Annotated in this window: 58 protein-coding genes and 1 pseudogene (1 of these 59 running past the window's edge); 20 read left to right on the top strand and 39 right to left on the bottom strand. The window is 36.6% G+C overall.

From position 1 onward, the window contains the following. From AC6CHV_RS08935 to cyoE, 4 genes are all read right to left on the bottom strand, one after another. A protein-coding gene (locus AC6CHV_RS08935; protein WP_121449117.1) for a cytochrome c oxidase subunit 3 crosses the window boundary here: on the bottom strand, nt 1-592 show its 5' portion. 29 nt of this gene lie to the left of the window's left edge; 592 of the gene's 621 nt are visible here — the first part of the coding sequence; the start codon lies at nt 590-592; the stop codon falls past the left edge of the window. Next, on the bottom strand, nt 592-2,466 hold the full coding sequence (gene ctaD, locus AC6CHV_RS08930; RefSeq protein ID WP_121449118.1) for a cytochrome c oxidase subunit I: 1,875 nt from the start codon (nt 2,464-2,466) through the stop codon (nt 592-594). The genes AC6CHV_RS08935 and ctaD overlap by 1 nt, the downstream gene beginning before the upstream one ends. A 32-nt stretch (nt 2,467-2,498) precedes the next feature. Next, a complete protein-coding gene (gene coxB, locus AC6CHV_RS08925) occupies nt 2,499-3,575 on the bottom strand; it encodes a cytochrome c oxidase subunit II (RefSeq protein ID WP_341331998.1) in 1,077 nt (358 codons plus the stop codon). A 109-nt stretch (nt 3,576-3,684) separates the two neighbouring features. Continuing rightward, nucleotides 3,685-4,623 (bottom strand): heme o synthase, encoded by a 939-nt coding sequence (gene cyoE / locus AC6CHV_RS08920; protein WP_498078754.1) that lies wholly within the window; start codon nt 4,621-4,623, stop codon nt 3,685-3,687. A gap of 663 nt (nt 4,624-5,286) precedes the next feature. Between cyoE and AC6CHV_RS08915 the strand changes: the two genes are divergently transcribed. Continuing rightward, nucleotides 5,287-6,264: a COX15/CtaA family protein gene (locus AC6CHV_RS08915; protein ID WP_341332000.1), complete on the top strand. Its 978-nt coding sequence runs from the start codon at nt 5,287-5,289 to the stop codon at nt 6,262-6,264. Nucleotides 6,265-6,342: 78 nt separating this feature from the next. Here the strand turns inward: AC6CHV_RS08915 and pyc are convergent, their stop codons facing one another. The 3 genes from pyc to AC6CHV_RS08900 form a co-directional block, all read right to left on the bottom strand. Continuing rightward, nucleotides 6,343-9,783 (bottom strand): pyruvate carboxylase, encoded by a 3,441-nt coding sequence (gene pyc, locus AC6CHV_RS08910; RefSeq protein ID WP_498078753.1) that lies wholly within the window; start codon nt 9,781-9,783, stop codon nt 6,343-6,345. A 54-nt stretch (nt 9,784-9,837) separates the two neighbouring features. Continuing rightward, the gene (gene ftsW / locus AC6CHV_RS08905) at nt 9,838-11,052 is read right to left on the bottom strand and encodes a putative lipid II flippase FtsW (protein ID WP_498078752.1); all 1,215 of its coding nucleotides are present in this window, start codon (nt 11,050-11,052) and stop codon (nt 9,838-9,840) included. A gap of 233 nt (nt 11,053-11,285) precedes the next feature. Continuing rightward, nucleotides 11,286-11,567 carry an Fpa/YlaN family protein gene (locus AC6CHV_RS08900; RefSeq protein WP_099363135.1) on the bottom strand — a complete coding sequence of 94 codons (282 nt, stop codon included), beginning with the start codon at nt 11,565-11,567 and terminating at the stop codon, nt 11,286-11,288. A 220-nt stretch (nt 11,568-11,787) separates the two neighbouring features. On the opposite strand from AC6CHV_RS08900, the gene AC6CHV_RS08895 reads away from it, so the two are divergent. Continuing rightward, nucleotides 11,788-12,279 (top strand): peptidyl-prolyl cis-trans isomerase, encoded by a 492-nt coding sequence (locus AC6CHV_RS08895; protein ID WP_341332003.1) that lies wholly within the window; start codon nt 11,788-11,790, stop codon nt 12,277-12,279. 177 nt (nt 12,280-12,456) lie between these two features. Here AC6CHV_RS08895 and AC6CHV_RS08890 read toward each other — a convergent pair whose 3' ends face one another. After that, a complete protein-coding gene (locus AC6CHV_RS08890; protein ID WP_341332004.1) occupies nt 12,457-13,785 on the bottom strand; it encodes a PhoH family protein in 1,329 nt (442 codons plus the stop codon). Nucleotides 13,786-14,002: 217 nt separating this feature from the next. Between AC6CHV_RS08890 and AC6CHV_RS08885 the strand changes: the two genes are divergently transcribed. Together AC6CHV_RS08885 and AC6CHV_RS08880 are read left to right on the top strand one after the other, a co-directional pair. Next, nucleotides 14,003-14,602, top strand: coding sequence for a YhcN/YlaJ family sporulation lipoprotein (locus AC6CHV_RS08885; protein ID WP_440273685.1), 600 nt, complete (start codon nt 14,003-14,005; stop codon nt 14,600-14,602). 599 nt (nt 14,603-15,201) lie between these two features. Next, on the top strand, nt 15,202-15,405 hold the full coding sequence (locus tag AC6CHV_RS08880) for a YlaI family protein (RefSeq protein ID WP_341332005.1): 204 nt from the start codon (nt 15,202-15,204) through the stop codon (nt 15,403-15,405). 315 nt (nt 15,406-15,720) lie between these two features. Here AC6CHV_RS08880 and AC6CHV_RS08875 read toward each other — a convergent pair whose 3' ends face one another. The 3 genes from AC6CHV_RS08875 to typA form a co-directional block, all read right to left on the bottom strand. After that, nucleotides 15,721-16,005 (bottom strand): hypothetical protein, encoded by a 285-nt coding sequence (locus tag AC6CHV_RS08875; protein ID WP_341332006.1) that lies wholly within the window; start codon nt 16,003-16,005, stop codon nt 15,721-15,723. Nucleotides 16,006-16,022: 17 nt separating this feature from the next. Then, on the bottom strand, nt 16,023-16,328 hold the full coding sequence (locus AC6CHV_RS08870; protein WP_099353582.1) for a YlaH-like family protein: 306 nt from the start codon (nt 16,326-16,328) through the stop codon (nt 16,023-16,025). 247 nt (nt 16,329-16,575) lie between these two features. Next, nucleotides 16,576-18,417 carry a translational GTPase TypA gene (gene typA / locus AC6CHV_RS08865; RefSeq protein WP_121445018.1) on the bottom strand — a complete coding sequence of 614 codons (1,842 nt, stop codon included), beginning with the start codon at nt 18,415-18,417 and terminating at the stop codon, nt 16,576-16,578. Nucleotides 18,418-18,567: 150 nt separating this feature from the next. On the opposite strand from typA, the gene AC6CHV_RS08860 reads away from it, so the two are divergent. Next, complete coding sequence (locus AC6CHV_RS08860; RefSeq protein ID WP_341332007.1) at nt 18,568-18,753, top strand: YlaF family protein; 186 nt, start codon at nt 18,568-18,570, stop codon at nt 18,751-18,753. Nucleotides 18,754-18,784: 31 nt separating this feature from the next. Here AC6CHV_RS08860 and AC6CHV_RS08855 read toward each other — a convergent pair whose 3' ends face one another. After that, nucleotides 18,785-19,579, bottom strand: a complete 795-nt coding sequence (locus tag AC6CHV_RS08855) for an inositol monophosphatase family protein (protein ID WP_341332008.1) — start codon at nt 19,577-19,579, stop codon at nt 18,785-18,787. A gap of 133 nt (nt 19,580-19,712) precedes the next feature. Further along, the gene (locus AC6CHV_RS08850; RefSeq protein WP_121445020.1) at nt 19,713-19,901 is read right to left on the bottom strand and encodes a YkzI domain-containing protein; all 189 of its coding nucleotides are present in this window, start codon (nt 19,899-19,901) and stop codon (nt 19,713-19,715) included. Nucleotides 19,902-20,113: 212 nt separating this feature from the next. On the opposite strand from AC6CHV_RS08850, the gene AC6CHV_RS08845 reads away from it, so the two are divergent. Continuing rightward, nucleotides 20,114-20,749 (top strand): YktB family protein, encoded by a 636-nt coding sequence (locus AC6CHV_RS08845; RefSeq protein ID WP_440273335.1) that lies wholly within the window; start codon nt 20,114-20,116, stop codon nt 20,747-20,749. A gap of 74 nt (nt 20,750-20,823) precedes the next feature. On the opposite strand, the gene AC6CHV_RS08840 is transcribed toward AC6CHV_RS08845, so the two are convergent. Both AC6CHV_RS08840 and AC6CHV_RS08835 read right to left on the bottom strand, forming a co-directional pair. After that, nucleotides 20,824-21,087 carry a UPF0223 family protein gene (locus AC6CHV_RS08840; RefSeq protein ID WP_121445022.1) on the bottom strand — a complete coding sequence of 88 codons (264 nt, stop codon included), beginning with the start codon at nt 21,085-21,087 and terminating at the stop codon, nt 20,824-20,826. A gap of 12 nt (nt 21,088-21,099) precedes the next feature. Then, a complete protein-coding gene (locus tag AC6CHV_RS08835) occupies nt 21,100-22,059 on the bottom strand; it encodes a nitronate monooxygenase (protein ID WP_498078751.1) in 960 nt (319 codons plus the stop codon). Nucleotides 22,060-22,316: 257 nt separating this feature from the next. On the opposite strand from AC6CHV_RS08835, the gene AC6CHV_RS08830 reads away from it, so the two are divergent. Next, entirely contained in the window at nt 22,317-23,789 is a 1,473-nt protein-coding gene (locus tag AC6CHV_RS08830) for an aminotransferase class I/II-fold pyridoxal phosphate-dependent enzyme (protein WP_498078750.1), read from the top strand. Nucleotides 23,790-23,842: 53 nt separating this feature from the next. Here the strand turns inward: AC6CHV_RS08830 and AC6CHV_RS08825 are convergent, their stop codons facing one another. Continuing rightward, nucleotides 23,843-23,959, bottom strand: coding sequence for a GapA-binding peptide SR1P (locus AC6CHV_RS08825; protein ID WP_099363145.1), 117 nt, complete (start codon nt 23,957-23,959; stop codon nt 23,843-23,845). A gap of 280 nt (nt 23,960-24,239) precedes the next feature. Between AC6CHV_RS08825 and AC6CHV_RS08820 the strand changes: the two genes are divergently transcribed. Continuing rightward, complete coding sequence (locus AC6CHV_RS08820) at nt 24,240-24,668, top strand: DUF1885 family protein (RefSeq protein WP_341332012.1); 429 nt, start codon at nt 24,240-24,242, stop codon at nt 24,666-24,668. Between the two features lie 81 nt (nt 24,669-24,749). On the opposite strand, the gene AC6CHV_RS08815 is transcribed toward AC6CHV_RS08820, so the two are convergent. Next, nucleotides 24,750-24,989 carry a hypothetical protein gene (locus tag AC6CHV_RS08815; protein WP_121445026.1) on the bottom strand — a complete coding sequence of 80 codons (240 nt, stop codon included), beginning with the start codon at nt 24,987-24,989 and terminating at the stop codon, nt 24,750-24,752. 266 nt (nt 24,990-25,255) lie between these two features. Between AC6CHV_RS08815 and AC6CHV_RS08810 the strand changes: the two genes are divergently transcribed. Continuing rightward, a complete protein-coding gene (locus AC6CHV_RS08810) occupies nt 25,256-25,636 on the top strand; it encodes a hypothetical protein (protein ID WP_341332013.1) in 381 nt (126 codons plus the stop codon). 38 nt (nt 25,637-25,674) lie between these two features. On the opposite strand, the gene lpdA is transcribed toward AC6CHV_RS08810, so the two are convergent. From lpdA to AC6CHV_RS08785, 5 genes are all read right to left on the bottom strand, one after another. Further along, nucleotides 25,675-27,084 carry a dihydrolipoyl dehydrogenase gene (gene lpdA, locus AC6CHV_RS08805; protein ID WP_341332014.1) on the bottom strand — a complete coding sequence of 470 codons (1,410 nt, stop codon included), beginning with the start codon at nt 27,082-27,084 and terminating at the stop codon, nt 25,675-25,677. Nucleotides 27,085-27,090: 6 nt separating this feature from the next. Next, nucleotides 27,091-28,386 (bottom strand): dihydrolipoamide acetyltransferase family protein, encoded by a 1,296-nt coding sequence (locus AC6CHV_RS08800; protein ID WP_341332015.1) that lies wholly within the window; start codon nt 28,384-28,386, stop codon nt 27,091-27,093. 136 nt (nt 28,387-28,522) lie between these two features. Next, nucleotides 28,523-29,500 (bottom strand): alpha-ketoacid dehydrogenase subunit beta, encoded by a 978-nt coding sequence (locus AC6CHV_RS08795; protein ID WP_341332016.1) that lies wholly within the window; start codon nt 29,498-29,500, stop codon nt 28,523-28,525. A gap of 3 nt (nt 29,501-29,503) precedes the next feature. Continuing rightward, complete coding sequence (gene pdhA, locus AC6CHV_RS08790) at nt 29,504-30,613, bottom strand: pyruvate dehydrogenase (acetyl-transferring) E1 component subunit alpha (RefSeq protein ID WP_121445031.1); 1,110 nt, start codon at nt 30,611-30,613, stop codon at nt 29,504-29,506. Between the two features lie 723 nt (nt 30,614-31,336). Further along, nucleotides 31,337-32,005 (bottom strand): YkyA family protein, encoded by a 669-nt coding sequence (locus AC6CHV_RS08785; protein ID WP_341332017.1) that lies wholly within the window; start codon nt 32,003-32,005, stop codon nt 31,337-31,339. Between the two features lie 194 nt (nt 32,006-32,199). On the opposite strand from AC6CHV_RS08785, the gene def reads away from it, so the two are divergent. The 3 genes from def (at nt 32,200) to rnjA (ending at nt 35,214) form a co-directional block, all read left to right on the top strand. Then, the gene (gene def / locus AC6CHV_RS08780; RefSeq protein WP_440273338.1) at nt 32,200-32,754 is read left to right on the top strand and encodes a peptide deformylase; all 555 of its coding nucleotides are present in this window, start codon (nt 32,200-32,202) and stop codon (nt 32,752-32,754) included. Nucleotides 32,755-33,330: 576 nt separating this feature from the next. Continuing rightward, nucleotides 33,331-33,540, top strand: a complete 210-nt coding sequence (locus tag AC6CHV_RS08775; protein ID WP_099363155.1) for a DNA-dependent RNA polymerase subunit epsilon — start codon at nt 33,331-33,333, stop codon at nt 33,538-33,540. A 6-nt stretch (nt 33,541-33,546) separates the two neighbouring features. Then, nucleotides 33,547-35,214 carry a ribonuclease J1 gene (rnjA, locus tag AC6CHV_RS08770; RefSeq protein WP_121445034.1) on the top strand — a complete coding sequence of 556 codons (1,668 nt, stop codon included), beginning with the start codon at nt 33,547-33,549 and terminating at the stop codon, nt 35,212-35,214. Nucleotides 35,215-35,471: 257 nt separating this feature from the next. On the opposite strand, the gene AC6CHV_RS08765 is transcribed toward rnjA, so the two are convergent. The 9 genes from AC6CHV_RS08765 to AC6CHV_RS08725 form a co-directional block, all read right to left on the bottom strand. Continuing rightward, nucleotides 35,472-36,137: a potassium channel family protein gene (locus AC6CHV_RS08765; protein ID WP_341332019.1), complete on the bottom strand. Its 666-nt coding sequence runs from the start codon at nt 36,135-36,137 to the stop codon at nt 35,472-35,474. Nucleotides 36,138-36,261: 124 nt separating this feature from the next. Beyond that, a complete protein-coding gene (locus AC6CHV_RS08760) occupies nt 36,262-38,079 on the bottom strand; it encodes an ABC transporter ATP-binding protein (RefSeq protein ID WP_341332020.1) in 1,818 nt (605 codons plus the stop codon). 14 nt (nt 38,080-38,093) lie between these two features. Further along, nucleotides 38,094-39,848, bottom strand: a complete 1,755-nt coding sequence (locus AC6CHV_RS08755; RefSeq protein ID WP_341332021.1) for an ABC transporter ATP-binding protein — start codon at nt 39,846-39,848, stop codon at nt 38,094-38,096. 167 nt (nt 39,849-40,015) lie between these two features. Next, complete coding sequence (locus AC6CHV_RS08750; RefSeq protein ID WP_341332022.1) at nt 40,016-40,471, bottom strand: TlpA disulfide reductase family protein; 456 nt, start codon at nt 40,469-40,471, stop codon at nt 40,016-40,018. A gap of 70 nt (nt 40,472-40,541) precedes the next feature. Then, on the bottom strand, nt 40,542-41,090 hold the full coding sequence (locus AC6CHV_RS08745) for a peroxiredoxin (protein ID WP_099363161.1): 549 nt from the start codon (nt 41,088-41,090) through the stop codon (nt 40,542-40,544). A gap of 268 nt (nt 41,091-41,358) precedes the next feature. Continuing rightward, entirely contained in the window at nt 41,359-41,607 is a 249-nt protein-coding gene (locus AC6CHV_RS08740; protein WP_099353608.1) for a YkuS family protein, read from the bottom strand. A 106-nt stretch (nt 41,608-41,713) separates the two neighbouring features. Further along, complete coding sequence (gene ccpC, locus AC6CHV_RS08735; RefSeq protein ID WP_341332023.1) at nt 41,714-42,592, bottom strand: transcriptional regulator CcpC; 879 nt, start codon at nt 42,590-42,592, stop codon at nt 41,714-41,716. Nucleotides 42,593-42,707: 115 nt separating this feature from the next. Continuing rightward, the gene (cbpB, locus tag AC6CHV_RS08730; RefSeq protein WP_440273340.1) at nt 42,708-43,145 is read right to left on the bottom strand and encodes a cyclic-di-AMP-binding protein CbpB; all 438 of its coding nucleotides are present in this window, start codon (nt 43,143-43,145) and stop codon (nt 42,708-42,710) included. 180 nt (nt 43,146-43,325) lie between these two features. After that, nucleotides 43,326-43,562 carry a YkuJ family protein gene (locus AC6CHV_RS08725; RefSeq protein ID WP_121445041.1) on the bottom strand — a complete coding sequence of 79 codons (237 nt, stop codon included), beginning with the start codon at nt 43,560-43,562 and terminating at the stop codon, nt 43,326-43,328. A 180-nt stretch (nt 43,563-43,742) separates the two neighbouring features. Here AC6CHV_RS08725 and AC6CHV_RS08720 point away from each other — a divergent pair, with 180 nt between their 5' ends. Next, the gene (locus tag AC6CHV_RS08720) at nt 43,743-44,699 is read left to right on the top strand and encodes an MBL fold metallo-hydrolase (protein WP_440273341.1); all 957 of its coding nucleotides are present in this window, start codon (nt 43,743-43,745) and stop codon (nt 44,697-44,699) included. Nucleotides 44,700-44,734: 35 nt separating this feature from the next. Here the strand turns inward: AC6CHV_RS08720 and AC6CHV_RS08715 are convergent, their stop codons facing one another. Further along, nucleotides 44,735-45,376 carry a DUF3993 domain-containing protein gene (locus tag AC6CHV_RS08715; RefSeq protein ID WP_440273342.1) on the bottom strand — a complete coding sequence of 214 codons (642 nt, stop codon included), beginning with the start codon at nt 45,374-45,376 and terminating at the stop codon, nt 44,735-44,737. Nucleotides 45,377-45,682: 306 nt separating this feature from the next. On the opposite strand from AC6CHV_RS08715, the gene AC6CHV_RS08710 reads away from it, so the two are divergent. Further along, nucleotides 45,683-46,546: a metallophosphoesterase gene (locus AC6CHV_RS08710; RefSeq protein ID WP_440273343.1), complete on the top strand. Its 864-nt coding sequence runs from the start codon at nt 45,683-45,685 to the stop codon at nt 46,544-46,546. Between the two features lie 28 nt (nt 46,547-46,574). Here AC6CHV_RS08710 and AC6CHV_RS08705 read toward each other — a convergent pair whose 3' ends face one another. Then, nucleotides 46,575-48,305 carry a sensor domain-containing protein gene (locus tag AC6CHV_RS08705; RefSeq protein WP_440273344.1) on the bottom strand — a complete coding sequence of 577 codons (1,731 nt, stop codon included), beginning with the start codon at nt 48,303-48,305 and terminating at the stop codon, nt 46,575-46,577. A gap of 181 nt (nt 48,306-48,486) precedes the next feature. On the opposite strand from AC6CHV_RS08705, the gene AC6CHV_RS08700 reads away from it, so the two are divergent. Further along, complete coding sequence (locus AC6CHV_RS08700) at nt 48,487-48,954, top strand: YkyB family protein (protein WP_341332029.1); 468 nt, start codon at nt 48,487-48,489, stop codon at nt 48,952-48,954. 141 nt (nt 48,955-49,095) lie between these two features. Here the strand turns inward: AC6CHV_RS08700 and AC6CHV_RS08695 are convergent, their stop codons facing one another. Together AC6CHV_RS08695 and AC6CHV_RS08690 are read right to left on the bottom strand one after the other, a co-directional pair. After that, nucleotides 49,096-49,746 (bottom strand): glycoside hydrolase domain-containing protein, encoded by a 651-nt coding sequence (locus tag AC6CHV_RS08695; RefSeq protein WP_341332030.1) that lies wholly within the window; start codon nt 49,744-49,746, stop codon nt 49,096-49,098. Between the two features lie 258 nt (nt 49,747-50,004). After that, nucleotides 50,005-51,273, bottom strand: coding sequence for a DUF8189 domain-containing protein (locus tag AC6CHV_RS08690; protein WP_498078749.1), 1,269 nt, complete (start codon nt 51,271-51,273; stop codon nt 50,005-50,007). A 320-nt stretch (nt 51,274-51,593) separates the two neighbouring features. Between AC6CHV_RS08690 and AC6CHV_RS08685 the strand changes: the two genes are divergently transcribed. Further along, the gene (locus AC6CHV_RS08685; RefSeq protein WP_341332032.1) at nt 51,594-51,830 is read left to right on the top strand and encodes an IDEAL domain-containing protein; all 237 of its coding nucleotides are present in this window, start codon (nt 51,594-51,596) and stop codon (nt 51,828-51,830) included. 70 nt (nt 51,831-51,900) lie between these two features. Here the strand turns inward: AC6CHV_RS08685 and AC6CHV_RS08680 are convergent, their stop codons facing one another. The 3 genes from AC6CHV_RS08680 to AC6CHV_RS08670 form a co-directional block, all read right to left on the bottom strand. Then, the gene (locus AC6CHV_RS08680) at nt 51,901-53,757 is read right to left on the bottom strand and encodes a PAS domain S-box protein (RefSeq protein WP_341332033.1); all 1,857 of its coding nucleotides are present in this window, start codon (nt 53,755-53,757) and stop codon (nt 51,901-51,903) included. 221 nt (nt 53,758-53,978) lie between these two features. Further along, nucleotides 53,979-54,161, bottom strand: coding sequence for a hypothetical protein (locus AC6CHV_RS08675; protein WP_341333551.1), 183 nt, complete (start codon nt 54,159-54,161; stop codon nt 53,979-53,981). A 146-nt stretch (nt 54,162-54,307) separates the two neighbouring features. Beyond that, the gene (locus AC6CHV_RS08670; protein WP_440273346.1) at nt 54,308-55,195 is read right to left on the bottom strand and encodes an NAD(P)-dependent oxidoreductase; all 888 of its coding nucleotides are present in this window, start codon (nt 55,193-55,195) and stop codon (nt 54,308-54,310) included. 139 nt (nt 55,196-55,334) lie between these two features. Between AC6CHV_RS08670 and AC6CHV_RS08665 the strand changes: the two genes are divergently transcribed. Together AC6CHV_RS08665 and AC6CHV_RS08660 are read left to right on the top strand one after the other, a co-directional pair. Further along, nucleotides 55,335-55,436, top strand: coding sequence for a YjcZ family sporulation protein (locus tag AC6CHV_RS08665; RefSeq protein ID WP_099353622.1), 102 nt, complete (start codon nt 55,335-55,337; stop codon nt 55,434-55,436). 89 nt (nt 55,437-55,525) lie between these two features. Then, nucleotides 55,526-55,609 (top strand): annotated as a pseudogene (locus AC6CHV_RS08660) (YjcZ family sporulation protein); the annotation flags it as partial. Nucleotides 55,610-55,672: 63 nt separating this feature from the next. Here AC6CHV_RS08660 and AC6CHV_RS08655 read toward each other — a convergent pair. After that, the gene (locus tag AC6CHV_RS08655) at nt 55,673-55,885 is read right to left on the bottom strand and encodes a hypothetical protein (protein ID WP_498078748.1); all 213 of its coding nucleotides are present in this window, start codon (nt 55,883-55,885) and stop codon (nt 55,673-55,675) included. A gap of 110 nt (nt 55,886-55,995) precedes the next feature. On the opposite strand from AC6CHV_RS08655, the gene AC6CHV_RS08650 reads away from it, so the two are divergent. Together AC6CHV_RS08650 and AC6CHV_RS08645 are read left to right on the top strand one after the other, a co-directional pair. Beyond that, nucleotides 55,996-56,187, top strand: a complete 192-nt coding sequence (locus AC6CHV_RS08650; protein ID WP_498078747.1) for a DUF5370 family protein — start codon at nt 55,996-55,998, stop codon at nt 56,185-56,187. A gap of 60 nt (nt 56,188-56,247) precedes the next feature. Then, nucleotides 56,248-56,913, top strand: coding sequence for a GNAT family N-acetyltransferase (locus AC6CHV_RS08645; RefSeq protein ID WP_498078746.1), 666 nt, complete (start codon nt 56,248-56,250; stop codon nt 56,911-56,913). Nucleotides 56,914-57,671: the final 758 nt, after the last annotated feature.

Raw genomic sequence — 57,671 nt, 5'->3', positions numbered from 1 at the left:
CAGTAAAGATGAACACCCATACTACGTCTATAAAGTGCCAGTAAAGGCTGAAGACATAAAACTTAGGTGCATTGTATAGATCTAATCCACGGTTAGCGTTTCTAATCATGATTGTTAGAGCCCAACATAGTCCAAATAGTACGTGAGCACCATGAGTTCCAACAAGTAAATAGAATGCAGAACCAAATGCACTGCCCGTGATTGTATGACCTAAATGTACATAATGTTTAAACTCATAGATTTCTAATCCAAGGAAAGCTGCACCTAGAAGTACAGTTAGCCCTAACCAAAGTTGCATTTTCTTAAAATTAAAGTTCTTCATATGGTACATAGCGTACACACTAGTTAATGAACTTGTTAAAAGGATCATTGTCATTGTAAAAGCAAGTGGTATCTCAAACAAATCTTGAGATGATGGTCCTGTACCATTACTTTTGTTTAGTGCTAAATAAGTTGCAAATAGGGATGCGAATAAAACTGTTTCTCCTCCAAGGAAGAGCCAGAAACCGATAAACTTATTTTTACCTTCAAGGGTCGCTTTTTCAGGCTCTGCAGGGAAAGTTTCAGCTGTTAATTTTTCTTCTGCATGCATTATGCCTCAACCCCTTTCTTGTCATCATCATCCATTAAATCCGCTTTGTGAATATGGTATCCATGATCATCAATAATTGAACGTAGGAACATAGCCCCAAAAGTAATAATTCCACCAATGATCATGACTGGAACTGACCAGCTTGCGCCATCTGGATGGTGTAAGAAACCGAATGCTGCAATGAACAGTCCTAAAGATATGATGAATGGTAAGATTGAACGATTTGGCATATGAATGTCTCCAAGTGGTTCAGCTGGAGTCATTTCTTTTTTACCTTGCATTTTTTCAACCCATAAAGGATCTAATCCACGAATTAAAGGTAATTGCTTAAAGTTATATTCTGGTGGTGGTGATGCAATAGCCCATTCAAGTGTACGGCCATCTCCCCACGCATCTGCTGATGCTTTTTCCCCTTTAATTGATGTGATTACAACATTGTAAAGAAGAACAATTACACCTAATGCCATGAAAATAGCACCAATTGAACTGATTAAGTTTCCAAGTTCCCAACCATGGTTTGGTAAGAATGTGAATACACGACGTGGCATACCCATTAAACCAAGGAAATGTTGGATAAAGAACGTTAAATGGAAACCAATTAAGAATAACCAGAAAGTTACTTTTCCAAGAGTATCGTTAAGCATTTTACCAAACATTTTTGGCCACCAGTAGTGTGCCCCTGCAAATACTGCAAGTACAACCCCACCTACGATTACATAGTGGAAGTGAGCAACAACGAAGTAAGAATCATGGTACTGATAGTCTGCTGGTGCAGATGCTAACATAACCCCTGTAACTCCACCCATGATGAATGACGGAATAAATGCAGCTGCATATAACATTGGTGTTGTAAATTTCAATGAACCGCCCCACATTGTAAAGAGCCAGTTAAAGATTTTAATACCAGTCGGTACAGCAATTGCCATTGTAGCAACCGCGAAAATTGCGTTTGCAATTGGTCCTAGACCTGTTGTAAACATGTGGTGAGCCCACACCATGAATCCTAAGAAACCGATTAATACTGTTGCGAATACCATTGAAGAGTATCCGAATAGTCTTTTTCTTGAGAACGTAGCAAAAATCTCTGAGAAAATACCAAACGCTGGAAGAATTAAGATATAAACTTCTGGGTGACCGAAGATCCAGAATAAATGCTCCCAAATAATTGTGTTTCCGCCCATTGATGGAACGAAGAACGCAGTACCAAAGATACGGTCAAACATCATTAATAACAACCCAACAGTTAATGGAGGGAATGCGAATAATATTAAAGCTGATGCAACAAACGTAGTCCAAGTAAATAATGGCATACGCATATAAGTCATACCAGGTGCTCTCATAGTGATAATTGTCGCTAAGAAGTTAATACCACCTATTAAAGTACCAATACCTGAAATTTGAAGACCAAGTACATAGAAATCAATACCATGACCTTCGGAATGTAATGCTAGTGAAGCATATGAAGTCCAACCTGCATCAGGTGCGCCCCCCATAAACCAACTTAAGTTTAAGAATACCCCTCCAAAGAAGAATAACCAGAAACCTAAAGCATTAACAAATGGGAATGCAACGTCACGTGCGCCAATTTGAAGCGGCATGACAGCATTCATAAATCCTAATAATAACGGCATGGCTGCCAAGAAAATCATTGTTGTACCATGCATTGTAATGATTTCATTAAAAAAACCAGCAGTTACAAAATTATTGTCTGGTACAGCAAGTTGAATTCGAATAATAAGAGCTTCGATTCCTCCTAAAAGGAAGAAGAATCCACCTGCTATTAAATAAAGCTTAGCAATCTTTTTATGGTCAACGGTTGTTAAATAATCCCATAAAGTAGCGCCAAACCCTTTTTTCTGAGCTACAGTACTCACAATGTGACCTCCTTATTCAATTATTTCTTATCTTAATCTTCGACACTAAGGCCCATTAGATATTCAGCTAAAGCATCTAAATCTTGATCTGATAAACCTTTATTATCATAGGTTCCTGTCATGTTGTTACCCGGCTTAATTGACTCAGGATCCTTCAACCAATTTTTTAAATTTTCTTTGTTGTATTCTAATTTTCCAGCAATACTAGAGCGATCACCGAAGTTCGCTAAGCTCGGTGCTGTTGGACGCTTTTCACCTGGATTGATTGCATGACAAGAGATACAGCCGTTTGCACTGAATAATTCTTCCCCAGCTTTTGCAACATCATTCGCAGGAACATGTTCTGCATCCTTAGCTACAACCATTTTGTCGATCCACTGATCAAATTCAGCACGTGGAACTGGTTTTACTTTGAAATCCATTAATGCATGGGAAGGTCCACAGAGTTCAGCACACTTACCATATAATAAGCCACCAGCTTCATCTGTACTCTTAGAGTTAAATTCTAGCCAGAATTTGTTTGTGTTATCTGTGTTTGTATCTAGTTTTCCACCTGCAGCTGGAATCCAAAATGAGTGTTTAACATCAGAAGAAATAAGTTCAAAATATACTTTTTCGTCAGTAGGAACAACTAACTCTTGAGCAGTGACAATACCATGGTCTGGGTATTCAAATTCCCACCAATATAGATTAGCAGTTACTTTAACTACTACTGCGTCCTCGTCTCTTGTCCCCTCTTCCATCGCTTTTACGTCAGCTAATTCAAAAGTAGCAGATACTGTTGGAACTGCTAATACTAAAAGTAAAAGAATCGGTATAACAGTCCAAATGATCTCTAAAGTGTGATTTCCTTCGACTTGCTTAGGAATCTTGTTTTCATCACCTTTTCTACGTCTGAATTTTACTAAGGCGATAACGAAGATAATTGTAACTACTGCAATAACGATGACCATGATCAATGTTGCTAGGATCATTAAATCGTACTGCATTTTCGCAACTTCCCCTGCTGGGGAAAGTGCAGAAACGAATGGTTCCCCACACCCTGCTAACAGCAGCGCCATGAAACTAAACAGTGTGAACAAGCGCACTTTTGGTAGCCATTTTTTCATAGCTTAATCAAACCCCTCTTTCAATAATATTTTGCTACTATCTTTATTGATAAAGATATTAAATCCTTCTACTTGTATATAGAAGAATTATTTATATTTTGAAACCCACTTACACTAATGTAACGATTATCATTGTTACAAACATAATCGTTAAGTAGTTAAGTGAGTAAACAAACATCTGTTTTGCCCATTTGATATCATCTTTCTTTTTAAAACCACTAATACCGAGGACTAACCACCCGATATTTAGGAGGGTTGCAATTGTTACAAATAGGCCACCTAAAGAAAACATATAAAATGGAAGTGGGATCAAGCAAAGAACCCAAATCATGATTTGTCTCTTTGTCATTGCAAACCCATGAACAACCGGCAACATCGGAACTCCCGCAGAACGGTATTCTTCAACTCGTCTCATAGCAAGTGCTAAAAAGTGCGGCGGTTGCCAGATAAACATAATAAAAAACAAGAGCCACGCTAGAACGTGTAATTCTGGATCAATCGCTGCCCACCCAATAAGAGGAGGTACAGCCCCAGATATACTTCCAATTACGGTATTAATTGTATATCTACGTTTTGACCACATTGTATATAAAACGATATAAGAGAAAACTCCAATTAATCCAATCACTGCAGCAGTAACTGTAGTGAGAAGTAGAAACCCAGTTCCTATTAGTATGAGTATTAATCCCAATACTAAAACATGTTTAGGATTAATTCTACCGGTTACAGTTGGACGTACTTTTGTACGTTCCATTACATGGTCAATATCTCGATCATAATAATTATTCACCGCACAGGAACCAGCTATAACCAACGCAGAACCAACTAGCGCATATATAACGATATCGATTTCCTGCAAAAAGCTTTGACCCGTAAAGAACAAGGCAAGCCATACACCCGTAAAGGCGGTTATTAGATTGGAATTTACAATCCCAATTTTTATGATTGCTAGGAAATCCTTAAGGGCAGTGGTTCGATATTCCTGATCACGATTTTTTTCATTCTGTATCTTTTCATCTGCACTAAGTACAGACCTTGTCGTCGTCATCATGAAGCCTCCTTATTTTAATAACGATACTTTCAAACATTGCATACAGCAATCTTATCAGCCTCATTCTTTTCAATTAATGAACGTGATACCATCATTCTGCACTATCTTCAATCTTAAAAAACGCAATAATAAAAATAAAGCGTTTTCGAGATGTGAGGTATGTATAAAAAGTACAAGTTTTATCTTATCCAGTTTATTATGTTGTAGATATTATAAATTATATTAAAAAATACCCTTTCTGTATATTAAATCACATTTTTTAGTTTTTTTGTGAACATTTAGTTAATAATTTATGACTTTTTTGTGACCTTTAAATGACCGCAAAACCGCTATTTAAACACTATTATCACTATATTAATAGTGTTAATCCCTTGTTTATAGGTACTTGTCCAAATGTAAAACAATTCCCCTATCTATTTCTAGCAAACTCCTTCATAATTTTCAACCTTTTTTACTACAATAATAAATTTTTTTCAATTTCATGCGGGTTGTAAACAAATCGTAAATTGTGTAATATCGATAATAGTGTTCCTTTGAAATTTATCTATTCTTTAGGTATGATAAATATCGTAAAAATATAGGTAGAATATAGGGATATCTGCAAAGTAAAGTTAAATACTAGACAATGTTATAGTTTTATAAAAGTAAGAAGGTGATTTTTTGAGCCGTTCATTAAAATGGTTATCGGTTTTAACAACGATCGGTATGCTATTTGTGTTAATCGGTGGTGCTCTTGTAACGAAAACAGAGTCAGGAGCTGGTTGTGGAGATTCATGGCCATTATGTCATGGGCAGTTAATCCCTGAAGAAATAACATTTGAATTAGTTATTGAACTAAGTCATAGGGTTGTTTCTGGAGTAGTAGGGATTTTAGTATTAGCTCTATCTATTTGGTCTTGGAAAGCAATCGGTCATATTAGAGAAACGAAATTTTTAGCATTTATATCTTTCTTTTTCTTAGTTTTACAAGGACTGATTGGTGCTGCAGCAGTTATGTGGGGGCAATCTGATATCGTACTGGCCCTTCATTTCGGGATTTCGCTTATTTCCTTTGCTTCTGTATTATTATTGACGTTACTTATTTTCGAGATTGATAAAAAGTTTGATGCCGACTCACTGGTGATTGACAAAAAACTACAAACTCAATTTTACGCCATAACAATCTACAGTTTAGTTGTTGTATATACCGGTGCACTCGTGAGGCATATTGGCGCTTCTCTTGCTTGTCCCGATTGGCCTGTGTGTACTTACAACAATATCGGCTTCCCCACTCAAATTCATGAATGGGTTCAAATGGGGCACCGGGCATTAGCTGGTGTATTATTCATTTGGGTATTGTACCTTTTCATCCGCATTTATAAGCACTATAAGCATGAAAAAGTTCTCTATCGCGGCTGGATGATTGCTCTTGGTTTAGTTTCTATTCAAGTTACTTCAGGGGCCGTCATTATATTTTCCAGACTAAATCTATTTATTTCTCTAGCACACGCTTTATTTATTGCTTGTTTATTTGGAGTATTTAGTTACTTCATTCTATTATCTTCAAGAAGCAAGAAAAATGAAGTGGCACTAAGATTAGAAGCTGAGAAAGCGAATGAAGACTCTATAAATGGAAATCAAACAATTACAGTGCAATAAGCTAAAAAGTCCGAGGATGCTCTCCTCGGATTTTTTGCATAATTTAAGCCCCAAAGTAAACTTTGGGGCTTTCTTTGGTTATTTTGTAAGTTCAAGTAAGAGATCGCCTGTTTGAATAGCTTCACCGTTTGCAACGTGAATATCCTTCACTATTCCAGTGTAAGGTGCTTGTACAGTAGTTTCCATCTTCATGGCTTCTGTAATCATGAGATGGTCCCCTTTATTCACCTTGTCACCTTTTTCAACTAATACTTTTATCACCGTACCTGGCATTGTTGCGCCAATATGGTTATCATTATCGCGATCAGCTTTTAGCTTCGCAACAACTGTTGATTTAATATTTGTATCTTTAACGATTACTTCACGTGGCTGACCATTCAATTCAAAATAGATAACCCTAGTACCATCTGGTTGAGCTTGACCTACTGAAACAAGCTTAACAATTAATGTCTTTCCTTGTTCAATCTCTACTTCAATTTCTTCTCCAAGTCTCATTCCATAAAAGAAAGTAGGTGTATCTAACATTGAAATATCGCCAAATTGCTCAAACATTTTTTGATAATCCATAAATACCTTTGGATACAACGCGTAAGAGATCATCTCTTTATTCGTTACATCGCGGTGTAAGCTATGTGTTAAAGTATCTTTTATCTCGCTAAAATTAACAGGCTCTAGTAATTCTCCAGGGCGAACTGTAATTGGTTCGCGTCCTTTAAGGATAATTCGTTGAAGTTCCTTAGGGAAACCACCATGAGGTTGACCTAAAAATCCTTCAAAGAGTTCAACTACTGAATCAGGGAAATCTAGTGTTTCTCCTCTTTCATAAATATCATCTTCAGTGAGATTGTTTTGAACCATGTAGAGAGCCATATCTCCAACTACTTTTGAAGAAGGGGTTACTTTAACAATATCTCCAAACATATCATTTACACGACGATACATTTCTTTAACCTCTTCCCATCTTGTACCGAGGCCAACTCCCTTAGCTTGTTGTTGAAGGTTACTATACTGTCCTCCTGGCATTTCATGCTGATAGATTTCAGTATGTGGCGATGTCATCCCACTTTCGAAATCTTGATAATATTTACGAACTCCCTCCCAATAACGTGCAATCTCTTCATATGCCGTTACAGAAAGTTCAGGTTTTCTAGCTGTCCCTTCTAATGCATATAATAATGAGTTTGCACTTGGTTGAGACGTGAGGCCAGCCATTGAGCTCACTGCTACGTCAACAATATCAACTCCAGCTTCAATTGCTTTTGCATACGTAAATAGTCCATTCCCACTCGTATCATGTGTGTGTAAATGAATAGGAATTGAAACTGTTTCCTTCAATGCAGAGATTAAAGTATAAGCCGCTTGTGGCTTAAGTAATCCTGCCATATCCTTAATTCCAAGCATATGTGCACCTGATTGCTCAAGCTCCCTTGCTAATTCTTTGTAATATTGTAAATCATATTTTGAACGTGTTGGATCTGTTATGTCACCTGTATAACAAATCGCTGCTTCTGCAATTTTTCCATTGTTACGAACAGAATCGATAGCAAGTGTCATACCCTTAACCCAGTTCAAGCTGTCAAATATACGGAATACATCAATTCCTGATTCTGCTGATTCTTTTACGAATTCACGTATTAGATTATCTGGGTAATTTTTGTAACCAACCGCATTTGATGCTCGAAGCAACATTTGGAATAAAATATTTGGTGCTTGCTTGCGTAATGTAGCAAGACGGTCCCATGGTTCTTCATTTAAGAAACGGTATGCCACATCAAATGTTGCTCCACCCCACATCTCAAGTGAGAATAATTCTGGTAATAATCTTGCAGTTGGATCTGCAATATGCTTAATATCATTTGTCCTAAATCTAGTTGCTAGTAATGATTGGTGTGCATCACGGAATGTTGTATCAGTGAAGAGAACTTGTTTTTGTTTTTTCACCCAATTCACTACGCCTTCTGGACCATGTTGGTCTAGAATTTGTTTCGTTCCTGAAGGGACTGGTTCATTATGTTTTACTTTTGGTAAAAACGGCTTATCAAACACAGGCTTTCTTTTCTTTTCAACACCAGGGAAACCGTTAACAGTTACATTTCCGATATAGGAAAGCATTTTTGTACCACGGTCCTTTGGTTTAGGAAAAATGAATAACTCAGGTGATGAATCAATAAAGGATGTATCGTATTCTCCGGATAGGAATTTTTCATGTTTAACAACGTTTTCTAAGAACGGGATATTTGTTTTAATTCCACGGATTCTGAATTCCTTCAAGTTTCTGACCATTTTGGATGCAGCTTGTTCAAAAGTTAAGGCCTGAGTAGATAACTTAACTAATAAAGAATCATAATATGGTGTGATAACTGCACCTTGGAACCCATTTCCTGCATCAAGACGAACACCAAATCCGCCACCACTTCGATAAGCACTAATTTTACCTGTGTCAGGCATAAAGTTATTTAATGGGTCTTCTGTTGTAACACGGGATTGAATTGCATACCCATGTGTTTTGATATCTTCTTGTGCTGGAATGCCAATCGCATTACTGTGTATCGAATGACCTTCAGCAACTTGTATTTGTGTTTGTACAATATCAATACCTGTAATCATTTCTGTAATTGTATGCTCAACCTGTACGCGCGGGTTTACTTCAATAAAGTAAAACTCATTATTCGCAACTAAGAATTCAACAGTTCCAGCATTCAAATACTGTACATTTTTCATTAATTTAACAGCAGCTTCACAAATATCTTGGCGTAATTTCTCTGTTAAAGATACACTTGGCGCTACTTCAACAACTTTTTGATGGCGTCGTTGAACAGAGCAATCGCGTTCATATAGATGAACAATATTACCTTGACTGTCACCGATAATTTGAACTTCAATGTGTTTTGGATTTTCAATAAGCTTTTCGATATAGACTTCATCATTACCAAATGCAGCCTTAGCTTCTGATTTAGCACGTTCGTATGACTCTTTTAATCCTGCCTTGCTACGGACAATCCGCATTCCACGTCCGCCACCACCAAGAGATGCTTTGATAATGACTGGATAACCGTGTTCTTCTCCAAATCGCACTGCCTCTTCCAAATTCTTCAATGGTCCATCACTACCAGGAATAACTGGGATCTCCGCTTTTTCCGCTTGATGTCTAGCTTTTACCTTGTCTCCAAACATATCTAAATGAGTAGATTTAGGTCCAATGAAAATAATATTCTCTTCTTCACATCTTCTTGCAAAATCAATATTTTCAGATAAGAATCCATAACCTGGATGAATCGCATCTACGTCATTTTCTTTTGCGATTTCAATAATCCCTTCAATATCCAAATATGCATCAATTGGTTTCTTTCCTTCACCAACTAAATAAGCCTCATCAGCCTTATATCGATGATAAGAGCCTGCATCTTCCTTCGAATATATTGCAACTGTACGAATATGCAACTCCGTACAAGCCCTGAATACACGTATTGCGATTTCTCCCCGATTGGCAACTAGTACCTTCTTGATGCGTTTCTCCATATAAATCCTCCTTTAAATAAGAACGTAAATTTATCATCAACATATAGATAATGGTTATCTATAAGAGACATAGTTTTTTTGATAAGTACGAGCTGGTTGATTTTGTGGCTTCTTTTCTTTTGTACTATACATAGAATGATAGTTTGTAAACATTGAAACATTGATCAGAATCCCCATGGATGCCATTAATAGCAATAATGAAGAACCTCCATAACTAATAAATGGTAATGTAACTCCAGTGATCGGAATAAGTCCTGTCAAACCACCTAAATTGATAAAAGTTTGAATGGCAACCATAGATGATATACCGACTGCAAGTAAACTACCAAATGGGTCAGTACATTTTCTAGCAATTTGAAATCCTCGTAAAACAATATATGCTAATAATAATAATACAAATAATACTCCAAATAAACCTAATTCCTCTGCAATAACTGCCATTATGAAATCTGTATGGGCTTCAGGGAGATAATTAAACTTTTGGATACTTTGTCCAAGCCCCAGGCCTTTCCACCCACCAGCTCCTAGAGCAATGTATGAGTTTACCAATTGATAACCATTTTTTTCATCCTCAAATGGATGCATAAAACCTAAAAAACGGCCCATTCTGCCTTCAGATAATATCCCATCTGATAAAATATATAATAATGGTGATAAAATAACTGCTGTTATTAGGCCAAGTAATATCAACTTTCCTAAGCTTCTTAGATTCATTCCTGAACATAAAATAATGGATAAAGCAATTAATCCTATAATAAAGGCCGTTCCATAGTCAGGCTGGATTGCTACTGTCATACATATACAGAGAGTAAAAATGATTGGCGGCATAACTGCTATACCAAATTGGTTGATATATGCTTGTTTCTTAGAATAGACTGCAGCAAGATAAATAATAACACTTAGCTTTGTAAACTCGGAGGGCTGAATCCCCCTTGCTCCTACCATTATCCAGCTTTGTGCATTATTAGCTGTGTGTCCAACGACAAATACTAATAAAAGCATCGCAACTGAACCTAGGACAATTATAAGAAGAATTTTTTTTGTGGCATATAGTTTATAAGGTAGAATCATGGTTACAAAAAATGCAACTGCACCTACTAGTAAGGCCATTCTTTGTCTATCAAAAAAGAATGATGGGTTTTCTCCAAACTTAGGGGCTGAGGCAATGACCATGCTTGCACTATAGACCATGACTAGTCCAAAACAACATAAAAGAAAAACAGCAAGGACTAAAGTATAATCATATGATTTTAAAATTTTCTTGAGCATTGGGCATCTTCCTCTAAATAGAAGGTATAATTATTTATTGTACTATATTTTTGCAATATATATTGCAAAAAACCTCCATTTTCTTTTAATCTTATAAACTATTAAAACAATATTAAGTGAAATCCTTTAATAAAAAATACTGTAAAACGGGAAAACTGTAAACCCAAATTATAAAAAAACTCAAATTATCCTAAAGTCATGATAATTTGAGTTAATTTATCTATAGATTTTTCCTACTTTCGGGTAGAAGCTTCATGTAGAACGGATAATTCACGCTCAAGTTTTGAGATGAGCTCTTTACCTTCATTGCTCTCTATTAATCCCAATCTTACCGCAAAGTCTATTTCTCTGGATAATCCGAACATTTGCGTATCCAGTACTTCTTCGTATAATGGGCATTGAGGCATAGTTAAATTATCCATTTGAACTTTAATAAGTTTTAATATTTTTTCAGCATCTGCTTGTAGTAAAGACAGTGCTTTTTCACGGTGATTCACCGAAATCTCTGAAGTCAATTCATAACCCCTCCGTTTGCGAAGCGATACCTAATCCTATCTATAAATATTAACCTGTATACAGTAAAATTGCAAGAATAAATAGAAAAGACTAGCACTCTTATAAATGGAACTAATTAACAATTAGGCAATTATCAGGTTTCACTCCAATAATAAAAGTCTGATACTTCCTATTACGTTTCAAAACCTCTATAATATGAATGAAAGGAATGATTTATCGATGATTATTATGATTGAAGGAAAGACTAAGTATAACATTACACTTGATCCTAGTGTGTGGATTTTTGATGATCGTAGAGTAGATTTACTTACATATTTCGATTCAAATCAAAAAGTGGAAGAAGATTTAAGCGAATACACAAAGTCAGTTTCAAAGCATTGGGATAGAGAAATCCGCGAAGGTGCGATTTACCCTCCTACTCTCAAAACAGAAAAGAAGTTTTTGAAAGAAAAAATATTAACCGGTACATATGGCATTCCATTTTGTGATTTTATTAAAAATGCAGAACCGTTAGAAGATGCCACAACCTTAAAAATTGTACAAAAAGAACAAGAAACTAAGATTCCATTAAGTGAAGCATATGATGCTATCCTTGGGTTTTCAAATGTAGGTAAACCATTACGTGAAGATGGTCCTGTCCATTTTTATTTTGGAGATGGTTCAAACCGTGAGAACCCAATAAAACATATAACTCGTTTTATCATTGAATAATTCAGAAATACGTAAGCGATATCCTCAACACCGACTAGCGCTGGAACCTCAACGAGGATGGTATGGCCACAGCAGGATGGTGAAGCCTGACTCGGGAGGCAATGCATTCGAGCTTAATATGAGAATAAAGCCTGTCACTAACCCTTTTAATCGAGGAAGCATGACAGGCTTCATACTTTAAAGAATATCTGCAGCTAATTGGGCAAGGCCAGATCTTTCTCCCTTAACTAATCGAATATGGCCACCTATTTTTTGGTCCTTAAACTTCTCTACCACATATGTTAACCCATTATTGTATTCATCCAAATAAGGATGGTCAATTTGTTCAGTATCTCCCATAAACACGATTTTACTTTTTTCCCCTACTCTAGTAAGGATTGTTTTTACTTCATGCTTGGTTAAATTTTGAGCCTCATCAATAATGATAAATTGCTCAGGGATGCTTCTACCTCGAATATAAGTCAATGCCTCCACCTCTATCGAACCCATTCCAGCTAAAATGGCATCAAGTTCTCCAGGTTTTTTTGTATTAAACAAATATTCAAGATTATCGTAAATTGGCTGCATCCACGGCCTAAGCTTTTCCTGCTTTTCTCCTGGTAAGAATCCGATATCTTTACCAACTGGGACGATCGGACGGGCTACTAAGAGTTTCTTATACTTACCCATATCCTCCGTCTGCATTAAACCAGCAGCAAGCGCCAACAAGGTCTTCCCTGTACCAGCCTTGCCTATTAAAGTCACCAATGGAATATCATCTCTTAACAACAGCTCAAACGCCATTGTTTGCTGCACATTTCGAGGTTTAATGCCCCATATATGATCCAGTTTAAAATTAAGCTTTCTAACTACTTTACCTGTCTTATCGACTATTCCAATAGCAGATGAGGAACCTCCAAGTGCGTCTTTTAATAAGATAAATTGGTTTGGATAAAATGGATGGTTAACTAACTCTGTAACATGAAGCTCCCCTTTTTCATAAAAAAGGTCAAGTAGGTTACGATTTATATAAATCTCGAGGAACCCCGAGTATATATGATCAACCTCAACGACGCGGTCATTTAAAAAATCTTCAGATTGTAGTCCTAATGCGTCTGCCTTAACACGAACCAGTGCATCTTTACTAACTAAGATTACCTGTTTCCCATTTTCTTTTTCTTGTTCTTCTAATGAGAGATTTTTGGCAACTGCCAAGATGCGATTATCATTTGTTTTTTCAACAAAGATATCTTGTAATTCATGGAAGGATCTGTGGTTTAATTCAATCCTTAGGCTTCCACCAGTTTCAAGCTGGATTTTTTCGTGGAGCTTCCCTGTTTTCCGCAAATTATCAATTAATTTTGAAACTTGCCTTGCATTTCTACCTATTTCATCCATATAACGTTTTTTTGAGTCTACCTCTTCTAAAACAACTGCTGGTATAACAACCTCATTATCTTCAAATGAATATATTGCTCTGGGATCTTGCAGTAATACATTTGTGTCTAATACATAAATTTTCCCCAAAATCACGCCTCCTACTCAAGTCGGTTTCATTTTTTGTTTTAGGAGTGAAACAGGTTATACATTCGTGTAAGAATTTTTTATTTTATTATATTAGTCATTCCTCTTTTTGTTCTTATAAGGACGACCATTGATAAAAATATATGTCTGAATGAATAAAGATAGAAGAATAATTGAACAATAAAAAAAGAAAACACATTGAGCGATAGGAGGCAAAACAGTGAGATATATTAATATCCTTCTGTTCTTAACTATAATTTTTATTATTTCTGGTTGTGGTACATCAAATAATGCTGGAGAAAATGAGAAAGATACTCGTGTAAAAGTTCAAAATTCAATTGAAAACCATGTTGACAGAAAAACAGGACAAGAAATAGCGAGTCATCTTGTCGAACTTGCGAGTAGTGTCCCAAACGTAAATGATGCAACTGCTGTTGTTCTAGGGAAGTATGCAATTGTCGGAATTGATGTAAATGCAAAATTAGAAAGGTCAAGAGTACAAACGATTAAGTACTCGGTTGCTGAAAGCCTGCAGCATGACCCTTACGGAGCAAATGCAATTGTTGTTGCAGACGCTGATACGTATGAACGTTTAAAACAAATGAAAAAGCAGATTGAAGATGGACGACCTGTTACAGGTATTTTGGACGAATTAGCACAGATTGTCGGCAGACTAGTACCTGATATTCCAAGCGATATAATTGATAATAACAATACAGAACCTACAAAAACAAATGACAGCCAGCTGAAAAAAGAAGAACAAAAGAAATTTGATAAAGAACAACAAGATCAGTCCAATAAAAAAATGGGTAATAAATAATGGTTGAATGTAATCACAGCACGAGAAGATGGTTTCTCGTGCTGCTTTTATTTATAAGTAATAGTTCTTAAGTTTTTTGATGATATGGGACTATTTTGTATAAGGTTCAATTTAATTTTACTTTCATTGTGTTTATGAAGGACTTTACGCATGGGGCCGACTTCCGCGTGGGACTTTCATCCACTCTTTGAAGGACTTTACGCATGGGGCCGACCTCCGCGTGGGACTTCATCCACTCTTTGAAGGACTTTACGCATGGGGCTGACCTTCGCGTGGGACTTCATCCACTCTTTGAAGGACTTTACGCATGGAGCTGACCTTCGCGTGGGACTTCATCCACTCTTTGAAGGACTTTACGCATGGGGTTGTGTCTCGCGCGGACTTCATCCTCTCTATGAAGGACTTTACGCATGGGGCTGCGCCTCGTGCAGGACTTCATCATCCTATAATCAGCATCTTCCAAACGTTATTTCAACTGGACCTTGTTTCATCCGATAGAAATAGTATTCTCTATAAAAAAGACAAACTTTGTCAGAAAAGTGTGTGTTGTTGTATAATGGGAAAAAGAAACTAGATAATACTAGAGGGGTTCATAAAAAATGAAAGTAAAATGTGTAATTTGTGATAAAATTGAAGACATCGAGGATGAATCAAGTCAAGCAAAACGTTTGAGAAATCGCCCAATTCATACATATATGTGCCAAGAATGCCATGACCGTATTGAAACAAGAACGATAGAACGAATCGCAACTAACAAATTCAAGTTATACCGTAAAAAGAAAACAGAGGATGATTGGTGGTAAAAACAAAAGTGCAAGCGCCTTTTTTAGAGGAACATCGACTACCTTCTGCCACGTCCTGTTGCAAACATCGATGTCAGCACTTCCTCGAAAATACTTTGCATTTTCTTCGTGCGATGAACATGTTCCCGACGCCTTTCATGTCCTGTGCAAGTCCGACGAGTACAAGAACAGACGTCTTGAAGATTGAACTTTGACCTTCCAGACGAATTAGCTTGTGACCTCGAGGGGCTATGCGCTGGAACAGTATGTAGCTGGGCAACATAACAGGTTATCCAGCTTAATATAAAAGCCGAGCTATGCGCTCGGCTTTTTGTTTTATTCGTAGTTATGGTATCTCTCGGGATGTTGCTGGATTTGATCGTGCATGATATCGATTAATTCAATCGGGAACCTTGCACTTTTTGCTTCCCCGTCAATTGTATACTTCACAAGATACATTACATCATCTTTTTCAATTTCGATGTCCTTCAGTTTAAACTCATTTACTAAAATATCCTCGAAAAGATCGAATGTTTCCTTTGCAGCTTTATCATCAGGTCGAGCTTCAGCCACAACTTTAATCGTTAACCAATTATAGATTGCATCCTGCAAGGATTTCATAAAATTGCCTCCTTATTTTACGCTTCACTTTTTTTTGATTGGTGAAGTCGAATTTTATAAATGATTAAAATAAGAGCGGCAATCGCCAATCCTTCTGCTATTGGTAAGAATGCACCTAAAAACGTTAAAATTGTACACCCTAAAGCAAGAAATAAATAAATCACAATATTTTTTAACAATGGCAACTTCTTTGCAAAACCTAACTTAAACACAATAATTGTTAAAAGCAAGATCACAATGTATAACATATTTGAACCGACACTGGGAGTTGTCGAACTATAGATTGTTTTTGCAACTGGCCACATGTGTTCGTATACATCCATTCATACCCCTCCTTCTCACACTTTCCTATTATCAAATGCGCCTTGGCGTATTTGCGCCCAGATTTTTTTCGAGCTTGCTCGAAAAATTTCCTTTAAAAAATCTGTGGCATCGGCCGAAGGCTTAACTTTATACAGCTGGGTTATGAACCCTGAATTAATTGTATATTTTTTACAGGTCCCCACTTAGAGAAGCAGAGAATTTTGCTGTATAAAGTTAAAGTATCAGAAAGGGACAAGGTTCACAACATTAATGATTCACTTCAGCAAGTTTTTTTCTTTTTGCTGCTTTTTCACGTTCATTTTTATCAAGAACTTTCTTACGTAAACGGATGGATTCTGGTGTAACTTCACAGTACTCATCATCGTTTAGGTATTCAAGTGATTCTTCTAATGACATGATGCGAGGCTTTTTCATTGTTGTTGTTTGGTCTTTATTCGCTGAACGCATATTTGTCATTTGTTTCATTTTCACGATATTAACGGTTAGGTCATTTTCACGAGTATGTTCTCCAACAATCATACCTTCATAAACTTCTGTACCTGGTTCAACGAAAATAGTTCCACGGTCTTCAACACCCATAATACCGTACTGAGAAGCTTTTCCTGATTCCATTGAAACAAGAACACCTTGTCTACGTCCACCAACATTACCAGAAGCCATTGGTTTGTAGCTATCAAAGGTATGATTCAATATACCAAATCCTCTAGTTAAAGTTAAAAATTCAGTTGTATAACCAATTAGACCACGTGCTGGAACCATAAAGATGAGTCGCACTTGACCATTACCATTATTAATCATATCTAACATTTCACCTTTACGAGCTCCAATCGACTCCATAATGGATCCAGTGTGCTCTTCAGGAACATCGATTTGAACACGCTCAACTGGCTCACAACGAACGCCATCAATATCTCTTACGATAACTTCTGGCTTCGAAACCTGAAGCTCATATCCCTCACGTCGCATATTTTCAATTAAAATTGATAAATGCAACTCCCCGCGACCAGATACAACCCATGCATCAGGAGAATCTGTGTTCTCAACTCGTAAGCTTACATCTGTTTGAAGTTGTGCACGCAAGCGCTCTTCAATTTTACGGGAAGTTATATATTTCCCTTCACGTCCAGCAAAAGGACTGTTGTTAACTAAAAACGTCATTTGTAGAGTTGGTTCGTCAATATGAAGCACTGGTAATGCATCTTGGTGTTCAATTGGACATACCGTTTCGCCTACATTAATATCTTCCATACCAGAAACTGCAACGAGATCTCCGGCTTTTGCTTCCTGAATTTCAATACGCTTTAAGCCCGAGAAACCAAATATCTTTGTCACACGGAATTGTTTAACACTTCCATCTAATTTCATTAAGGCAACTTGCTGTCCAACGTGCATAGTTCCTCTGAATACACGGCCGATACCAATTCTTCCAACATAATCGTTATAATCAAGCAATGCTACCTGGAATTGTAGTGGTTCTTCACTATTATCAACTGGAGCAGGGATATTTTCTAGAATACAGTTAAACAATGCTTCCATATTTTCATCTTGTTGATGTGGATCAGTACTTGCAGTTCCATTAATAGCCGAAGCATATACAACTGGAAATTCTAATTGTTCCTCAGAAGCATCAAGTTCGATAAATAAGTCAATTACTTCATCAACAACTTCTTCTGGTCGAGCAAAGTCACGGTCAATTTTATTTACTACCACAATAGGTGTAAGATTTTGTTCCAATGCTTTTTTCAATACAAAACGAGTTTGTGGCATACAGCCTTCATAAGCATCAACAACTAATAATACTCCATCAACCATTTTCATAATACGCTCAACTTCTCCTCCGAAGTCAGCATGTCCTGGTGTATCCATGATATTGATTCGCGTATCTTTATAATTAATCGCTGTATTTTTGGCGAGAATAGTGATACCACGTTCACGTTCTATGTCATTTGAATCCATTGCACGTTCCTCTACGTGCTCATTTGTACGGAATGTTCCTGATTGGTGAAGCATTTTATCAACCAGTGTTGTTTTTCCATGGTCTACGTGAGCGATAATTGCTATATTTCGTAAATCATTTCGTATTGTCACTATTTACACATCTCCTAGAATTAATTTAAGGATAAATTAATTTTACATTTTTTTACTTTCGAAAAGAACTGGAACTAAAACATTATATACCAAACAGTAGAAATAATACACATTTATCTGTAAAATAAATTATGGAAAGGGGCCCATACTATGAAAAACGTAAATTTGCCAATGCTCTTGTTTGCGATTACAACTGCAGTTTGCATTATGTTAATTGGAGTATCAATTGCTGAAAGAAGTCTGTTAGGTATTATTCTGTCTATTATTGCTGTAATTATTGTGACAGGTTTAGGATTTACCACAAAGAAAAAAATGCGTGAGAATGGCAGAATATAAATTCTGCTTTCCTCACGCTTTATTTTTGATATTATTTCCTTTTTAAAAATTGTGTAAAGATCTCTTGATGTAGATTCGGTCTTGCAACAAATACACTGTTTTCCTTTAAGAAGTTTAATGGCTCTCCATCAAGGGTTGTTACTACTCCACCAACTTCATTTAACAGAACTACACCAGCAGCAAAATCCCATGGTGATAAACGCATGGTAATATAAACATCAATCCTTCCAGTAACAACATAAGCCAGCTCCAGTGCAGCTGAACCATAAGAACGAGTTCCACGAACAGCATTGACGATCGGTATCAATATTTTTGGATCAATTCGTTTGTTTTCGGTAACCCATGTTGCATTTATGGCAACAATTGCTTTTTCCAGAGGAACTTCCCTTAACGGTTCAATTTTTGTAGAGTTAAAATAAGCACCATGACCTTTACGTGCATGATACAGCTCATCATGAACAACATCGTAAATAAGGCCGATTTGCCCCACTCCATCTTCATAGACTGCTACAGAAATGGCAAAATTACGCTGTTGATGAATAAAATTCATTGTACCGTCAATCGGATCGATAATCCAAGTGATACCATTTAAAGATTGGAGCTTATCTCCATAGCCTTCCTCCCCAAGAATTTGGTGAGTCGGAAAAGTCTCATGAATCTTTTCAATAAAGTATTGTTCCGTTTCCTTATCCATGTTAGTCACGAGGTCATCTGGGTTTGATTTTGATTCAACTACAAGCTTTGTTTTAAAAGAATCCCGAATTCGTTCCCCAGCCTCTTTTATCCAATGTTTCGCATATTTATCTATTTCGTCCCAATTTACCATATCTGTACCTCACTTTTTTCATCTCAAAGGATAGTATGTGCTATGTATCTTTCTTTAAAAGCATACTTTACTTATTTATGGACATGCAAGTAATAAGGAAAGCGAACCATCTCAGGTTCGCTTTCGCTCTTTTTTATACTTCAATTTTAATCATTTCTTGGCTTAATTTTTGTAATTTCTTTTTACATTCTGCTTTTTTCGCTTCATCTTTTTCAATCATCGCATCATAAAGGGTTGCCAATTCATAATCTACTTCTAAACGTAACACAGCCAAGCGCTTTTCTCCGTCTTTTCGCTTTAAGTCATTTATCACTTGTTTCAATTTCCGCACCCCTTTCCACTATTTCAATCTACCACTTTCCCTCATTGACTAATTCTGCTAGTTACTTCTATCTTATGAAAAAACTAGAGCATTGTAACAAATATGTGCGTATACCTAGATAAGCTTTAGGTTTAATTATCGAGCAAGCTAGTTTAGCTTTTTTAATGTTTTTGCTAAAATACAAGAAGGAATATCATTAGGAGGAAAGTTCAATGGCTTTTACAGGGTTTACAAAAGAAGACTTTAATGTGTTTACAATAGATGGACTAGAAAATCGCATGGATGCACTAATTAAACAGGTTCGACCAAAATTAGAGGAATTAGGGAATCATTTTGCCCCTACACTCTCGAGTCTTTCAGGAGATGAAATGTTTGCTCATGTAGCAAAACATGCAAGAAGGACGATTAATCCACCTAAAGATACTTGGGTAGCTTTTGCAAATAATAAGCGTGGGTATAAAATGCTGCCTCATTTTCAAATCGGATTATGGAATACACATTTATTTGTTTGGTTTGCTGTCATTTATGAGGCACCTATCAAGGCAGAATTCAGTCATGTATTAATGGAGCACTCGAAAAAAGTTAGAGAAAGTGTCCCAAACCATTTTGTATGGTCAGTAGATCACACAAAACCAGAAACTCTTAAACATCAGGAGTTGAGCGAACAAGAACTTGAATCAATGTTCACAAGACTACAAACTGTTAAAAAGGCAGAAATCCTATGCGGAATAAACATTCCTAGAGATAAAGTGGTTGAAATGAGCGCTGAAGAATTAGTACGAGTAATTGATCAAACTTTCAGAAAGTTACTTCCATTATACCAGTTAGCACACGAAAGTTCAAAGTAAGTTTCAAAAAGAAATTCATTTTTCGACAAGCTTACATAATAAAAAGGATGTCTTCTAGAAGACATCCTTTTTATTTACATTTTGATTAATTCCATATTTTCTTTTGCTTTTTGAATAACACGGTATGCAGAATACCCACTTGTTTCTTCAAATTCTCCACAAACTTGTTTTTCTTCTGCTTTACTCGGAACAATTTCTTTAAAGCGTTTATAAGCCTGCATCATTTTATCCCTTGCTATTCCTTTCTCGTATGCCCTTTCAACACATTCAAAAAAGGCAATCACATCGACTACCTCGTCTGTGCTCCAGTCATACGAAATCGGGTATTGATAATCCAATCGACTTCACCTCTATTTACTCCACTTAGACCTGATTTGCTCAGCTTCAGTAATCATTCGCTCGAACAGTTCAGCGACTGTTGGTTCATCCTTGATGAGTCCCATTACCTGACCAGCCCAAGCAAATCCCCCATCTAGTTTACCATCATAAATATAACTCATATTAGCTTGACCACTTATGTATTCCCTTAATCCTTCGTATCCACTGTTTGCGACTTCCAACTCGAGGATTTTTGAGGACCATTCATTAGAAATGACACGACCTGGTGCACCTAGTGATCGTTTAATTACGACTGTATCATTTTCGGTTCCTTTAATCAATGCATCCTTATATCCTTGATGGGCGTGAACGCATTCTTTGGTCGCAATAAAGCGTGTACCCATTTCAATACCTTCTGCCCCCAAACTTAACGCAGCCATCAAACCTCGACCATCACCGATTCCACCGGAAGCAATAACAGGAATGGATACTGCATCGACAACTTGTGGAATGAGAACCATAGTTCCGATATCCTGTCTACCAAGATGGCCACCACCCTCTTGACCAACTACCATAACAGCGTCTGCCCCTAGCTCCTCTGCTTTTTCTGCTTGTCTTCTAGCTGCAACCAAAACAAGCTTCTTCATATTAACACCCTTTAATTGTTCAAAAATAGGTGCGGGATTTCCGCCAGTCATTGTGATAACAGGCACTTCTTCCTCAATAGCTACATCAAGCATGTCCGTAAACGGTCTGCCATGTTGTCCTATTGCATAGTTAACCCCAAATGGTTTGTTTGTTAGTTCTTTTACTTTTTTAATTTCATTGCGAAGATCTTCTGGTGTGTCAAGTGACATAGCTGTAATTTGACCAAGGCCACCTGCATTTGATACTGCTGCTGCAAGTTCCGAATACGCTAAATACGCCAGTCCTCCTTGAATGATTGGATACTTAATTCCTAATAAAGTTGAAACCTTCGTTTCCCAATTCATTGTACTCCCACCTTTCATTAATCCATTTCGATGTCACTTCTTGAAACTCCTCTTTTTCCTTTAGCAAATGTTATAAGCAAAGTTTAACAGTCCAAAAAATGTTTAATAATTACTTGTTGTGACAATTTAAAAGTATGAAATATTTTTATATGCAAACGGTAAGAGAAATGCTATAATTCACTTGTTTTATGTAGAAAAAAGTAGAATAAAACATTCATTTTTAAACTGAAATATAAATAAAGAGGTGTGGTTATCAATTGTCGCAAAATGAAACACCATTATTTACTGGTCTTGTTGAACACTCAAAAAAGAACCCAACTCAATTCCATATACCTGGACATAAAAAAGGTGCAGGAATTGATCCAGAATTTCGAGACTTTATCGGGGACAATGCCCTTTCAATCGATCTCATTAATATCGGACCCTTAGATGATCTTCATCAACCTAAAGGCATCATTAAGCAGGCACAGGACCTTGCAGCTGACGCATTTGGTGCAGATCACACTTTCTTTTCCGTACAAGGTACAAGTGGCGCAATTATGACAATGGTCATGGCAGTATGTGGGCCAGGAGACAAAATTATTGTACCTAGAAATGTCCATAAATCTGTAATGTCGGCCATTGTATTTTCCGGTGCAGTGCCAATTTTCATTCATCCAGAGATTGATAATACCTTGGGAATTTCTCATGGAATCACCACAGACTCTGTTAATAAAGCACTTGAACAGCATCCAGACGCAAAAGGATTACTTGTGATTAATCCAACCTATTTCGGCGTTGCTGCTGACCTAAAAAGGATTGTCGATATTGCTCATTCCTATGAAGTACCAGTACTCGTTGACGAAGCACATGGCGTGCATATTCACTTCCATGATGGGTTACCGCTATCTGCCATGCAGGCTGGAGCAGATATGGCTGCAACAAGCGTCCATAAGTTAGGTGGTTCAATGACACAAAGCTCAATTTTAAACGTTAGAGAAGGCTTAGTGTCAGCTAACAGGGTTCAAACAATCTTAAGTATGTTAACAACAACGTCTACATCATATTTATTATTAGCATCTTTGGATGTTGCGAGAAGACGGTTAGTGACAGAGGGATTCGACCTGATTGAAAAAACAATTCAATTAGCCAACTATACAAGAGAAAAAATCAATGAAATAGAAAAACTTAAATGTATCGGACGCGAAATTTTAGGCTCTAAAGCCACATTTGACTTCGATCCGACAAAATTAATAATTTCTGTAAAAGACCTCGGTATTACAGGTTCAGATGCAGAAGTCTGGCTTCGTGAAAAATACAATATTGAAGTGGAAATGTCCGACCTCTACAACATTCTTTGTATTGTAACACCTGGTGATACTAAGAAAGAGGCTGATTTACTAATTGATGCACTTGCAAATTTATCTGACGAAGTCTCACACCTTTCAGAATCTAGAATTGTACCAGAAGTTTTACTTCCAGATATCCCGGTACTTGCTTTATCACCTCGGGATGCATTTTATTCTGAAACAGAGGTTGTTCCATTTGAAGCATCAGCTGGCAGAGTAATTGCTGAATTTATAATGGTCTATCCACCAGGCATTCCGATTTTCATACCTGGAGAAATTATAACTGAGGAGAACTTAACGTATATTCAAACCAATATTGAAGCAGGTCTCCCCGTTCAAGGACCAGAGGATTATGATTTAAAATACTTGCGAGTTATCAAAGAGCACAAAGCAATTAAATAAAGTCGAAAAAGAAGCATGCAAATTTTTTTGCATGCTTTTAATTTTTTATAAAGTTATTTCTCTTCGTGATTGCAATCGCAATGGTCGCATGTTGAATAAAGTGTTGTAACCTTCTCATACTCAAAATGTTCAATTGTTTCACTACATGTTTGACAGATGATTGTACCCATTATTCAAAGCCCCTTTCGAAAAGTAGATTCATAAACTTCTTTTGAAAACGTTTTATGTTATGTTATTTATATAATAGTATGTCACAATTTGTTCGTCAATAGTTAATTGTATAACATTTTAAATTATTTTCAGTTATTTTTTATCATACTTGATGAATTGCGATACATATTTACTGCACACAACACAAAGTTGTAAGTATTACCCATTCAATGCTAGAATAGTAGTAACTTAGAGATATAAACATACATAATTAATCAATCTGGAGTAGGAGTGAAGAGTTTGGAAAACGCATTCATTAAGCTTGTTCCTGCATCAAATACACAAAGTGTATCACTAGATGTTGTAAAAGATCTCTTTAGCTATTACAAGGAAATTACAAGGAAAACAGGGCAGCAACTAGATTGGGAATACGACAATGCTGCATTTCCATACCACATAAAAGAGACGAACCAAGAACATAATTGGTTTTATTTAAAATCCGATCATCAAAAGTATAATGCAATCGTAGTTGGCGTTGGCCAAGAGGCACTTGAAGGTGATAACGGTGAGCAAATCGAGCAATCCTATATCCAAGTAACCCTTCCACATGTGTCAACCACTGGCGATAAAGGAAAAGCTAATGAGTTCTGTAAGTTTTTAGCAAAAAAACTTGAAGGAGAATTACATCTATTTAACGGAAGAATTATGTATTTTTACAAACGAAAATAACGATTAAGGTTCTCTGTTTTCTTTAACTAAATTTTCAAGTGTAAGTAAGAATAGACCATATCATTGTGAGGTGGTCTTTTTCTATGTAAATGCCCAAAAAACCTTTTCAAATGAGAAAAAACATAAAAAGGAAATGAACGTAATCAAGAATGAACTCTTTCTTGTTAGTCCAATTTTGTTTGCTATTAAAAATGCAAGATAACAAAAGATTACTAATAATATCCCTTTCGCAAACAGACTATCGGAACGTGATAACCAAGTAACCAACGAAAATGTACTCCATATTAATACCTGGATTAATCCAATTACATATACCTTCATGAAGAAACTCCCCTTTTATCAGCAATAAAGGAACTATGATCTCGTTTCGCTTTCTAGTCTCTATGAATTTCTGTTTACTATATTAATTAATATGCACAGAAATATGGTAGTATTTTTCATTTATGTAACAAATCAATGACATTGGAAAGAATTTTAAGAATACATGATAAAATGAATTTAAATTAAAAAATAGGCGTTTTGTATTATTTAAATTTAGCATTAAAGACCTATACTTTTGACTATTTTATGGAAGAGTGATTAACAAAATGAAAGAATTTACCCTAATCATACTTTCTTTTATTTTCCTTTCCTCATGTTCTTCATACCAAACACAACCTACATTGCCAGAAATCAAAGACAAACAAATCATCTTTTTTTCTGATGAAGATAATATTCATAATGAAAGTAATTATTATGATGCTTTACTGGAGCTTAGAAATAAATTCCCAACTGAAATCGCAAATATGAAGGTTGTTTCGTCTGAAGATAATAGATTGTATACGAAGTATAAGATTGATGAATATCCTTCTTTATTAATTATTGAACAAGATAAAGTCCTTGAAAAAATTGAAGGGAATGTCGACAAAGAAGAAATTATCATACCCCTTGAAAACGTCTTATCGACCTCAACAAGTTCAAAAAAATAAAAAAATCGCCCCATATTCGGAGCGATTTTTTACATTTATTATTTTACAATGTGGATTGGAGATCCTAAAGCAACTTCTGCTGCTTCCATTGTGATTTCACCTAGAGTTGGGTGAGCATGAATTGTCATTGCAATATCTTCAGCTGTCATACCAGCTTCAACAGCAAGGCCTAATTCAGAAATAATATCTGATGCACTTTCCCCTGCTACTTGAGCACCGATTAGTAGTCCATCCTCTTTACGAGTAATTAACTTTACAAAACCGTCAGTAGCTTCAAGTGCTAGCGCACGACCATTTGCTGCATATGGGAATTTAGCTGCTACAATTTCAATTCCTTCTTCTTTAGCTTGTTGCTCAGTGTATCCAACTGTAGCTAGTTCAGGCTCAGAGAATACAACAGCAGGAATACCTAAGTAGTCAATTTCTGATGACTCACCAGCAATTGCTTCTGCTGCAATTTTACCTTCATATGATGCTTTATGTGCTAATTGAGGTCCGGGAACAATATCACCGATTGCGTAAATATTACTTACACTTGTACGGCATTGTTTATCGATCTCAATAACGCCTCTTTCATTCATTTTAACACCAGCAAGCTCTAATCCAAGCTCATCAGTATTAGGACGACGACCTACCATTACGAATACATAGTCTGCGTCAATTGAATGTTCTTCGCCTTTTGCTTCATACTTCACAGTTACACCATTTTCAGTCTCTTCAACACCTTTAGCAAGAGCCTTAGTGATGATTTCCGCACCTTTTTTCTTAAGGTTCTTTTTAACAATTGTAGTCATTTGCTTTTCAAAACCAAGAAGGATATCATCTGCTCCCTCTAGAATTGTTACTTGTGATCCAAAGTTTGCATAAGCACCGCCAAGTTCAATACCAATTACACCACCGCCGATTACGACGATTTTTTCTGGTACTTCCTTAAGTCCAAGTGCGCCAGTTGAATCAAGAACACGTTTTGAATATTTGAAAGATGGTATTTCGATTGGACGAGAACCTGTAGCAATAATTGCATTTTTGAAATTGTAAGTTTGTGCAGAGTCTTCGTTCATTACACGTAAAGAGTTTGCGTCTACGAAATATGCTTCCCCTTTTACAACTTCAACCTTATTACCTTTTAATAGTCCTGAAACTCCACCAGTTAATTTCTTAACAACACTATCTTTAAAAGCTTGAACTTTTGTAAAATCAAGTGTTACATTTTCAGCTTTGATTCCCATTGAATCAGAATTCTTAGCTGTTTCATAACGGTGTCCAGCGGAGATTAGCGCCTTAGAAGGGATACATCCAACGTTAAGACAAACACCACCAACAGTGTCTTTCTCTACAATCGTAACTTTTTGTCCTAGTTGTGCAGCACGAATCGCTGCAACATATCCACCAGGTCCAGCACCAATAACTATTGTATCTGTTTCAATTGGGAAATCTCCTACTACCATGTTGTATTACGCCTCCATTAATAATAATTGTGGATCATTTAACAAACGTTTGATTTGGTTGAGTGCGTTCTGTGCAGTAGCACCATCAATCATACGGTGATCAAAGCTTAATGATAAAGCAAGGACTGGAGCTACAACAATTTCACCATTTTTAACAACAGGCTTCTCTGCAATTCGGCCTACTCCTAGGATTGCAACTTCTGGATGGTTAATAACAGGAGTGAACCATTGTCCACCAGCTGATCCAATGTTACTGATAGTACATGAAGCACCTTTCATTTCATTAGGAGCTAACTTACCATCACGAGCTTTTCCTGCTAATTCATTGATTTCATTAGAGATAGAGAAAATTGACTTACGATCCGCATCTTTAACAACAGGAACAAGAAGACCTTTTTCTGTATCAGCAGCAATACCAATATTGAAGTAGTGCTTATGAATAATTTCGCTAGTTGCATCATCAAGTGATGTATTTAACGCAGGGAAATCACGTAATGCCGCAGTTAAAGCTTTTACGATATATGGTAGGTATGTTAATTTAATACCTTTTTCAGCTGCAACAGCCTTAAATTTCTTACGGTGTGCAACCAACTCTGTCACATCTACTTCGTCCATTAACGTTACGTGTGGAGCTGTATGTTTTGAGTTAACCATTGCTTTGGCGATTGCTTTACGAATTCCACTCATCTTTTCACGAGTTTCAGGGTATTCGCCCGCAGGAATTGGTTGTTTTGCAGGAGCTGTCGTTGCTTCTGCCGCTGTTGATTTTGGAGCTTCAGCTGCAGGTGTTTCTGTAGCAACAGTTGCACCGCCAGAAGTGAACGCATCAATATCCGACTTCATTATTCTACCATTTTCGCCACTTCCTGCAACCTTTTTAATGTCAATTCCTTTTTCTCGTGCATATTTTCGAACAGAAGGCATAGCAATGATACGACGATTTACATCAACATCAGCTGCAGGTTCTGTTGCTTCTGGTGCAGCCTCAGCTGTTTTTTCTTCCTGAACTTCTTGTTTAGGAGCCTCATCAGATTCGTCGCCTTTAAATTTAAGGTCCTCATATCCTGGAGCATCAAACTTAATAAGCGTATCTCCTACAATTGCAACAGTACCTTCTTCTACAAGTACTTCAAGTACTTTCCCTTTAACAGGAGAAGGAATCTCTACTACTGCTTTATCATTTTGGACCTCACATAGTACATCGTCCTCATTTACTTCATCGCCTGGTTTTACAAACCATTTTACGATTTCACCTTCATGGATACCTTCACCGATATCTGGCAACTTAAATTCAAATGCCACGGTTTTCGCCTCCTAAAATTGTTAGATTCTTGTCAAAAGATGACCTGTCGGCGCATGACTACTTGTTGAACTTTCATACGCCACAGGCTTATTTATTCCGTTAAGGATAGTTAATCCTCGATTAATTGGTTATATATTAGAAGTTCAATACTTTCTTCGCAGTTTCAATTACATCCTTGAAGTTTGGTAACCAAACTGATTCTGCTTGAGAGAACGGATATACTGTATCAGCTGCAGCTACACGTAATACTGGAGCTTCTAAACTTAAGATTGCACGATCGTTGATTTCAGCAACAACGTTTGCTGCAATTCCAGCTTGTTTTTGTGCCTCTTGAACAACGATAGCTCGTCCTGTTTTTTCAACAGAACTAATGATCGTTGGAATATCTAATGGGCTTACTGTACGTAAGTCAATAACTTCTGCAGAAACGCCCTCTTTTTCTAATTCAGTAGCAGCCTTTAAGCATTCGTGTACCATCGCACCATATGAAATCATAGTAATATCTGTACCTTCGCGCTTAACTTCTGCTTTCCCAAGTTCAATTGTATATTCGCCCTCTGGAACCTCCTGGCGGAATGAACGATAAAGTTTCATATGCTCAAGGAAGACAACTGGGTCATTATCGCGAATTGCGGAAATTAATAGACCTTTTGCATCATAAGGTGTTGATGGAATAACAACCTTTAGCCCAGGTTGCTGTGCCATTAAACCTTCTAAGCTATCTGCGTGAAGTTCTGGTGTATGTACACCGCCACCAAAAGGTGAACGAATCGTTACTGGAGCAGTGTAACGACCACCTGAACGATAACGCATACGAGCTAATTGACCACTAATAGAATCAATAACCTCATAGACAAATCCAAAGAATTGGATTTCTGGAACTGGACGATAGCCTTGTAAGCTTAGACCAACAGCAAGACCACCAATACCTGATTCAGCTAGTGGTGTATCAAACACGCGATCTTCACCGAATTCAGCCTGTAGACCTTCAGTAGCACGGAACACACCGCCGTTAACTCCAACGTCTTCACCGAAAACTAAGACATCTGGGTTATTCTTTAATTCTGTGCGTAACGCATCAGTGATTGCTTGAATCATTGTCATTTGCGCCATGGCTTACTTCGACTCCTTCGCTTTATAGATTTCCATTTGCTCCTCTAAATTTAAAGGAAGCTCTTCAAACATATGTGAAATAAGGTCAGTAACCTTTTGTTTTGGTGTTTCGTCCGCTTTTTTAATTGCGTTCTTGATGTCTTCTTTAGCTTCTTCGATGACTTGGTTTTCTAACTCTTCATTCCAAATTCCTTTTCCTTCAAGGTACTTACGGAAACGAACGAGTGGATCTTTCTTTTCCCATTCATTGTCAAGTTCAGAAGTACGATATCTTGTTGGATCATCTCCAGCCATTGTATGTGGACCGTAACGGTAAGTCATTGTTTCAATCAACGTTGGACCTTCTCCATTTACTGCACGCTCACGAGCTTCTTTAACTGCTACATATACAGCTAGTGGATCCATCCCATCAACTTGGATTCCAGGGATACCAGCTGCAACTGCTTTTTGAGCTAAAGTATTGGCTGCAGATTGTTTTTCAACTGGAGTAGAGATAGCAAAACGGTTATTTTGAACAATAAATACTGCTGGTGCTTTGAAAGCTCCTGCAAAGTTAATACCTTCATAGAAATCACCTTGAGAAGTACCGCCATCCCCTGTATAAGTAATAGCAATTGACTTCTTGCCACGCTTTTTCATCCCTAAAGCAACACCAGCACATTGTATGTATTGTGCACCAATAATGATTTGTGGAGAAATTACATTAACACCTTCAGGAACTTGGTTCCCATGAAAATGTCCGCGTGAGAACAAGAATGCTTGATATAGTGGTAAACCATGCCAAACGATTTGAGGTACATCACGGTAACCTGGTAAAATAAAATCTTCTTTTTCTAGTGCAAATTGAGATGCAAGTTGTGAAGCTTCTTGACCTGCAGTAGGTGCATAGAAACCTAAACGTCCTTGACGGTTTAACGAAATTGAACGTTGATCAAGGATTCTTGTATAAACCATTCTTCTCATTAATTCTTTTAATTGATCATCACTTAAATCAGGAACAGCATCTTTGTTAACTACTTCTCCTTCTTCATTTAAGATCTGAAACATAGGAAAGTTTTCAGCAACTTTATCCAGTTGCCCTTGTAAATCAAAGACATTTGCTTTTACAGCCATCTTTTTTCGCTTCCTTTCTTACCCTATTTTCTTTAATCAAATGCACCCGACCATTTATGGTAGGGGGCTTTAACTTTACGATGGAGAAGAACCCAGTATAAAGTTAAGGTTGATACAAAACATACAGCATTAGGTTACCCAAAAATATATCTTTTCAAAGACATAATTAAGAGGAAGTTCAAAAAATCGAATGAATATGACACATCTAATTTCTTCGTTGGCTTGTTTTTCCGTTCCTCACGTATTAAAGGCATACGTTACGGTACTCAAAGCTGCGCCGCCTTGAACTCTCGACGCACAGGATGTGCTAGTGTCGACAATGCCACAGGACGTGGCGTTTTTGTCAACGCGGTCCTCATTCTCTTTTTTGAACACCACTATTATCCATTCGGACGAAGTCTTTAGATGTAATAATTTTTTGTCATGCTCGAAAAAGATATTCTGACTCCTAAATGAACCTGTATTAATTATTTTAGTAAAGCAATTAATACAACTGCTCCCTATCCATTTCCAAGTTTACAACAACGTAAGACACACGTCAAATTGTTTGTTTACTGTTTTATTACTTGTCCACCATTTTTTTCTGTTTTGTATAAATTCCCATTTTTACAATCTGTATCAGTACACATTTAGCATCTGTACTATAAAAACCTTACTTTTTTCGTAAAATAGTCAAAACAAAAGGGCTATCACAATGATAGCCCTTTCACGGTATTAATATTTTTATTCCTCTTTAAAGACAACTTCTAGTCCAGCATTTTGATAAAAAGTAACCTTTGCTTTGTTGTATTGGTCAGTCAATTTATTAAACGTTTCATTTGCGGCAACTACTTTTTCATACGTTTCATTTATAAGATTAATTTGTTTTTCTAATTCATCCAATGTTAATTCTTCATTTTGAAACATTTCATATAATTTTTTATCATGCTCTATGGCTTCTTTATATACAGTGTATAGATCCTCGTAGCTTTCGTAACGCTTGTTCATCAACGATACAAGTTCGTTACCTTCTTCCTTTACACTGTCCTCTTTTATTTCAGAAATAATTGCATCAACCTTTTGAAATTCCTTCTTGGATGCTTCGATGCTCTTTTGTTCATTGTTAATTCGAGTTTCGCGGTCTCCAACAATTGCCAATGCTTCATTCGATAAGGAAACAATTTGATCAAATTCTTTCATACCCAATGTTAAAATTTTATCATAAAGCTCTTTCTCTTTTTTCTCAAGCTCCACCAATGGGTTTTGTTGTTTTTCAAAGTCCTTTTCTACTGCTACCACTTTTTCTAAAGTCTCATAAACCTGTTCTTCAGGTGTGGGGCCGCCCAAACACCCCATTAAGAGAAAACTCATACAAACACAAAGAAATACAACTTTTAACGTTTTATTTTTCAATATCTGCTCCCCCTTAGCTACTTCAAATATACTATATTATAATACGATTTCATAACATTTTTTAGGTTTCAACTAAATATATGAATTTGTACATGCTTTAGAACAGACTAGAGTCCTACTTTTATATTTGAAAATGAAAAAACCTTTGTTAAACTTAAGATAGATATAAGCATCAAGACCAGGAAGTGATAAAAATGATAACAATGGATAATATTATCCGGGAAGGACATCCAACTTTACGGAAGGTTGCAGATGAGGTTCCTTTACCTGCATCAGAGGAAGACCGCAAGATACTTAAAGAACTATTAGAATATGTGAAAAACAGTCAGAACCCTGAAATTGCTGAAAAATACGGATTAAGACCAGGTATAGGGCTTGCTGCACCGCAAATTAATGTGTCAAAGCGTATGATTGCTGTACATTTAAAAGATGAAAATGACGAACTACACAGTTATGCTTTGTTTAATCCAAAGATTATTAGTCATTCTATAAAAAAGAGTTATTTAACAACTGGTGAAGGTTGTTTGTCTGTTGACAGAGCTGTACCAGGATATGTACCGCGTTACCTAAAAATTAAGGTAAAAGGAACTACCATAGACGGCGATGAAGTGATTGTGAAATTAAAAGGTTTACCTGCTATTTGTTTTCAGCATGAAATAGATCACTTAAATGGAGTTATGTTCTATGATCATATCAATGAGGAAAATCCGTTTGCCGAACCGGACAACGCGATCCCTATCGAGCGTTAGTAAGTAATTATTTATACGTTAAGTTTATAGTGCTTTTGTTTGGCCAAATTGACTTATTCATCTTCGCCAAAATTACCTTTCTTTTATTAGCTATGATAATTTGACCCTTTTTTCCACATAATAAGGACAAAACTTTAACCCAAAATCAACGTTCTTGAGATGTTTAAAGTTTGAGAAAAAAGGAGATGATAGTCATGCTAAAAAAGTTACGGAAAAAATTAATTAAGCAGTGGCAAGATTTATTAAAAAGGAAATCAATAGCATAAGAATTAATAACAAAAAACTTGCCTCCTAGTGAAGTTGAAACTAATAATGACGAAAAGAGCCCTTCGTTATGGAGGGCTTGTTATATACTATCATGCTTTTCAATGGTATAATAGACATTTAGGTGTACGGTTCAATAATTTTAGAATAAATTACATAGTAACCCCTAAACTAACCCCCTCTTTTTACCTATAAGCAATGCAATGTTAAGAAATATTTAGGAAAAGCAAGAAAAAACATGAAAAACTTGTTATATTTTTATATAATAGAAAAAGTTACTCTAACTTTCGGAAATTAAGGAGAGATTTGGCAATGATTTTTAAAGTTTACTACCAAGAGGATGTATTAGAAGTTCCAGTAAGAGAACATACAAAAACTTTGTATATTGAAGCAGAATCTCAAGTTGAGGTTCGCCAAAAATTAAAGGAACGGAAAATTAACATTGAATATATTCAAAAGGTGGAAGGGGCCTATCTTGAGTATGAGCAACTAAATGAAGATTATAATGTATTGGAGATTTGATGAATTATGAAATTTGTAAAGAACGATCAAACAGCTGTTTTCGCCTTAGGTGGACTCGGGGAAATTGGTAAAAACACTTATGGCGTACAGTTTCAGGACGAAATTATCCTGATTGATGCTGGGATTAAATTCCCGGAGGACGAGCTGTTAGGAATCGACTATGTTATTCCTGATTACAGCTATTTAGTCAAGAACGAGGACAAGATTAAAGGTTTATTCATAACGCACGGTCACGAGGATCATATTGGCGGAATCCCGTATTTACTTCGTGAAATCAATGTACCGATTTATGGAGGTAAGCTTGCCCTAGGTTTAATTCGTAACAAACTAGAAGAGCACGGACTACTTCGCCAGGCAAAGTTGATTGAAATTAAGGAAGATGACATAATAAAATTCCGTAAAACATCGGTAACTTTTTTTAGAACGACGCATAGTATTCCAGATTCATACGGAATTGTAGTAAAAACGCCTCCTGGACAAGTCGTACATACAGGGGATTTCAAATTTGATTTCACACCTGTTGGGGAGCCAGCGAATCTTCAAAAAATGGCGGAAATCGGCAGAGATGGAGTACTATGCCTGCTCTCAGATAGTACAAATGCGGAAATACCACATTTTACAATGTCTGAAAGACGTGTAGGAGAAAGTATTCAGGATATTTTCCGAACGGTAGATGGCCGAATCATATTTGCTACTTTTGCATCTAATATTCATCGCCTACAGCAGGTGGTTGAAGCTGCTGTTCAAAACGATCGAAAAATCGCAGTATTTGGAAGAAGTATGGAATCAGCAATCACAATTGGATATGATTTAGGTTATATTCAATGCCCAAAGGATACTTTTATTGATGCTAACCAAATCAATCGTCTCCCAGCAAATAAGGTTGTTATTCTTTGTACTGGAAGTCAAGGGGAACCAATGGCTGCCCTTTCAAGAATTGCGAATGGTACACACCGACAAATTCAAATCATTCCTGGGGATACAGTCGTATTTTCATCATCACCTATTCCAGGAAATACACTGAGCGTTAGTCGAATCATCAATATGCTTTACCGCGCAGGCGCCGATGTTATTCATGGAACACTAAGTAACATCCATACATCGGGTCATGGCGGCCAAGAGGAGCAAAAATTAATGCTTCGTCTAATGCAACCAAAGTATTTTATGCCAATTCATGGTGAATACCGGATGCAAAAGATGCACGCGAAATCTGCTGTAGATTGTGGTGTATTTGAAGAAAACTGCTTTATTATGGACAATGGAGAGGTTCTTGCCTTAAGTGAGAATGAAGCATCTGTTGCAGGAAAAATTCCATCAGGAAATGTGTATATCGATGGTAGCGGTATTGGTGATATCGGAAATATTGTGTTGCGAGACCGCCGCATCCTTTCCGAGGAAGGTCTTGTGATAGTTGTCGTAAGTATTAATATGAAGGACTTTAAGATTGCTGCAGGACCTGACTTAATTTCTCGAGGATTTGTGTATATGCGTGAGTCTGGAGATTTAATCAATGATGCACAGAGTCTTATTACGAAACATTTAAATAAAGTAATGGAGCGTCGCACGACCCAATGGTCTGAAATTAAGAATGAAATCACAGACACGCTTGCACCGTTCCTATATGAAAAGACAAAACGCCGTCCAATGATTTTACCAATCATTATGGAGGTTTAAGCTAGTCCGTTAACCCTTGTAATATTCAATGTTGATTCCCACTGAGGCTTCCCTCAGTGGGTTTTTACTTTCACCATTACACAAATAAACCAAGTTTAGTTTAGATCTCAATTCTTTTTTTACTCAAGTTTGTCAGTCTAGAGGCTTCTCGCGGGACATGCTTCCATATTTTTACGTGAGCATGCTTTTCAATGCATGAAAACTAAGCGTACTCTAAATTTTTTTGTCCATAATAAAAACGCCTCATACTGAGACGTTTATTCTACGATTAGATTTTTTTCAAAACGGCTAATATCTGTGTCAGCCCCGATAATAATTAGGATATCCCCTTTATGTATTTGCTCGGTTGCTGATGGAGATACAATAATGTCTTTTCCTCTTTTCATCGCGACGATGGTTACCCCATACTTCGCACGTACATCTAATTCAATTAAAGATTTCCCGTCAATCTTTTTTCCTGCAACAATTTCAATAATACTATGCTCATCAGAAAGTTCCAGATAATCCAAGACATTGTTTGAAATAATATTATGGGCAATTCGTTTTCCCATATCTCGCTCTGGATGTACAATCCGGTCCGCTCCAATTTTACTTAAAATTTTCTCATGATAGTCATTTTGTGCTTTCACCCAAATTTGCTTGACCCCTAATTCCTTTAGAATAATAGTCGTTAATATACTCGCTTTCAGATTGTCCCCGATAGCAACAATAACTAAGTCAAAATTTCGAATCCCTATGCTCTTGAGTACTGATTCATCAGTTGAATCGCCAACAACTGCATGAGAAGCTATCGTTGAAAACTCATTTACTTTATCTTCATCAAGGTCCATGGCCATGACTTCCATACCTTCATCACTTAATGCGCGGCATATGCTACCTCCAAAGCGCCCAAGGCCTATTACCGCAAACTCTTTTTTGTTCACTACCTATTCCCCCATCAAATTGAGATACCTTAGATTGTATCACAATTAATCTATAATTTGGAAGCATCACTGAAAAGCACTTTATAACAAAAAGACTAGGGTTTCCTAGTCCTTTTAAGGTTTTCTAAATTGCCTCAAGCATCTTAAACTGTGCTTTTACCAATCCAAAATATTCGCCTTGCTGGTTCATTAATTCATGGTGATTTCCTTGTTCGATGATTTCACCATGATCTAATACGAAAATATTATCAGCTTCACGAATAGTCGATAGCCTATGGGCAATGATGATTGCTGTACGCCCCTTTAATAATTGCTTTAAAGCCTGTTGTATTTTGACTTCAGTTTCAGTATCAATACTTGCAGTTGCTTCATCTAAGATTAAGATTTTAGGATCTGCAAGCAGTGCACGAGCGAAAGACAATAATTGTCGTTCCCCAACTGATAGGATATTCCCTCTTTCCTCAACTTCCGTGTCATAACCATTTACGAGTTTCTCAATAAACTGATGGGCACCCACTGCTTGTGCAGCGGCTATTATCTCTTCATCCGTTGCGTCTGGTCTCCCAAACCGGATATTGTCTTTTATTGTACCAGAGAAAATAAACGTATCTTGTAGGACTACACTTATTTGAGAACGAACACTCTGGAGAGATAATTCTTTTATATTTATTCCGTCGATTTTTACTTCACCAGATGTTACATCATAGAAGCGGCTGATCAGATTAGCAATCGTCGTTTTACCTGAACCAGTATGACCCACGAGGGCGATGGTTTGACCTGCGTCTATCGTCAAGGAAATGCCTTTCAAAGCTTTTCGACTTTCATCATATGCGAATTCCACATGGTCGAATTCAATCTTTCCTTTCATATCAGACAAGTGAATTGGGTTTTCTTTTTCACCAACAATTGGTTCTTCATCAATAAATTCGAAAATACGTTCGGAAGAGGCCATCCCCACGAGTAATTGATTATATACTTGACCTAAACGTGAAATAGGCTCCCAAAACATTCCTAAATAGAAGGCAAATGAGACAAATACCCCAATTGTTAGTCCGTCAGCTTGGATTAGTGTAGCCCCGAACCAAATCAAAATTGCAGTTCCAACCGCATTTGTCATTTCAACAAATGGACGGAACATCGCATTTTTCTGGGTAGCATCTCTCCAACTTTCAAAGTTTTGATTATTAATTCCATCAAAGAACTCAATATTTTCCTTTTCCTGAGTAAATGCTTGTGTCACACGAATCCCTTGAATACTTTCATTTAGATGCGAGTTTAGCATGGATTGCTTAATTCTTACTGTTTGCCAAGATCTTCTAATTTTTCTTCTTAATTTAGTTGTAATTAAGACCATCAGTGGCAGAATAATTAAGATTGCCAATGTAAGCTTTGGACTTAAACCAAAAAGAATAAAAATGACCCCAAACAGGAGCACGAAATCCATTAATAGATTAATTACCCCATTCGTGAATAATTCCTGTAGTGAGTTCACATCATTTAGGATTCGAACTAAGATAGAACCTGCTGAACGCTTATCAAAGAATCGATGTGATAGACCTTGAACGTGTGTAAAAAGATGCTTTCGTAAATCGTAAATAATATTTTGACCAAGCATATTGGTCCATTTGATACGATAAATGTTGGCAACATAATTAATTGCATATAACCCAGCAATCGTAGAAACTAAGACCATTAATAAATCTGTATCTTTATTCGCAATCGCATGGTCAATTGTATATTTCCCAATTAGAATAGGTGCGATCAACCGAACAGCGGTTGTTAATAATACCATGATTATTGCTAAAGGCAATAAATTTTTTGAATATGGTTTCATATAGCCTAATAATCTGAGCATTTGTTTCCAGTTAAACGGTTTTTCGATTGCTTGGTCCGTTGAATAATGGAACCGATGTTTTATATCTTGTTTTTCATTTTTTGACATTTAATCTCACCTACCTAACCTACTTGTGACTGTAAGACAACTTTTTGATCCTTATACTGAATATCATAGATGCGTTGATATGGTCCTTCATTTTTCAATAATTCCTCGTGTGTTCCACGTTCAACGATGGCTCCATTTTCTAATACCAATATCTCATCAGCATGTTTCAAAGAAGAAATGCGATGTGCAATGATAAATGTAGTCCGTCCCTTCATTACTTCCTTTAAGGCTTGTTGAATTGAAAATTCTGTTTCCATATCTACCGCGCTTGTTGCATCATCTAAAATGAGAATACTAGGATCAATACAGATTGACCTTGCTATCGCAATTCGTTGCTTTTGTCCACCAGATAATCCCATGCCACGTTCACCAAGCATCGTATCATATCCATTAGGAAGCTCCATGATAAACTCGTGTGCTTGGGCTCTTTTTGCTGCATCAATAATTTCTTCCAATGAAGCATTAGGCTTACCATATGCTATATTCGCACGAATTGTGGAAGAGAATAAGAATGATTCCTGCATAACAAATCCAATATTGCTCCTTAAAGTAGCAATCGAATAGTCTGAAACATCTTTGCCATCAATAAAGACTTGGCCTTTTACCGGTTCATAAAATCTCGTCATTAGCTGTGTAATACTTGTTTTCCCTGATCCTGTTGCCCCAATTAACCCAATTACTTTACCTGGTTCAGCTGTAAATGAAATCGACTGTAATGCTGCCTCATCATCCTCTGTATACTTTAAGGTAACGTCTTTAAATTCTACATGCCCCTGCAAGTTATCACTGTTAACAACATCTTTTTGATCAATAATTTTTTCATCTGCTTCTAGAATCTCTAGTAAACGTTCGCCAGATGCCTTGGCTTGAGAAAACATATTAATAATAAAACCAAGGTTCATAATTGGGTTGAGCAGGTACCACACTAAACTAAAAAATGCGACGAGTTCCCCGTAAGAGACAGACCCACCAATTACTAGATATCCCCCATAAGATAATAGAGCGACAACACAGACATTTCCAATAAACTCCATTAAAGGGAAAAACTTTGCCCAAATCTTTGAGGTAGCAAGTGATACATCTCGGTAATCCTCATTGGAATGATTGAATTTATTAATTTGAAATTCTTCTCGTGATAATGACTTTACCGTATTAATCCCGCTGATATTTTCTTGTACATTCGTGTTCAAACGACCAAATGTTTTTCTAACCTTACGAAATGCTGGGTGGACCCGCTTATCAAAACGATAAACAACAATTGCGAGAAATGGTAATGCCAAAATTGTTACCAATGTAAGTGAAATGGAATACGAAAACATCACGATTAAACTGAAAACAATTAAAAGTGTAAAACGAAGTAGTTCGGCAAACCCAAATGAAAGGAAGAATCGAATTCCCTCAACGTCGGCAGTTAATCTTGACATAAGATCTCCTGTTTTTGCATTATCATAATAACTAAAGGGTAAGCGTTGCAGTTTTTCATATAATGCATTTCTTACCTTATAAACTGCCGTTATACCAAATAAATCCCCTAAATACTGGTTGAAATATGTGGCTATCCCCTTAATTAACATGATGGCAATAAAACCAAATGCAAGATATGGTACATACTGATAATTTCCTGCCCTGATAACCTCATCTATGGTTATCTGAAGTACGATAGGATAGACAACTGTAATTCCAGTTACAAAAATCATGGCAAATAATGACCAGAAAAAATATTTCCGGTACGGCCAATAAAACCCCTTTAATTTCCTAAAAGTATCCATAAAAGTCCCCCCTCGGTGTTTCCATAAAAAACCTGAAATGTACGTAACATATAATATATCGGTTTTCGAAATAAATATCTAGTGCATTTTCAGAAAATGTTAAATATTTTTTCTAAAAAAAATAAGGCTAAGTCAATTTGACCTAGCCTTGTGAGCAAACCTCATTATTATTCAGCATTTTGAGTTTCTTCTAATACGCGGTTAACTCGTTTGGTTAACATCTTCATGCCACTACCACCTGCTTGAAAATGACGAAGCTTGCCTTCTTTATCAAATACATAATAAGCAGGAACATATTGGTTTTCGAACTTATCATTTAATTTAAGATCACTATCAACAAAGATTGGTTGAGTGATATTATGCTCCTCGGCAACTTGCTTGATTTCATCTAAATCAAGATCATTTTCTGACCTTGGCATATGAACAGCAATAACATTTAACTTGTCCTGATATTGATCACGGAATTCATTCACCTGAGGCATTGCTTCCTTACAAAGACCACAGCTGATTGACCAAAAATGAATGAGAGTTGGTTTTTCACCAACAAGGTCAGCTTTACTAACTTCACCATTTAACCAAGCTTTTTCTCCATCAAGTTCAGGCATTTGATCACGTAATTTCATCGATTTTATCCTCCGAATTATGGATTAAAGGGTCTAACAAACGTTAGACCCTGTTGTTATTTGTTATACATTAGACATTAAGTGTAGCTTGACCAGGTCTCCAGTTAGCAGGGCAAAGGCCACCAGTCTGTAATGCTTGAAGAACTCGTAATGTTTCATCAACATCACGACCAATGTTGTTGTGGTTAACAACAGAATACATCATCTCCCCTTCTGGGCTGATGATGAAAAGACCACGTAATGCAATACCTTCTTCTTCAATTAGAACACCGTATTCTTTGGAAATAGCATGGTTAGTGTCTGCAGCTAGTGGATAGTTCAGATCCCCTAATCCATTGTCTTTACGGTCAGTGTTAATCCAAGCTAGGTGTGTATGAATTGTATCTGTAGAAGCGCCAATAACGATTGCGTCTAGATCTTCAAACTCATCGTAACGATCAGACATTGCTGTAATTTCTGTAGGACATACGAAAGTGAAGTCCATTGGATAGAAAAATAAAACTGTCCACTTATCGTTTTTCATGTTCTCTTCAAGACTAACTTTACCAAATTCTTTATTTGGCATAACAGCATCCATTTCAAAACGAGGAGCTTGTTTACCTACCATACGTTCTGCCATATGTAAAACCTCCATATATTTTTAATAAGTAGATTGATAACGCTAACACCAATATTCAAGTATAACCAGCATTGTACTGTTTAAACATGATAATCGCTATCAACAATGACTAGTTTAACAAAGAGGTGGCTGTCGATTCAAGTAAAACGCCGTCGTTTTTTAAAAATTATATAATCTTTACAATTTTATAATATATTGTTGATAAACGATGGGTTCACAAAAAAAGACTAGGTGAAATACCTAGTCTTGACTTATCCTCTCTCATTGTTTACGCCTGTCCTAAACGACTTTCTACTTGTTGACAAACTTGGTCAGCAGATAGTCCGTTTGCTTCAATGACAGGCCCTTTCATGACAGTATCAGCCATTCCCATTACATTCGAATCTAAGCCTGTAACAACACAACAGTCACAGTTTTGTGCATCACTTTCCTGTTTTAGCTGAACAACTTCATAGCCTTTTTCTTGAAGAGCCTGCTGAACATTTGTTAGAGAACCTTCAACACCAATTTTCGCCATTAATCATCCACCTCCTCATATATGTAATTTGTCACAATCAGACTGTGATTATTCTACACATATTCGTGGATTGAATTCTGCACGATAACGATTTATAGAAATCATTTTATAAAGAATCTATATTTTCTTTAATCATCTCAACAAATGCTTGGACTTGTTTAAGCTCAAATGCATAATCATAACCGACCAACCATGTGTCGCGCTTCATTGGTTCATTATTCTCGTTCATTAAAGGGATTTTATATATGTTTTTCGTTTCATCATCATTTAAAGTGACAGATGGCAAAATCGCATAACCAATTCCATTTAATGTCATTTGCTTACATGTTTCAATTTGGTCAACCACAATGGTGCGACGTGGTGTCGATTGAAAGGTTCGATGCCACCATTCCTGAATTTCTTGATAATAGGTTGAATCACTTTTGAATTGAATAAACGGTCGGTCTGTTTCCCACACCTGCTCGATTTGTTGGATTTCTGTATCAACCATATACATCGTATCGGTTAATAGATGATGCTTTGCACCCTTCCAATCAGGTTTGCCGCGGATAATTCCAATATGTACTGTGTCATCATAAAGATTTTTTAATATTTCACTACTCCAACCGGTAATTAATGAAATTTTAGCATGCGGAAACTTATTTACATATTTTTTTAATACCTTTGGAAGCCAATTTTGTCCGATAATGGACGCACATGCGATTTTAAGGGTGCCGTGCACTTCTTGATTGAGTCCTTGTAGCTGCTCACGTATTTTTTCTTCCTTCTCAACAACCTCTTTAGCAAAATCAATTATTTTTTCTCCAGCAGGTGTTGGTGTGAGTCCTTTTTGTGAACGAATGAATATTTTTGTGTTCCATGCCTTTTCAATCGATTGTAAGCGCTGGGATAACGCAGGTTGTGTAACAAATAAACGTTCAGATGCTTTTCGCATATTTAATTCAGATGATAGTACCACTAATAATTGAAATTCGGAAAATTGCACATTGTTTCCTCCTGAACACAGGTATAAGTTTTACTTATAGTATAAATGATTTATTACAAATTATCATTATACACAGAAAAAAACCCTCCATATCAGCATGAAGGATTTAAGTAACTTATTTAATTTTTAATTGTTTATTAAATTGCTTTAAAATAGTACGGCGGGTAAAAATTCCTTCAAACACTAAATCATCATTTTCAACACAGACAAATGAGTGATCAATGACTAATTGTAGACCCTTTATGACATTGTCATTTAAATTTAACCGGGGTATTTCCCTGTTCATTACTTCTTCAACCTTCATTTTCTCTAGACGTTCAAATTCAATTCGCTCTAGTCCAAGAATTGAGTCTAAAATATGTGTTGAACTAATCAATCCATGCAGTTTATACTTTGGATCCAATACAGGGACTGCGGTATATCCCGTTTTTGTAAGGACAAGTAATGCGTGCTCTAAGCTATTCCCGATTTGAACGTGAGCTACTTTATCTGCAGGAATAAGTAAGTCTTTAATTGTTGTTTCAAATAGATTTTCATTTTGAAGACCAAACATGTAAGCCTCACAACCTCACATTGTAATTATTTTCATATATTACCAGATTTAAATTTTCATTCTCCTCTTTTATTTTAACATAATTTTTGGGTGAGAACTTGTATTATTTAAGGGTGATGTAGAGTTAGTACTTTAGAAGGAAGAAAAGGCTCAGCAGTCTGCCGAGCCTAAGAAGTGTGATTAGCTAATTAAATCGAAAATTTCAATCGCAATCATGTCAATATTATCGAATTGATACGTTTTGGGCTTTTCCCCTTGTTGGTATACTTCGAGTTCAAATGTACTTGTTTTGTTAAAATACTTAACACTACATTTTCTTTCACCATTTACTTCAAAAAAACGTTGTGGGGGCTCCCCACCGTTTGCATTTTCCTGAAGGCTAATAAGACGAGATATGATTCCTTGTAACTGTGACATATGTAGCCTCTCCTTTCTCTACTTTTAGGATTGAGCAATATCCTCTCTTCTATCCACGGTATTGACCATTTTTCTCACGGACGTATATATTCAGAATATTTCTTTCAATACCTTTACAGTAACCACTATGTAACAATACAATAAAATTAGCGATGAAACAATAAAAAATTGGAGGAGAACATGGGAAATCTTACACAACTAAATGAGCGAATATTTCTAATTGACGCACATGATTTGGGGAGAATGGCTCGAACTGGTTCTTACATAATAAAAGAGGATAAAATTACAATTGTTGAAACAAGTGCAAGTCCTTCAATACCGTACATTTTAGATGGGCTTAAGGAACTGAACATTGATCCAATTGATGTTCAGTATATAATTGTAACCCATATTCATTTAGACCATGCTGGAGGAGCTGGCCTCTTATTAGAGCATTGCCCAAATGCAAAAGTGGTTGTTCACCCTAAAGGAGCAAGACATTTGGTTGACCCAACTCGCTTGATTTCTGGAGCAAAGGCCGTATATGGGAAAAATTTTGATTCTTTATTTAATCCAATTTTGCCAATTCCTGAGGAAAAATTAATCATAAAATCAAATCAGGAAGAACTTGAAATAGGACGGAATTGCAGCCTCGTTTTTTTCGATACGCCAGGACATGCCAATCATCACTTTAGTATTTATGAACCTGTTAGTAACGGTATCTTTACCGGTGATACAATCGGCATTTATTATCATGAACTAGTCAAAGACAATATTGAGCTGTTTTTGCCTTCGACATCTCCTAATCAATTCCGTCCTGATGCCATGCTCGAATCTGCAAAAAGAGTGAATGATCTCGGGGTCTCAGCTATTTATTTTGGCCATTACGGGATGTCAACAAATGTGAATGAAGTGTTCGCTCAACTACATCAGTGGTTACCTATTTTTGTGAATGCCGGGAAAAAGTCTTTTATCGACCACCCTTTAGCAACTGAAGTTGAACATAAAGAAATTATTAAGGAATTGATCTTAAAGGAAATCACAGCTTATCTTGATGAAAAGAATGTTCCAAGACATCATGAAGTATACGAAATTCTTAGCCTTGACCTTGATATTTGTGCAATGGGAATTGTTGATTTCCTTCAAAAAGAAAAATAGAAATCCCAATTGGGATTTCTATTTTTCTTTGATATTTAGAAGATGCCTTGATAAAGTCCAAAATGAGTGAATGTTCGATTATCCATTTCAAGTAAGGAATAAATCGTCGTTTTTAATGGATTCCACGTTAAAAATGCTGAATCCTGGTTAATCGTTTCCTTATGTGTAGCAGTATCTTTTACAGATGGTGCATCATCTTGTGATTGTAAATCCGTAATAAGCCAGTTTGAGTTTATTTTTTCAATTGTGATAACTTCATAATGATCTTTATAAGCAACAGGACCTGCATCAGGGGATTTAAATAACTCATAGACAAAAATCTTCTTTTCGTTTTGATCGAATAAAATTTTTGTTTCATCTGTATACGAATAAAACGGAACAAAGTAAAGGGCAAAATCGGAACCATACACAATATACCCATCCTTTTCCTTTATTAAATTTTCCTCTAAAAATGTGTTTGCATAATCTGAATGGAAAAAAGGAGCAAGAACTTGTTGAACTTCTTCATAAGTACGAAATTCAGATGTTAGTGAAGATTGCGCTTGAAACGCTTCTTGTAAGAATGTAAACACTTCCTCTTGTGTAAGGGGTTGATTAGATGACGCTTTAGCTGTTGGAACAGAAACTAGTCCGATAAAACAAATGACAATGAGTAGTAATGAGATTCGCTTGCTCAAATTATCATCCTTTCATTAAGTGACTGGTTATGTACAAGTACCCTCATTTTAACAATTTCTTAAAAGCACGTGGATATGAATCGTTCGTTAAATAATTGCAGATTTTGACATGTTTATTTATATACAAACAATAAATTCATAAATCCAATGAAAAAAAGAGTGAATTTTGACATACAAGATGAGAAAGCCGATTCGTAATTAGTATTGTTTACAACTGTAATACATATTTAAAATTTAAGTGAATATGAATATGCTACACTAGTCTCATAACTTCAATTGATTATAAAGAATAGGTTGGCGGTTAGGATGGCAAAAAAATATACAAGAAGACAATTTATTAAACGGGCATTTGCCACAACAGCAACAATTGCAATTGCGTCCTCATTAGGGTATTTGTATGCCCGATATATTGAGCCGAAACAGCTAGATATCACATCTCATAAAATTGCACATCCTACTATTCCAAAAGACTTTGACAACCTTAGAATTGTCCAATTTAGTGATACTCATGTTGGGCATTATTACACACTAGAACAACTCACTCTTCTAGTTGATCGAATAAATAGCTACAAACCAGATCTTCTATTTTTCACCGGAGATTTAATGGATGAGCCTAATAAATATGCAGCTGCCAATCATCTCATCCCGATCCTAAAACGGTTAGAAGCTCCTCTTGGGAAATTTGCCATTTACGGTAACCATGACCATGGGGGTTACGGATCGGAGATTTATAAAAAACTAATGGAACAAACTGGTTTTAATCTCTTAATGAACAGCTCGAAGGAAATTCACTTAAGAGATTCAAAAATTACCATTGTGGGGTTAGATGATGTCATGCTCGGACGTCCTAGTTTTGAACAAGCATTCCAAAACGTAGATTCGTCTAGTTATACGATTCTACTTGCTCATGAGCCCGATATTGCTGATCGAGCAGCTAAAGTGGGAGCACATATGCAACTATCCGGTCACAGTCATGGTGGACAAATTCAGCTGCCATTTTTAGGCCCACTGATTACTCCCCCGCTTGGAAGTATATATTATGAAGGTGCCCATGAAATCGGCACTACAAAAATGTTCCTCTATGTAAACCGCGGACTTGGAACAACTAGGCTTCCATTACGATTTCTAGCAAAACCTGAAATATCCATTTTTACATTACAATCGACATAAAGAAAGAGGATGACCCCAGGTCGTCCTCTTACTTATTTGTTAAATAATGCTCTATCAACTCATCTTCTGGTATTGGTTTACTAAAGAAATAACCTTGAACTTTATGACACCCCATAATCTTGAAAAATTCAACCTGTTGTTCTTCTTCAACACCTTCAGCGATTACAGACAGTCCTAAACTTTGGGCTAAGTGAATGATTGTAGTTGTAATCGCAGCATCCTTTTCATCACGGAGAACATCTTTTACAAAGGATTTATCGATTTTTAATGTATCGATAGGAAGTTTTTTTATATAACTTAAAGAGGAATAGCCTGTGCCAAAGTCATCCACGGCAATTCGAACACCAATTTCCTTTAACTTCGCCAATGTGAGCATCGTTTTCTTTGGGTCTAACATCGCTCCCTCGGTAAGCTCAATTTCAAGACTGCCTGGATAGATTTGATTCTCCTCAATATTTTGTTGAATCATACTAACTAATTCAGGTTGCTGGAATTGTTTTGGTGATAAATTGACACCAATGGATACAGTCCCATATCCACTCTCTTTCCAGTGTTTTAATTTCTGACATACTGTGTGAATTAGCCATTCTCCAATTGATAAAATGAGCCCAGTGTCCTCGGCAATCGGTATGAATTCTGCAGGTGACACAAAACCTAGTGTGGGATGATTCCATCTTAACAGTGCCTCAAAGCTTGTAACCTTGCCTGAACTAAGATCCAACTGTGGTTGATAGTAGATTTCAAGTTCATTCTTTTCAATAGCCCTTCTAAGACTTGTCTCAAGGTGCATTAAATGGGAAGACTGCTTTTGTAAATCAGTACTATAAAATTGATAGAGCGCCCTGCCTAATTCCTTTGCACGATACAAGGCTGTATCAGCATTTTTGACTAGTGTATCTACGTCATTGCCATCGGTCGGATAGAGACTAATTCCAATACTCGCTGAAATAAAGAATTCCTTTCTTTCTAAACTGAAAGGCTTTTCAAACAATCGGGTCACGTTCTGCGCAAACTTTTCGGAATGATCTCTTGAAGAGTTTGGTAGAATCATAATGAATTCATCCCCGCCTTGACGGAAAACCTTATAGCCTTTTTGACTAATTGATGATAACCTTCTTCCAACTTCTTTTAATAAATGATCCCCTGCGACATGTCCCATAGAATCATTGAAAAATTTAAAACGATCAAGATCTATGAACATTAATGCAAATTCTTGTTCAAGATCGATGGCTTCTGTAACTGCATTATCTAACTCCTTCTTTAATGAGCTGCGATTAGGTAAACCTGTAAGTTGATCATGATAGGCCATATAGGTAATCATTTCCTTATCGGCAACCCTTGCAGAGATGTCTCGAGTGACACTTACGATGAATAGAATATTTCCTTTGTCATCAAAGACTGGGGTTAAAAGCGATTCACCGTGTACGACTTTTTTATCAGGTAGAATCACAACATCCTGAAACGAGACTGCTTCTCTTTTCTCCACAACAGATTTATATTGTGCATGTAAATGATCAGCTGTTTCTTTAGGTAACACCTCGTGAAGTGTTTTCCCAAGGCTAGAGTTAGTTAATTTTGCATGCCCCTTTGCCTCTTCATTTAAGAAAACATAGGTAAAAATGTCTTCTTCCTCTACTTTCATGACATATATTAAATCCTTGATATGTTTAAGGATAATTTCAAAGATAATTGCCTCAATTTTCTCACCAAATTGGCTATATTGCTTATCCTTCAAGATTACATGATTAATGTTGTTCATGAGACCATTCCCTACTGCAGATTAATATTTTACCTCTTCGGCATATATTGACAAAAACCTTTATTTTTTCAATCATTATTTTTATTTAATCGTATGAAAGATTTAATAAATACTTTGTTCCAGTTGAATTTGTAAAAATACACTACTACCAGTATAATAAAAGATAGAAAGGAGAGAAAGTATGAAAAAACAGGTAAATCAAGCACCGCTTGAACCAAATGTGGACAACCTTGCACGTGCCATATTTGTTGTAAACCGACATGCCAAAACGGCTACAAATCCTAAATTCTTATACTTACTAAAACGAAAAGCACTTGAAAAGCTTTTATCCGAAGGGAAAGCCAAAAAGGAAGGACTACATTTTTCCAGAAATCCGAAAAATAGTCAACAACAATCCGATGTCTTAATTTCAGCCGGAGACTATTATTTTCACATGCCTCCTACAAAAGAAGACTTCTCTCGCCTACCACACCTTGGACAATTGAATCAGACATACCGAAATCCAAAAACCTATCTATCACTTTCTCTAGCAAAAAGCCTGCTACAGCAATACGTTGGTATTGAAGAAAAAATCGAGAATACTAACCGATCAAACAAACGGACATACCAAAAACCCGTATTCAAAAAACTAGGTGAAAGCTATCGTTAATAACCAAAAGTGCGAGCGCCTTATTCAGTCCCAACAAACACAAGACGAGCTAGCGAGAAGGTTGCTACTTGACATTCTTGATGGGTTGGCTTGTGACCTCAACACGCAAATAAAAAACCAGGACGATGTACCTGGTTTTTTTTAGTATAGGTAATGTAAAGCCCGCTGGTCAGCTAAATTTGTATTAATTGGACAGTCTACCGAATCTCTTCCATATTGCCAAATCCATACATTTGCCTTACATTTTGGTGATATTGGCTTAAATTTAGGTGCATTTCGTTCCTTTGTCACTCCAGGCTCAGGTTCAGCACTCCATAGAATCGTTTGAACAGCTACCTGTTTATTTTTTCTGACAGCCTCACAATAAGCTACAGAAAAATCGCCTTTGACAGGATCGTTGTATATCCCTGGACGGAAGCCGCTAGGGTAAATTGATTCCACCCACCCCCGAATCCAAGCCTCGTCTACAACCAAAAAGCGCTCTACATTTGCAAACAATCCTACATTATTTGGAATGCCAAGACGTCTTGCATTAAATATAGCATTTCTTGCAGCAAGCTGCCCTTTTTCAAATCCTGTAGCGTCAGAAAAAATATTATAGATAGGTAAAACCTTGATTCCTCTGTTCCGCAAAAATGAAATTTCTGCTCTTGTTAATCCCGCTGAAACATTAGGACTTTCACTTAAATAACGGCCCCAGAATTTTGGTTTCCCAAGTTTAGATTTAACACATGTATATAGCTCTTCATCAGCAGTTGCCGCTGAATCCACTCCCCACACATATCTAGGCATATCCACAACCCCTGTCATATAATCAAATGCGCCTTTGCATGTTTGCTCCCGATTTTAGGCCCACAGGAAGTGGGTCATAAAGACGTTGCCACAGCTTGTGGCATTCTTTCACTTTGAACTTCCCGCTCGAAAAATTCCCTTTGAAAAATCGTGGCATCCGCCGGAGGCTTTAACTTTATTCATTCGGTTTTGATTCACAATTGAATGAATAGCACTCCTCTTTTATCCCAGCAACTTTAGTTTCTATGCTGAATATAGTTATGATTTCCATTTATGGATAAGTTGGTTGTTCTCTCCTCTAGCGAATACATCAATTCGGTTTCGATTCCATGAGGCTGAAGATGGTTCGGATGTTAATGTACCACCCTGGTCTTCCCATTCATTCCAACGGCTTCCATCCCAATTTTTTACATATAAATGTTCATCTGTACCCTTTACAAAAACATCAAGGTTATTAGGCTCTCTTGAAGATGCTGCTGGACTTGATGTTAATTGCCCACCTAGATCCTCCCAATTGCTCCAGCATGAGCCATCCCAATACTTATGATATAGTGCTCTATTTTCACCACGCACAAAAACGTCGATACGATTTGGCCCCCACGATACGGCACCAGGTGCAGACGTAAGAATACCACCTAAGTCCTCCCACTCACTCCAACTATCTCCATCCCAATATTTATGATAAAGATGGCGATCTGTGCCTCTTCCGAATACATCTAGGCGATTCTCACCCCAAGATGAGACAGCAGGTGATGATGTTAAGACTCCTCCCAAATCTTCCCACTCACTCCAAGAGGAACCGTTCCAATATTTATGAATCAAGTGGTTATTCTCACCACGAGAAAACACATCTACCCTGCCAGGTCCCCATGAGACTGCAGCAGGTGAAGAAGTAAGAGTACCTCCGAGGCTTTCCCAATCCGTCCAACTAGTTCCATTCCAAAACCGCCGATATAACACACGATTTCTTCCTCGCACATAGACATCTAACTGATTTCTTCCAGGTACAGTTACAGAAGGTCCAGATGTTAAGTAGCCTCCAAGATCTTCCCATTCACTCCAATTCTTTTCAGGTGAAAAGCCAATATTTTCATAAGTAAGTCGAATAATCGCTTTAAATATCCTCTCTAGCTCACGTTCCGGAATTCGGTAAGGTGATAATACCCCAAAGACCCAACTGGCTTGACGACGAAATGCCTGATAGGTTTGATTCACTCTTTGATCCAAAGAACCTGAGAATTGATTTTGAGTCATTAAAGTGTACATGACAAGTTGCATGGCAATATACTGCGATAATCGCTTATTAACATTAAATTCAGCTAAATGATCATAGTGAGGTTTTAAATTTTTTCGAACTTCTTTCCATACATTTTGAAATTCTTCTGTTTGTCTTTGCTGCTGGTCTGTAGTAGGTGTATTTATATAATTAGCCTGTTGGTAGCCATTTGCGGGATAATAAGGATAATAATAGTTTGGAACCACGCGAGTATATGGATTCATTTGATATCCACCATATGGTTGATTCATGACAGGTACCTCCTTTTATTCTTTTAACTTTATTCAGCAAAACTGAATAAAATTAAAAAGTTGCTCATTTCATACTATGAAATTTATAAGGAAAGTAGCCCATTTTTTCGTATTCTCCGAACCTTATATCTGAGCTTGCCAGTTCATCTAAATTCTGACATATCCAAATTTTCTAAAAAAATACTTTACTTTTTGCCTAATTCCCTTCATAATAGAAAGACAACTAGAAATAATTAAATGAAATGATTCTAGTTACACATATAAGGTGAAGGGGTTTTTGATTTATAAAGAAGTGAAAAAATAAAAGGAGTGATTAAGTAATGAACCATTTTAACAAAGAGCAAAAAAATGAGGTAGTCGTAATTTCTCAAACGCCTGATGAAGAAATGTATAAAAAGGTAGCCGAAATGGTTCTCATCCAATCACAGGCCTCCTTTAGAAAAGAACAATTACTTAAACAAATCGACCAATCACTTATTAACAAAGATGAAAACTTATTTATGGAACTTACAAAACAATATAATATGTTACTGTCTCAACATAGCTTTTTACAATAACGAATTGGCTAGTGCGAAGTGCACTGGCCTTTTATTTTTTCCTATTTAAAAACGGTGTAACTTCTAGGAGTTACACCGTCACATCTACACGTGGAAGCTTTATCTCAAAGGTTGTTCCTTCATTTTCTTTGCTATCCACCTTTATTTCACCGTTATGATTTTCTATAATATTATAACTAACCATAAGCCCAAGGCCTGTTCCTTTTTCCTTTGTTGTGTAGAAAGGCTCCCCGATTCGCTCAAGGATTGATTTTGGTATACCACACCCCTCATCTATAAACAAAATATAAATTGAGTCTTCCGTAACCATTGTACGAATAAAGATATTTCCGCCCTTTTCCATTGCATCGATGGAATTCTTTATAAGATTAATAAAGACCTGCTTTATTTGATTTTCATCGCATGTAATAATGGACTCTTTATTCATAAAATCGATATTGATTTGGATATCTTGCAGGATGGCTTGTGTCTCGAGCAATGTAACAACATCTCGCAAAATGATTCGGATATCTTTATTTTTGAATTTAATTTCTGATGGCTTTGCCAATAACAAAAGCTCACTCAGAATCAATTCAATTCGATTCAGTTCTGAAAAGATGATATCGAAATAGTTTTGTTTTCCTTGAAAGTCATTATGAAATAATTGTAAAAATCCTTTTATAGCCGTTAATGGATTTCTAATTTCATGTGCAATACCAGCAGCAAGTTGTCCGGCAATGGACAGTTTCTCAGATTTAATCATTAACTCCTCTGCTTTGATTCGATCAGATATGTCACGAATGATTACTTGAACAGCAGCCTCGCCAAAATATGTAGTTGGAATTCCGATTAATTCTGTATAAACCTGCTTTCCTTGGATCGTATACCAAGATTGCTTGCTAAAATTAACTTCCTTATTTTCAGCATTTACAATTTCAATAAAATCTCTGACCTGGTCGTGATTTTCTGGATGTAAAAAGGTATATATATTTTTCCCGAGCATTTCTGTGTAGCTGTTCGCCCCAAACATCTTTACACCTGAGTCATTAATAAAAACCCAATTATTTTGATAAATAACGGCGATTGTATCAATAGAATTCTGGACAATTCGTTGATATCGTTCACGACTTCTATGGATAATATCATGAAAAGACTTTCTTGATGAAATATCGTGTAGGACAAGATATTCATAGATTTCATCATTAATATAAATCGGTACTTCTTTTACTTCAACAAAGATTTCTTCTTTATTTTGTTTCTTCCACTTTTGTTCAATAATACCTAATCGATATCCGCTTTGTAGCTGTTGTATTCGTTTCTCTACTACTTCATGGAATTCTTGATTGATAAATGAATAAATCGATTTTCCCAATACGTTCATAGGATTCTGAATTTCGAGTAAGGTAGTAACTTCATTATTCATATATAAAATCCTACCGAATTTAGAAATGATAATAGGAAACGGAGCCTCATCGATTAGAATGGAAGCATCTTTTAATCGATTTTGATGAAGTGCAATTTCCGAATTAACAGATGATAATAGGGTATTAGTTAGGATTTCCTCATGTGTCCGACTATTCTCAGGTTCGACAAGCACTCTCATTTTTAATAAGATCTCGTCATATTCGAAGGAATCGGAGTAATAAACAGGTTCAACAGTTGTTTCAAACCAAATAAATTCTTCGTTTGTCTTCATAACCCTAAGTGCACAAACTGAAACTTCATGCTTATTGAAAAAATAGCTTTCAAGCATGAATCGGTCATCCTTATGGATAATGTTTTTAATGGAAGATCCAATTAGTGTTTCTTTTGTGTAACCTAAGATATCCTTACAGTTACTTGATAGATAGAGAATTTTACCGTTTATCGTCACTGTTAATACTAGATTAACAGAGGATTGTGTTTGAGGTAATTGCTGTTGAGCACTATATTGATTGCCAGACTCCATGTGTTGAACCCCCTCCCCTTTCGATTTAGACGTATCATTAAGATAGAAATAGCTATTTAGGATTTTGTAATGGTAACCATTTTTTTACTATACTATTACATTAATTTAGGGTTTAGTTCATATCCATAGGTAGAAAGACCTGTTTTAATTTTTAAAAAGCAAAACATCACCACTAAAAGGTAAAAAACTCGACAAGCACAGAGCTGTCGAGTTTGTAAGTATTAAAGTCCGCCTTCATATTTACCGTCATTCTTAGAGGCTTTTTCTTTTTTCGCTTTTTTCTTATGTGCTTGGTTCGCTGCTGCGCTCCCAAATTCCTTACCGAACTCTGTATCAGTTACGCTAGAATCAAATCCTTTTTTGTTTTTTTGTTCAGGATCATTCTTTTTATTACGCTTTGCCATATTAAAGTGCACCCCCTTAGAGATAATCATCATTATTTTCTTCTCCTAGAGGGATTCCTATGCAACAATAGGTGAACACTTACGCTTGATGTGAATAGAATCGTTATTGCTTTAAGCTAGTCGTGGACAAAGATCCCTTTGACTCATTAATCCCACAGTTTATATATGGCTTGAGTACCGCAGTTTTCTTCGCCCTTTTCGGCAAGTTCTTCATACATTTGTATTGCAAGTTCTAGTCCTGGTGTATCCATCTCCATTGCTTTTGCTTCTTCGAGTGCAATTCCCATATCTTTAATGAAATGTTTGATATAAAAACCTGGTTCAAAATTGCCTGATATCATTCTTGGTGCAAGATTGCTTAAAGACCAACTTCCAGCTGCTCCTGTTGAAATACTTTTTAAAACAGTTTCAGGGTCGAGTCCGGATTTTTTAGCATAAACCATTGCTTCAGCGACACCAATCATATTGGAGGCAATTGCAATTTGGTTACACATTTTTGTATGCTGTCCAGACCCCGCAGGACCTTGATATACAATATTCTGTCCCATGATTTCAAATAATGACCTGCAAGCTTCGAAAACCTCTTCGTCCCCACCAACCATAATAGCTAACCTTGCTTCTTTTGCACCAACATCTCCGCCAGAAACAGGCGCGTCTAAGGAATACAATCCCTTTTGTTTTGCTTCTTCGTAGATTTTACTTGCTAATGTCGGAGTTGAAGTTGTCATATCTATAAAATAAGTTCCTTCTTTTGCATGTGCCAAAAGTCCATTTTCACCAAGGTAGACCTCTTCCACGTCGTAGGGATAGCCAACCATTGTAATTACGATATTCGCTTCAGATGCGATTTCAGCTACTGACTGTTTCCAAACGGCTCCTTGTTTCACAAGTTCTTCAGCTTTTTCTTGCGTGCGTGTATAGACGAGAACCTTATATCCTTTTGAAAGGATATGTCCTGCCATACTTTTTCCCATAACACCTGTTCCTATAAACCCCACAACTGCATTTTCATTTAAAACATTTTTATGTACCATCACGTTTTCTCCCTTAACTTTTTTATTTTTATCATATCATATATTTCCAAAAAAAAATCTGTGAAAATTGGGGATTTGTACCTTACGAAAACGGCGAATGTTCCATAGGATATAACAAATAGATATGGAGGTGTTCTAAATGAGTGGAGAAAGACACGGAGGATATGGAGCAGGCTTTGCTTTGATTGTTGTATTGTTCATTCTATTGATCATTGTTGGGGCTGCTTACGTAGGTTACTAATTCTTTAAGAAAATTAAAGATTAATGATAAAAAAGAAAGGGAGATGTAATATGAGTTGTTGTGGATACGGATATGGTGGATATGGTTACGGTGGCTATGGTTTTCGCGGAGGCTTTGCGTTGATTGTAGTATTGTTCATTCTACTAATCATCGTTGGAGCTGCTTGGTTCTAAGATAACCATTTAACATGTATGCGAAGGAAGCCAACAACTTTAAAAGGTTGCTGGCTTTTTTCTTTACTCACCTTCAAAAATATCATGGAACTTTTTCATTTCTTTATCCACTTTAGGCTTAATATGATAAGGATTTTTCGGTTGAACCATGTTTTCTGTATTCACATCAGATCTAATCCCTATTTTATTTCCTGTTGAGTCATCATTGATTATGCCTTCATAGCGTCCATCGAAATGGGGATCTCTTTCATGATAATCGCGATCATTGTCTGTCATTTTTCTATACCTCCTCAACATTAAAGTGGCGTGTTTTATTAAAAATATGTACTTTTTACACAATAAAGAGGAACAATAACAATAAATATATGAATTGAGGAGAGATTGTAATGGGTGCAATTGATCGCGAAGGGTATAGGTTTGAAACAGAATATAATGTCATTAGTCAAAAAGGGGCAATTCATGTCTATCGCGATGGTGAATTTATCAAGGAATTGTCTTTCACTTTTAGTGGGGAGCAACCTGATCCTGCTTTAATAGAAGATGAGATTGACAAATTTTTTGAAACACACCAAGATTGAGATTAGTTTTACTTCTCATCCCTTTGGATGTAACGTACAATGTGGATGTGAGGTGATAACATGTATCGAAAAGAAATATTTGTGTTTGATGGAAATACGCCAAAAAAGTGCGTAATTCGTAATTATCAAGAAAATGATTTTGACGACCTTATTCGTGTACAACAAGATTGTTTCCCTCCACCTTTTCCTTCTGAATTATGGTGGAATAAGGAACAATTACATAACCATGTGTCACTATTCCCTGAGGGTGCCCTATGTGTCGAAATTGACGGACAAATATGTGGTTCAATGACTGGATTAATAGTTCAATTTGACCCTAGTCATCCACAACATACTTGGGAGGATATCACAGATAACGGATACATACGAAACCATACTTCAGATGGAAACACATTATACATTGTTGATATTTGTGTGAGCCCAGCATATCGTAAATTTGGCCTGGGGAAATGGTTGATGCAATCAATGTATGAAGTTGTTGTATATTTAAAATTAGAACGGTTACTAGGCGGCGGCCGAATTTCCGGATACTCTAAGTATTCTACAGATTTAAGTGCCGAAGAATACATCGAAAAAGTAATGACAGGTGAATTAAAGGATCCCGTGATTACCTTTCTTCTTCGTTGTGGACGCAGTCCTGTCCAACTTATTGAAAACTACCTCGAGGACGAGGAGTCCTGTAATTATGGATTATTAATGGAATGGAAAAATCCCTTTCACATATGAAAGAAAACGAGTCTAATTACATTACATTAACGTTTTCCAATCTGAGTTGCAGAAATTATTAGGGGTGGTATGAAGTTGAGGCAGCTTTAGCCAACATAAGACGCTATCAGCGTGGGTGGGGTCCGTAGTTGAAGAAATCTTCGGACAACCGTAGCCATAATCCGGGCGAGTGGGTCCGAAGTTAAGGCTTCTTTTGACAAGCGCACGCTCAATCAACACTTCTGGGTCCAATGTTGAAGTAACTTCCGACAAGCAAACATACAATCAGCACTTCTGGGTCCGAAGTTAACGAATCTTTGGACAAGCGCACGCTCAATCAGCACTTCTGTGTCCGAAGTTGAAGTAACTTCGGACAACCAAACATACAATCATCACTTATGTGTCCGAAGTTGAAGTAACTTCGGACAAGCAAACATATAATCAGCACAACTGTGTCCGAAGTTGAAGTATCTTCGGACAAGCAAACATGCAATCATCACTTCTGTGTCTGATGTTGAAGTAACTTCGGACAAGCAAACATACAATCAACACATCTGTGTCCGAAGTTAACGAATCTTTGGACAAGAGCACGCTCAATCAACACTTCTGTGTCCGAAGTTGAAGTAACTTTGGACAAGCAAACATATAATCAGCACTTCTGGGTCCGAAGTTGAAGTAACTTCGGACAAGCAAACATATAATCAGCACTTCTGTGTCCGAAGTTGAAGTAACTTCGGACAACCAAACATACAATCAGATTAAGTCCATATAATTGTGTA

Source organism: Ferdinandcohnia sp. GQ5, assembly GCF_059759275.1.
Note: the sequence above shows the minus strand (reverse complement) of the source record. Positions and strands in the feature narration are given on the sequence as shown.

Coding starts and splice junctions, on each gene's coding strand:
- coxB (WP_341331998.1), bottom strand. CDS start 3,575: ATGAAAAAATGGCTACCAAAAGTGCGCTTGTTCACACTGTTTAGTTTC.
- cyoE (WP_498078754.1), bottom strand. CDS start 4,623: ATGACGACGACAAGGTCTGTACTTAGTGCAGATGAAAAGATACAGAAT.
- pyc (WP_498078753.1), bottom strand. CDS start 9,783: ATGGAGAAACGCATCAAGAAGGTACTAGTTGCCAATCGGGGAGAAATC.
- ftsW (WP_498078752.1), bottom strand. CDS start 11,052: ATGCTCAAGAAAATTTTAAAATCATATGATTATACTTTAGTCCTTGCT.
- AC6CHV_RS08895 (WP_341332003.1), top strand. CDS start 11,788: ATGATTATTATGATTGAAGGAAAGACTAAGTATAACATTACACTTGAT.
- AC6CHV_RS08880 (WP_341332005.1), top strand. CDS start 15,202: ATGAAAGTAAAATGTGTAATTTGTGATAAAATTGAAGACATCGAGGAT.
- AC6CHV_RS08875 (WP_341332006.1), bottom strand. CDS start 16,005: ATGAAATCCTTGCAGGATGCAATCTATAATTGGTTAACGATTAAAGTT.
- AC6CHV_RS08870 (WP_099353582.1), bottom strand. CDS start 16,328: ATGGATGTATACGAACACATGTGGCCAGTTGCAAAAACAATCTATAGT.
- AC6CHV_RS08860 (WP_341332007.1), top strand. CDS start 18,568: ATGAAAAACGTAAATTTGCCAATGCTCTTGTTTGCGATTACAACTGCA.
- AC6CHV_RS08855 (WP_341332008.1), bottom strand. CDS start 19,579: ATGGTAAATTGGGACGAAATAGATAAATATGCGAAACATTGGATAAAA.
- AC6CHV_RS08845 (WP_440273335.1), top strand. CDS start 20,114: ATGGCTTTTACAGGGTTTACAAAAGAAGACTTTAATGTGTTTACAATA.
- AC6CHV_RS08835 (WP_498078751.1), bottom strand. CDS start 22,059: ATGAATTGGGAAACGAAGGTTTCAACTTTATTAGGAATTAAGTATCCA.
- AC6CHV_RS08825 (WP_099363145.1), bottom strand. CDS start 23,959: ATGGGTACAATCATCTGTCAAACATGTAGTGAAACAATTGAACATTTT.
- AC6CHV_RS08815 (WP_121445026.1), bottom strand. CDS start 24,989: ATGAAGGTATATGTAATTGGATTAATCCAGGTATTAATATGGAGTACA.
- AC6CHV_RS08810 (WP_341332013.1), top strand. CDS start 25,256: ATGAAAGAATTTACCCTAATCATACTTTCTTTTATTTTCCTTTCCTCA.
- lpdA (WP_341332014.1), bottom strand. CDS start 27,084: ATGGTAGTAGGAGATTTCCCAATTGAAACAGATACAATAGTTATTGGT.
- AC6CHV_RS08795 (WP_341332016.1), bottom strand. CDS start 29,500: ATGGCGCAAATGACAATGATTCAAGCAATCACTGATGCGTTACGCACA.
- pdhA (WP_121445031.1), bottom strand. CDS start 30,613: ATGGCTGTAAAAGCAAATGTCTTTGATTTACAAGGGCAACTGGATAAA.
- def (WP_440273338.1), top strand. CDS start 32,200: ATGATAACAATGGATAATATTATCCGGGAAGGACATCCAACTTTACGG.
- AC6CHV_RS08775 (WP_099363155.1), top strand. CDS start 33,331: ATGATTTTTAAAGTTTACTACCAAGAGGATGTATTAGAAGTTCCAGTA.
- rnjA (WP_121445034.1), top strand. CDS start 33,547: ATGAAATTTGTAAAGAACGATCAAACAGCTGTTTTCGCCTTAGGTGGA.
- AC6CHV_RS08760 (WP_341332020.1), bottom strand. CDS start 38,079: ATGTCAAAAAATGAAAAACAAGATATAAAACATCGGTTCCATTATTCA.
- AC6CHV_RS08755 (WP_341332021.1), bottom strand. CDS start 39,848: ATGGATACTTTTAGGAAATTAAAGGGGTTTTATTGGCCGTACCGGAAA.
- AC6CHV_RS08750 (WP_341332022.1), bottom strand. CDS start 40,471: ATGAAATTACGTGATCAAATGCCTGAACTTGATGGAGAAAAAGCTTGG.
- AC6CHV_RS08745 (WP_099363161.1), bottom strand. CDS start 41,090: ATGGCAGAACGTATGGTAGGTAAACAAGCTCCTCGTTTTGAAATGGAT.
- AC6CHV_RS08740 (WP_099353608.1), bottom strand. CDS start 41,607: ATGGCGAAAATTGGTGTTGAAGGTTCTCTAACAAATGTTCAGCAGGCT.
- cbpB (WP_440273340.1), bottom strand. CDS start 43,145: ATGTTTGGTCTTCAAAATGAAAATCTATTTGAAACAACAATTAAAGAC.
- AC6CHV_RS08725 (WP_121445041.1), bottom strand. CDS start 43,562: ATGTCACAGTTACAAGGAATCATATCTCGTCTTATTAGCCTTCAGGAA.
- AC6CHV_RS08720 (WP_440273341.1), top strand. CDS start 43,743: ATGGGAAATCTTACACAACTAAATGAGCGAATATTTCTAATTGACGCA.
- AC6CHV_RS08710 (WP_440273343.1), top strand. CDS start 45,683: ATGGCAAAAAAATATACAAGAAGACAATTTATTAAACGGGCATTTGCC.
- AC6CHV_RS08705 (WP_440273344.1), bottom strand. CDS start 48,305: ATGAACAACATTAATCATGTAATCTTGAAGGATAAGCAATATAGCCAA.
- AC6CHV_RS08700 (WP_341332029.1), top strand. CDS start 48,487: ATGAAAAAACAGGTAAATCAAGCACCGCTTGAACCAAATGTGGACAAC.
- AC6CHV_RS08695 (WP_341332030.1), bottom strand. CDS start 49,746: ATGCCTAGATATGTGTGGGGAGTGGATTCAGCGGCAACTGCTGATGAA.
- AC6CHV_RS08690 (WP_498078749.1), bottom strand. CDS start 51,273: ATGAATCAACCATATGGTGGATATCAAATGAATCCATATACTCGCGTG.
- AC6CHV_RS08685 (WP_341332032.1), top strand. CDS start 51,594: ATGAACCATTTTAACAAAGAGCAAAAAAATGAGGTAGTCGTAATTTCT.
- AC6CHV_RS08680 (WP_341332033.1), bottom strand. CDS start 53,757: ATGGAGTCTGGCAATCAATATAGTGCTCAACAGCAATTACCTCAAACA.
- AC6CHV_RS08675 (WP_341333551.1), bottom strand. CDS start 54,161: ATGGCAAAGCGTAATAAAAAGAATGATCCTGAACAAAAAAACAAAAAA.
- AC6CHV_RS08670 (WP_440273346.1), bottom strand. CDS start 55,195: ATGGTACATAAAAATGTTTTAAATGAAAATGCAGTTGTGGGGTTTATA.
- AC6CHV_RS08665 (WP_099353622.1), top strand. CDS start 55,335: ATGAGTGGAGAAAGACACGGAGGATATGGAGCAGGCTTTGCTTTGATT.
- AC6CHV_RS08655 (WP_498078748.1), bottom strand. CDS start 55,885: ATGACAGACAATGATCGCGATTATCATGAAAGAGATCCCCATTTCGAT.
- AC6CHV_RS08650 (WP_498078747.1), top strand. CDS start 55,996: ATGGGTGCAATTGATCGCGAAGGGTATAGGTTTGAAACAGAATATAAT.
- AC6CHV_RS08645 (WP_498078746.1), top strand. CDS start 56,248: ATGTATCGAAAAGAAATATTTGTGTTTGATGGAAATACGCCAAAAAAG.